Annotated in this window: 48 protein-coding genes (1 of these 48 running past the window's edge); 14 read left to right on the top strand and 34 right to left on the bottom strand. The window is 47.1% G+C overall.

Annotated elements, in window-relative coordinates; all coding sequences use genetic code 11:
- The 8 genes from J4G07_02835 to J4G07_02800 all read left to right on the top strand — a co-directional run.
- On the top strand, nucleotides 1-1582 hold the 3' portion of the coding sequence (locus J4G07_02835) for a hypothetical protein (GenBank protein ID MCE2412916.1). The gene continues 32 nt to the left of window position 1, outside the view; 1582 of the gene's 1614 nt are visible here — the last part of the coding sequence; the start codon falls outside the window, past its left edge; it ends in the stop codon at nucleotides 1580-1582.
- A gap of 65 nt (nucleotides 1583-1647) precedes the next feature.
- Nucleotides 1648-2211, top strand: a complete 564-nt coding sequence (locus J4G07_02830; GenBank protein MCE2412915.1) for a hypothetical protein — start codon at nucleotides 1648-1650, stop codon at nucleotides 2209-2211.
- Nucleotides 2212-2229: 18 nt separating this feature from the next.
- Nucleotides 2230-2622: a hypothetical protein gene (locus J4G07_02825; protein MCE2412914.1), complete on the top strand. Its 393-nt coding sequence runs from the start codon at nucleotides 2230-2232 to the stop codon at nucleotides 2620-2622.
- A gap of 195 nt (nucleotides 2623-2817) precedes the next feature.
- Nucleotides 2818-4242 (top strand): hypothetical protein, encoded by a 1425-nt coding sequence (locus J4G07_02820; GenBank protein MCE2412913.1) that lies wholly within the window; start codon nucleotides 2818-2820, stop codon nucleotides 4240-4242.
- Between the two features lie 945 nt (nucleotides 4243-5187).
- Nucleotides 5188-8397: a hypothetical protein gene (locus tag J4G07_02815; protein ID MCE2412912.1), complete on the top strand. Its 3210-nt coding sequence runs from the start codon at nucleotides 5188-5190 to the stop codon at nucleotides 8395-8397.
- 367 nt (nucleotides 8398-8764) lie between these two features.
- On the top strand, nucleotides 8765-9757 hold the full coding sequence (locus J4G07_02810; protein ID MCE2412911.1) for a MotA/TolQ/ExbB proton channel family protein: 993 nt from the start codon (nucleotides 8765-8767) through the stop codon (nucleotides 9755-9757).
- Nucleotides 9758-9870: 113 nt separating this feature from the next.
- Nucleotides 9871-10323 (top strand): biopolymer transporter ExbD, encoded by a 453-nt coding sequence (locus J4G07_02805; protein MCE2412910.1) that lies wholly within the window; start codon nucleotides 9871-9873, stop codon nucleotides 10321-10323.
- A 53-nt stretch (nucleotides 10324-10376) separates the two neighbouring features.
- Nucleotides 10377-10799, top strand: coding sequence for a biopolymer transporter ExbD (locus tag J4G07_02800; GenBank protein MCE2412909.1), 423 nt, complete (start codon nucleotides 10377-10379; stop codon nucleotides 10797-10799).
- A 318-nt stretch (nucleotides 10800-11117) separates the two neighbouring features.
- Here J4G07_02800 and gltB read toward each other — a convergent pair whose 3' ends face one another.
- Both gltB and ggt read right to left on the bottom strand, forming a co-directional pair.
- Nucleotides 11118-15608 carry a glutamate synthase large subunit gene (gene gltB, locus J4G07_02795; GenBank protein MCE2412908.1) on the bottom strand — a complete coding sequence of 1497 codons (4491 nt, stop codon included), beginning with the start codon at nucleotides 15606-15608 and terminating at the stop codon, nucleotides 11118-11120.
- Between the two features lie 423 nt (nucleotides 15609-16031).
- The gene (ggt, locus tag J4G07_02790; GenBank protein ID MCE2412907.1) at nucleotides 16032-17642 is read right to left on the bottom strand and encodes a gamma-glutamyltransferase; all 1611 of its coding nucleotides are present in this window, start codon (nucleotides 17640-17642) and stop codon (nucleotides 16032-16034) included.
- Nucleotides 17643-17994: 352 nt separating this feature from the next.
- Between ggt and lpdA the strand changes: the two genes are divergently transcribed.
- Nucleotides 17995-19383 (top strand): dihydrolipoyl dehydrogenase, encoded by a 1389-nt coding sequence (gene lpdA, locus J4G07_02785; GenBank protein ID MCE2412906.1) that lies wholly within the window; start codon nucleotides 17995-17997, stop codon nucleotides 19381-19383.
- On the opposite strand, the gene J4G07_02780 is transcribed toward lpdA, so the two are convergent.
- The 5 genes from J4G07_02780 to J4G07_02760 form a co-directional block, all read right to left on the bottom strand.
- On the bottom strand, nucleotides 19380-20285 hold the full coding sequence (locus J4G07_02780) for a bifunctional hydroxymethylpyrimidine kinase/phosphomethylpyrimidine kinase (GenBank protein ID MCE2412905.1): 906 nt from the start codon (nucleotides 20283-20285) through the stop codon (nucleotides 19380-19382). The genes lpdA and J4G07_02780 overlap by 4 nt on opposite strands.
- Nucleotides 20286-20378: 93 nt before the next feature.
- On the bottom strand, nucleotides 20379-20609 hold the full coding sequence (locus tag J4G07_02775; GenBank protein MCE2412904.1) for a hypothetical protein: 231 nt from the start codon (nucleotides 20607-20609) through the stop codon (nucleotides 20379-20381).
- A gap of 72 nt (nucleotides 20610-20681) precedes the next feature.
- Nucleotides 20682-21944 carry an adenosylhomocysteinase gene (locus tag J4G07_02770; GenBank protein MCE2412903.1) on the bottom strand — a complete coding sequence of 421 codons (1263 nt, stop codon included), beginning with the start codon at nucleotides 21942-21944 and terminating at the stop codon, nucleotides 20682-20684.
- A gap of 39 nt (nucleotides 21945-21983) precedes the next feature.
- The gene (metK, locus tag J4G07_02765) at nucleotides 21984-23108 is read right to left on the bottom strand and encodes a methionine adenosyltransferase (protein ID MCE2412902.1); all 1125 of its coding nucleotides are present in this window, start codon (nucleotides 23106-23108) and stop codon (nucleotides 21984-21986) included.
- 263 nt (nucleotides 23109-23371) lie between these two features.
- On the bottom strand, nucleotides 23372-25705 hold the full coding sequence (locus J4G07_02760; protein ID MCE2412901.1) for a 30S ribosomal protein S1: 2334 nt from the start codon (nucleotides 25703-25705) through the stop codon (nucleotides 23372-23374).
- 304 nt (nucleotides 25706-26009) lie between these two features.
- Here J4G07_02760 and J4G07_02755 point away from each other — a divergent pair, with 304 nt between their 5' ends.
- Complete coding sequence (locus J4G07_02755; GenBank protein MCE2412900.1) at nucleotides 26010-26354, top strand: STAS domain-containing protein; 345 nt, start codon at nucleotides 26010-26012, stop codon at nucleotides 26352-26354.
- An 18-nt stretch (nucleotides 26355-26372) separates the two neighbouring features.
- Nucleotides 26373-26828 carry an ATP-binding protein gene (locus J4G07_02750; protein ID MCE2412899.1) on the top strand — a complete coding sequence of 152 codons (456 nt, stop codon included), beginning with the start codon at nucleotides 26373-26375 and terminating at the stop codon, nucleotides 26826-26828.
- Here the strand turns inward: J4G07_02750 and J4G07_02745 are convergent.
- From J4G07_02745 to J4G07_02720, 6 genes are all read right to left on the bottom strand, one after another.
- Nucleotides 26825-28015: a SpoIIE family protein phosphatase gene (locus J4G07_02745; protein MCE2412898.1), complete on the bottom strand. Its 1191-nt coding sequence runs from the start codon at nucleotides 28013-28015 to the stop codon at nucleotides 26825-26827. The genes J4G07_02750 and J4G07_02745 overlap by 4 nt on opposite strands.
- Nucleotides 28012-28431, bottom strand: coding sequence for a response regulator (locus J4G07_02740; GenBank protein ID MCE2412897.1), 420 nt, complete (start codon nucleotides 28429-28431; stop codon nucleotides 28012-28014). Before J4G07_02740 ends, J4G07_02745 begins: the two co-directional genes overlap by 4 nt.
- A gap of 105 nt (nucleotides 28432-28536) precedes the next feature.
- Complete coding sequence (locus J4G07_02735; GenBank protein MCE2412896.1) at nucleotides 28537-30072, bottom strand: PAS domain S-box protein; 1536 nt, start codon at nucleotides 30070-30072, stop codon at nucleotides 28537-28539.
- 50 nt (nucleotides 30073-30122) lie between these two features.
- On the bottom strand, nucleotides 30123-30884 hold the full coding sequence (locus tag J4G07_02730) for a universal stress protein (GenBank protein MCE2412895.1): 762 nt from the start codon (nucleotides 30882-30884) through the stop codon (nucleotides 30123-30125).
- A gap of 101 nt (nucleotides 30885-30985) precedes the next feature.
- The gene (locus J4G07_02725; protein ID MCE2412894.1) at nucleotides 30986-31339 is read right to left on the bottom strand and encodes an STAS domain-containing protein; all 354 of its coding nucleotides are present in this window, start codon (nucleotides 31337-31339) and stop codon (nucleotides 30986-30988) included.
- 63 nt (nucleotides 31340-31402) lie between these two features.
- Nucleotides 31403-31750 carry an STAS domain-containing protein gene (locus J4G07_02720; protein MCE2412893.1) on the bottom strand — a complete coding sequence of 116 codons (348 nt, stop codon included), beginning with the start codon at nucleotides 31748-31750 and terminating at the stop codon, nucleotides 31403-31405.
- A gap of 341 nt (nucleotides 31751-32091) precedes the next feature.
- Here J4G07_02720 and J4G07_02715 point away from each other — a divergent pair, with 341 nt between their 5' ends.
- Nucleotides 32092-32841 (top strand): JAB domain-containing protein, encoded by a 750-nt coding sequence (locus J4G07_02715; protein ID MCE2412892.1) that lies wholly within the window; start codon nucleotides 32092-32094, stop codon nucleotides 32839-32841.
- 11 nt (nucleotides 32842-32852) lie between these two features.
- On the opposite strand, the gene rlmB is transcribed toward J4G07_02715, so the two are convergent.
- The 7 genes from rlmB to eda all read right to left on the bottom strand — a co-directional run bounded on the left by rlmB (nucleotide 32853) and on the right by eda (nucleotide 40389).
- Nucleotides 32853-33593 carry a 23S rRNA (guanosine(2251)-2'-O)-methyltransferase RlmB gene (gene rlmB / locus J4G07_02710; GenBank protein MCE2412891.1) on the bottom strand — a complete coding sequence of 247 codons (741 nt, stop codon included), beginning with the start codon at nucleotides 33591-33593 and terminating at the stop codon, nucleotides 32853-32855.
- Nucleotides 33594-33632: 39 nt separating this feature from the next.
- Nucleotides 33633-33872, bottom strand: a complete 240-nt coding sequence (locus J4G07_02705) for a hypothetical protein (GenBank protein ID MCE2412890.1) — start codon at nucleotides 33870-33872, stop codon at nucleotides 33633-33635.
- Nucleotides 33873-33904: 32 nt separating this feature from the next.
- Nucleotides 33905-35770: a 3D-(3,5/4)-trihydroxycyclohexane-1,2-dione acylhydrolase (decyclizing) gene (iolD, locus tag J4G07_02700; protein ID MCE2412889.1), complete on the bottom strand. Its 1866-nt coding sequence runs from the start codon at nucleotides 35768-35770 to the stop codon at nucleotides 33905-33907.
- A gap of 61 nt (nucleotides 35771-35831) precedes the next feature.
- Nucleotides 35832-36839 (bottom strand): 5-dehydro-2-deoxygluconokinase, encoded by a 1008-nt coding sequence (gene iolC, locus J4G07_02695; GenBank protein MCE2412888.1) that lies wholly within the window; start codon nucleotides 36837-36839, stop codon nucleotides 35832-35834.
- A gap of 49 nt (nucleotides 36840-36888) precedes the next feature.
- A complete protein-coding gene (locus J4G07_02690) occupies nucleotides 36889-37677 on the bottom strand; it encodes a hypothetical protein (protein MCE2412887.1) in 789 nt (262 codons plus the stop codon).
- A gap of 11 nt (nucleotides 37678-37688) precedes the next feature.
- A complete protein-coding gene (locus J4G07_02685; GenBank protein MCE2412886.1) occupies nucleotides 37689-39623 on the bottom strand; it encodes a serine/threonine protein kinase in 1935 nt (644 codons plus the stop codon).
- Between the two features lie 106 nt (nucleotides 39624-39729).
- Complete coding sequence (gene eda, locus J4G07_02680) at nucleotides 39730-40389, bottom strand: bifunctional 4-hydroxy-2-oxoglutarate aldolase/2-dehydro-3-deoxy-phosphogluconate aldolase (GenBank protein MCE2412885.1); 660 nt, start codon at nucleotides 40387-40389, stop codon at nucleotides 39730-39732.
- 218 nt (nucleotides 40390-40607) lie between these two features.
- Here eda and J4G07_02675 point away from each other — a divergent pair, with 218 nt between their 5' ends.
- Both J4G07_02675 and J4G07_02670 read left to right on the top strand, forming a co-directional pair.
- Nucleotides 40608-41951, top strand: a complete 1344-nt coding sequence (locus tag J4G07_02675) for an HlyC/CorC family transporter (GenBank protein ID MCE2412884.1) — start codon at nucleotides 40608-40610, stop codon at nucleotides 41949-41951.
- Nucleotides 41952-42038: 87 nt separating this feature from the next.
- Complete coding sequence (locus J4G07_02670) at nucleotides 42039-43340, top strand: HlyC/CorC family transporter (GenBank protein MCE2412883.1); 1302 nt, start codon at nucleotides 42039-42041, stop codon at nucleotides 43338-43340.
- Here J4G07_02670 and J4G07_02665 read toward each other — a convergent pair.
- The 14 genes from J4G07_02665 to J4G07_02600 form a co-directional block, all read right to left on the bottom strand.
- Nucleotides 43337-44077, bottom strand: a complete 741-nt coding sequence (locus J4G07_02665; GenBank protein MCE2412882.1) for an SDR family NAD(P)-dependent oxidoreductase — start codon at nucleotides 44075-44077, stop codon at nucleotides 43337-43339. The genes J4G07_02670 and J4G07_02665 overlap by 4 nt on opposite strands.
- 139 nt (nucleotides 44078-44216) lie before the next feature.
- Nucleotides 44217-44795: a GTP cyclohydrolase I FolE gene (gene folE / locus J4G07_02660; protein MCE2412881.1), complete on the bottom strand. Its 579-nt coding sequence runs from the start codon at nucleotides 44793-44795 to the stop codon at nucleotides 44217-44219.
- A gap of 60 nt (nucleotides 44796-44855) precedes the next feature.
- Nucleotides 44856-45683 carry a 6-carboxytetrahydropterin synthase gene (locus J4G07_02655; protein ID MCE2412880.1) on the bottom strand — a complete coding sequence of 276 codons (828 nt, stop codon included), beginning with the start codon at nucleotides 45681-45683 and terminating at the stop codon, nucleotides 44856-44858.
- Nucleotides 45684-45716: 33 nt separating this feature from the next.
- Nucleotides 45717-46010, bottom strand: a complete 294-nt coding sequence (locus J4G07_02650; protein ID MCE2412879.1) for a hypothetical protein — start codon at nucleotides 46008-46010, stop codon at nucleotides 45717-45719.
- Between the two features lie 157 nt (nucleotides 46011-46167).
- Nucleotides 46168-47016 carry a sulfurtransferase gene (locus J4G07_02645; GenBank protein ID MCE2412878.1) on the bottom strand — a complete coding sequence of 283 codons (849 nt, stop codon included), beginning with the start codon at nucleotides 47014-47016 and terminating at the stop codon, nucleotides 46168-46170.
- Nucleotides 47017-47417: 401 nt separating this feature from the next.
- Complete coding sequence (locus J4G07_02640; GenBank protein ID MCE2412877.1) at nucleotides 47418-48125, bottom strand: DUF4159 domain-containing protein; 708 nt, start codon at nucleotides 48123-48125, stop codon at nucleotides 47418-47420.
- An 87-nt stretch (nucleotides 48126-48212) separates the two neighbouring features.
- Nucleotides 48213-48995, bottom strand: coding sequence for a hypothetical protein (locus tag J4G07_02635; protein MCE2412876.1), 783 nt, complete (start codon nucleotides 48993-48995; stop codon nucleotides 48213-48215).
- A gap of 297 nt (nucleotides 48996-49292) precedes the next feature.
- Nucleotides 49293-51746, bottom strand: a complete 2454-nt coding sequence (locus J4G07_02630) for a carbohydrate binding family 9 domain-containing protein (protein MCE2412875.1) — start codon at nucleotides 51744-51746, stop codon at nucleotides 49293-49295.
- A gap of 83 nt (nucleotides 51747-51829) precedes the next feature.
- On the bottom strand, nucleotides 51830-52297 hold the full coding sequence (locus J4G07_02625; protein MCE2412874.1) for a hypothetical protein: 468 nt from the start codon (nucleotides 52295-52297) through the stop codon (nucleotides 51830-51832).
- 220 nt (nucleotides 52298-52517) lie between these two features.
- The gene (locus J4G07_02620; protein ID MCE2412873.1) at nucleotides 52518-53291 is read right to left on the bottom strand and encodes a LamG domain-containing protein; all 774 of its coding nucleotides are present in this window, start codon (nucleotides 53289-53291) and stop codon (nucleotides 52518-52520) included.
- Between the two features lie 164 nt (nucleotides 53292-53455).
- Nucleotides 53456-53932, bottom strand: a complete 477-nt coding sequence (locus J4G07_02615; protein ID MCE2412872.1) for a hypothetical protein — start codon at nucleotides 53930-53932, stop codon at nucleotides 53456-53458.
- Nucleotides 53933-54075: 143 nt separating this feature from the next.
- Nucleotides 54076-54630, bottom strand: a complete 555-nt coding sequence (locus J4G07_02610) for a hypothetical protein (GenBank protein MCE2412871.1) — start codon at nucleotides 54628-54630, stop codon at nucleotides 54076-54078.
- Nucleotides 54630-55688, bottom strand: coding sequence for a hypothetical protein (locus J4G07_02605; GenBank protein ID MCE2412870.1), 1059 nt, complete (start codon nucleotides 55686-55688; stop codon nucleotides 54630-54632). The genes J4G07_02610 and J4G07_02605 overlap by 1 nt, the downstream gene beginning before the upstream one ends.
- Before the next feature lie 32 nt (nucleotides 55689-55720).
- The gene (locus J4G07_02600) at nucleotides 55721-57460 is read right to left on the bottom strand and encodes a Rieske (2Fe-2S) protein (protein MCE2412869.1); all 1740 of its coding nucleotides are present in this window, start codon (nucleotides 57458-57460) and stop codon (nucleotides 55721-55723) included.
- Nucleotides 57461-57671 lie beyond the last annotated feature (211 nt).

Genomic DNA, 57671 nt, shown 5'->3' with positions numbered 1-57671 from the left:
ATGCCTCATCAGTTGTTTTGCAATTGCTGGGTTGCTAATGCCTGCCGCTGCGGATTACGATTATTACGCGGATCGATTGAGTCGAGAACATCGCGTTGCCAATGATGTCGATGAATGGATAGAACGTGGGAATGCGACAATTACCGCCAGTCCGCGCTTTGAAGATGGCGTTCGGCTTACCGCTTGGGCGAATACTGCCGAGAACGCAAATAACTACGAATTTGCGATTGCCAGCGCGGTATATCTCTTTGAAATTCCAACAGGGACACAGTCCATCGAAGTTTTGGTGAGGTATCGAGGGGAACCCCATCACCTGGAGATTGAAGACTACGAAGAACCCATCGCGGGACGCGTTTGGATTCGTAATACCCAACGCGAGGCGACACGTCGTGGCTACCATGACGAAAATGCTAAAGAGACACGCTACGGGGACACCTTCGTGCTGCGAGCAAAAAATCGTTCTGAACTCATTAAGATCCCCGCAGTCGGTCATGTCAAAAATGGATGGATGGAACTCCATATCGTCGCAGAGGGCGGCGAACAGATTGACGTAGAACATCTTGAGGTATCTACATATCGGAGACAACCGAAGGTTAAAGTAATTCAGCGGTATACACCAACTTACCGTTGGCGTCCGTGGCATAATTACACCTACCTTTATTTTTACGATGGTCCCATCTATTACGCGACGGACTACGACTACTACCTCCGATGGAGTTATCCAATCTACGATCACCACTATCTCTCAATCCGTTCGTATTATGGTGGGTATCTCGGACGTTACCGTAGGTATTATTCAGGTGCCTACTACCGCGGTTATTCGCCGTATTACGGTTCTTACCAAGGTCACTATCGTGGCACACCGAAGGTCTATCAGCGGCGAACGCGTTTGAATCGGTGGAGTACTCAGCATGAAACAGCGCGTCGGCAGTACAGCCGCAGCCGATTGACTGCGAACAGTCGTCAAGCCGACCGGACAACAGTTAGGAGAAACATCCGCACCACGCTTGAAAACCACCGAAGACAGACCCCAGCGACAACAGAACGAATTGCGCGCCAGTCAATTATTATGGAGAAACAGCGCTCGCTTGCTTCTGCATCAAGCCTCCAGCGGAATAGTGTAAGAAGAAGCACATATTCTGGAAACGCACTTAGCAAGCAGCGACGTTACCCGAATGGAACAGCACAGAGCGTGAACAGTTATAGAAGTACCGTAGAAAGACAACGGACTACACCACTTTATAGACGTTCGGCGCCTTCTTCAAACCGGTCGTTTTCGTCAGGTAGCAGTAATGATTCGGGTTCAAGGTATAGGAGTTCAACATCAAGTTCAAATTCGACGCGTTCACGTTCAAGTATAAGCCGCTCAACGGAGAGGTCTCGTATAAGTCGTTCGAGTTCAACATCAAGTTCGAGTTCAACGCGCTCACGTTCAAGCATAAACCGTTCCTCTTCTTCTACAAAGTCTCGGACGCGCCCGACAACATCAAGTTCGAGTTCATCGCGTAGTAGTTCCAGCAGTAAAAGTGATGACGATGATAATCGGAGTCGGACAACGGAACGGACAAAACGGAGACGTTAATTCGTTTATTAGAGGTAACACAGGCTTTGCGCAGCTTTTTAGGTGCGTAAAGCCTTCATATTCAGATGCGATTTTTGCTAATTACATCACTACTGTTCTTGAGCCTCCACGCCAGTTTTGCGCAGGAGGCTGAAAACGGTACAGATACCGAACAGCAATCACCTGAAGTGGTGGAAGAGGAAAAGCTCGTTTCTCCGATTGGAGCGATAGTGCGCTCTGCCATTTTCCCCGGATGGGGACAATTTTATAGCCGTGGCTATATCCGTGGTAGTCTCACTGTTCTGGGAATAAGTGGTTCTGTTGTCGGTGCTTTGCTGGCACAGCAATCTTTTAGGAGTCGTTATGATGCCTACGCCGAGTACGCCAGTTTGTTTCCTAATGACGATCAAGGCGTGTTCGAGAGGTACGAATTCGCGAATCAACGTTTTAAGCTTAGGACGTTTTTTATGTATACGGGTATCGGTATCTGGGTTTACAGTCTTATCGATTCCTACGTCGGTGCCAATTTTTACAATGCGACGACATTAATTAAATCCATTGAGCAGGATGCACAGGATATTGAAAAATTGGGGATTGAGGTCGGGGCAACCCCATCACGTCTGTATTTAGGTATTGTTAAAACCTTTTAAATAAGGAGGGTACTTACTATGTTCAGGACTTTGGTAAAAGTCACCGGCGTACTCATCTTACTCATAGGTTTTATGGGGTGTGGGGACGCTGACAAAGTCGGTCAGGTGCCGCCTGAAGAACTCCTTCAAATCAATAAAGTCTTAGATCAGTGGCGGCAAGGTTATGAAACCGAAGACGTCAACTCTTATATCACCACCTTTTGGGAAGATGGTTTCCTCTATGTCTCTGATATGGGAACAGACGGAGATAAAACAGACGATTTAGAGTTTGATGACATTCGACAGGAACGAGACGCTGCCACTCGCGTCTTTGAGAAGTTTCAGGATATTGAGATAGAACTCTCTGTCCCACCAGAAATTACGATGAACGAAGATGGAAATCAGGCGGAAGTCCGATGGACATTCACTTGAGGGTGGATTTAGTGGTGTATACGCTGAAGGTGATAACCTTTTTATCTTCGAAAAAAGAAACGACGAATGGCGTATAGTTGAATGGCATGACGAAGCTTTTAACGAAGAAGAAATTCGTATCGCCAACAATCTATAGGTTTGAGAAAGGGAGGGGCAATTTCCAGTCCAAGCATTGGGCGGGAATACCGCACGTTCATGCCGCAGCAGGAGGAACATCTCCGAGATTATCTTCAACTCATCCGAAAGCATGATTTTACACTTTGCCTGAGTATCTTGTTGGTATTAGGAACCGCCTTGGTTGTTTCACTCCGCTTGCCTAAAACGTACGCTGCCTCCACTTTAATGCTATTTGTCCAACCGAATACAACGTCCGCTTTGCCTTCAACAAATCTGTTTCAAAGCGTCCTCTCTGGTGGTGTTGACCGACGGGAAATGGAGACAATCAGTGCTCGATTTTCCACGGAATCAATGCTAAAAATGGCAATCGAAAACCTCGAAGAGAGTGGCAACGTTGAGGCGGTTTCTCTCCTTCCACCGGCTGGTAAACTCAAACGAATGCTGAAGGCTCAGCTGAACCCGGACTCCGACTATATCAATCTTTCAATTGCTTTGACCGAAGCGGAGGGTGGAGAACGCAATGCGGCTCTTCTTGTTAACCAGCTCGTAGAGGTTATGAAAACATTGAGGTATGGAGATGAAGAGATAAAACTCAAAAGGCGGATGGAATTTCTCGAAAATAAACGACGAGAAATTCAAATCGAAATACAGACAGATTTAGATGCGCTCCTCTTATTTGCTCGCCAGAATGGCAGTCCAGAAACATGGATTCCAACGCTTACCAATCTGCTTGAACGTCATGCCAATATCCGGGAAAGACTCGAAACGAACCAGCAGCAGCTCCATGCGACGCGTGTCCACATTTCATACTTACAGGAGCAACTAAAACTCTTACCAGAGCAGACGAAGATATCAGAGACTACATCCTACGATCCCGTTTGGCTTTTTCAGCAAGAGAAACTCTTCAACCTTGAATCGCAGCGCGTAGCGGACGCGGAAAAGGTAGGTCAGACTGCCTCAGAATTGAAGGGTCTCGACGCACAAATTGCCGAAATCCGCAAAAAAAACGCTCAAACCTCTCCTACAGCTACTACCGTTACTTCCGGCACCTCTGCCCACCATACCTATATAAAGAATCAGTTGCTGACCCTTGTTCCGAGTGTCTCGCGTTATGAAAACGCTGCTGAGCACCTAAAGCAGGAGCTGCGCACGTTGGAAACGGAATTAACGCAAATGCTGGAACAGATTCCAGAAAATCAGATAATTCTTACACAGATGGGGGCTAAGATTCAAAAAACTAATGCACTTGTTGAAGAAATTGCGAAACGGGCACTTGAAACTGAAATATTATATGCTGAATCCAAGTTAAATACTGCTCGCAACCAGATAGGCGGTATTGAAATCATCGACCGCGCGGTCCCGAGAAAAATTCCCGTTAGTCCTCAACTGAGGTTTATCTTGGTCATCGCAGGGATCACCGGTTTGTCCTTGGGTGTTACAATTGCCTTGTTTATCGAATATTTCAATAAAAGCCCTGAACGTCTAAAAGACGCAACGCCTTAATTTAAAATTTTTAGAGTCCAATTTTCGAGCTCAGGAACCTTGTTTGACATCAGTGAGAAAAAAAAATGTCAATTTTTCTTAAAATGTAGTATAATTATAGTACGCCTAATGTGCAGTGCTGTATGACTTGTTTGCTGCCATTGTGAGGATACTTACAAATTTATAATACCAGGGCTTACCAATATTTTACTCAGGTCCTAGGCCAACACAACTTATTATCCGTTCGCTACTGTCTTCCGGAGTCTTGAGAAGACAGTAGTTGTCAAAATGATCCTCATATTAAGGATACCCCTATCCCGCACAGTATTCCGTGGGATAATTACTGGGGGAACGTAGGAGCGATTGTAGACCGCGACTCGTCCTTAAAATGGGCGAAAAATCGAAAATAAGATGGTGCTGATGTAATTAAACTTGAAAAATATGATGTTTGTGGTATGATTATGTGAAATTACTACCCCAACGCATGCGTTTTTTCTGTTAAAAACTTGACAGAAATTTGAATCAGTGCTATTTTAAAATGCTAAGAACAGTTTTGTGGGTGTTTTATTAGCTGTTTATTAGGAATTCCCGCAAAACAAACCCTTAATCTGTTGGAGGAGATTTGCTTTTTACATGCTTCGCTCGGTGTTCACAGCTTTTGGACACCTGCCCGGCAGTACCGGAAAACAACGAAATTGAAGTGATGTTGGTTTCATTAACGAGATTTTGGGGCTTTTCGTTTACATTGTAAATAAAGCAGTTTTCATCCATTTTTAAGGTTTTTTGTCGGAAACCGAGGTAGGGACAGCGAAAGGTAAAAAAACCTATATCGCCGCTCCGTCGCCCAAATATCCGATTCATTATTTCCAAGGAGGAAAAAATGTTTTACTTGTAGCGACCTGTATCCTGAGTGCTTTTGTGCTTTACGGTTGTGGTGCACAGAGCCTTGGTCCACAAGAGCCCCTATTGCCAACAATTGAGGGGAGTTCTAAATTTTCGGCACGGTTCCAATTGGAAGAAGAACCACAGTTCTTCTATGACCTGTTTGGAAAAGAGCTGCTTGAGGGTAACGAGGTCTATAACTATATTGAGGAGAAAGAGTTTGACCAAGCTGGCATGTTGATTGTTGGTCGGACCGGTCAGCTTGATAGCGAAAGATTCTCAGCGCAGCTGGATAGAACCGTCTTGACAGAAGACAGTTTCCGAGGTAGATATACCGAGTTCGCCATTGGCGATAGTATGCGTTTCAAGCCCTCTACATTGTTCCCGAACCGCTATATCCTCTACAAAACAGAGTTTGATGGGCTTCGTTGGGATATTTCTTTTGCACAGGAACGACACCTTTTCACACTCATTAACTCACGTATTTCAAACCCCGTTCAGTTGACAGACGCAGCGGCGAACCTCGCGCCTACCCTTGGACGTCGAAATGGTCTAAATGAAGATGCTGGCGTTCGACATATTGAAAACGCACGACTCATGGGCTTCCGAGCCCAAGGTCTATTGGGCGATATTTTCCGCGTTGGGTTTACTTATGTAAACCTTCATAAAGAGCACCCCGAACGCGTTGAAAACCCGATTATGGGTACTGTAGCGAATACACCGCCAGAGGTAATTAGCGTTGTTTTCCGCGATGATTCGCCTGAAGACAATCACGGTTCCGTTACCCTATTTTCCGGCTATGACGAAGCCAAGCATGGCGGTAACATTCAAGGTGGTGTCGGTGCGGCTTTTAAGAAAATGACGGCGACAGTCATCACGCAAGAGTTGGAAGACTTAACACCCGATGAAATTGAAGAAGGTGTTGAACCTAAAGCGCAACCCGCACAAACGCAAAAGATTGACATCTTCTCCAGCGATGTCACTCCCATTGATGTCGGTGGACTTCCGTCTGATATTCGTGAATCTGGAGATTGGGCAATTGTGGATGGCTTCAATAAAATGAAGTATGATCTCGTTTTTGAGGAACATGACATCGATCCACGAACGGTTCAATCGGTCATTTTTGACATGGTCGTGGCTGGTGATTATAACATTGCCGTTATCGGATTTAGTGATGCTAACAAGGCCGCTGAAGGTGCAGATCCATTTGTTGAAGAGTGGATTAAAACCGAAGATGGTCACATTGAAATGCCATATCGCGATGTTATTCAGGCACCTGGTAACTATGGACAATCCTCGGATTACACGCAGAACCGCGAGGCACGCTTTGATAATCCAGACAGCTGGACAGGTGAAGGCAAACCTCGTAAAATCCGTTATCGTTACGGCGCGGCACGTGCGGCACTCCTCTACGGTCTTGACTTAGAAGGGACTGTCGGCAACGTTTTCGTTCGTGCGCACTACTCCATCAACGGTAAATATAAGCAGTATCCGACGATCCCCAAAGATCAGACCGGATTTAGTAGACTTACCCCCACGATTATAGGCGAAGATGGCGAGGAAGAAACCGGTATCTCCATCGATCCGGCAACAGGATTGCCCTTAGATCGGAACGGTGTGCCGACCTATTCAGAGACCGAAGGTGAGCGGTTTGAAGCCAGGTTGGGTGGTGGCGGAACCGACGAAAGTGGCGACGGAGAAATGGGCAGAGAAACCGCATGGTTCGTCCAACTCAAATCCCGCTTTGGGAAGTTGTACCTTGAAGGTGTCTACTACCATATTGATCCCGGGTACACCACAACCTATTTCAACTTCGGTGCGAATACCGACAGAGACCAGCCTTACTCGCTCGAACGAACCCCCGAATCCCAGGCTGAAAGAGATCCGTGGGATGAAGTTAATTACGCCCTCATTGAAGATGATGATGATGATGACGATTGGCCCGATGACATTGACTTCGACGGAGTCCTACCACGTGCTGATGATAGAGACCAGAACGGTGTTTTGGACTTCCAAGAAGACTTCCTCATCTTTGATGCCGATCCACCCGTGTTTACCGACCTCGTCGATCTGAACAACAACGGCACCATCGACTCCCTTGAGGATGATTTTGAACCACAATATGAATACGGGGTAGACAGGCAAGGATACCATGTCTTCGCTGAATATGACCTCCTTGATAACCTTTCACTCAAAGTTGGGTGGCTCAACGAAAACGAAGTTTCAAGCCGGCGGCAGAATGATTCCAAATATCTACATGTCACCTATCAACGTGACATCCCTGATTTCGGAACTGTTCTTTTCCAAAACCGCTTCGTCCGAGTCCGAGACGATATTCCAGATTACACGATTACACTGCGTGTTGGTGAATTGGAGCCCGTCCAAATTTCCGACGAGCTTGATTTCTACAACGCCCGTGTGAATACGACAACGCTGCAGTTCCTCTACACTGCTGTTCCTAACCTCACCCTCGAAGCGAAATTCCTCGTTGTCCTTCAAAAACAATTTGAGCAGGACGAGGAAGGCGCGATCTTCTTGGATGTTGAAGGATCAGGAGAAGATGGCGACCCACTCAATGCCGACCAACGTGTTGACTTCATGGTTCCCGTTGAGCAGGTCCGAGCCTCTGGTGACAAACGAGAATTCCCATTCTATCCAGACCATGGAATCAACGCTCTGAATCCCGAGGATCCAGGCTTAATCTATGATGCTGAAAACTGGAAGAAGCGTCGTTATCCCGAACGGGATATTCGTAATCAGCAGACGATTCTCAAAGCCAGATATGAGATCCCTCTCGGTGACCTGCCCTTCATCGACAGAATCGGTGAAGATTTGACGCTTACACCGATGGTGAAGTACATTTGGGACCGCGCTTTCGACCGTGGCGCAGAGGAAATTGGGGACGCTCTTAACCCACGTCTGTTTGTTCCGACTGATGATGAACCCATCGAATACTTGCGCTTCAACCGTAGAAGTCGTGAAGATGTTCTCGGCGTCCGGCTTGATTATCAGTTCACGCAAAGAATGAACATTCTTGGGGGTTTCCAGTATAGGAAATTCACGAATCGGGATGATAACTTCAAACAATATTTGACGAACTTCCCGGAAGATGAGGATGTACCCGTCCTTTTCCGACCCGACCTGCGAACACGGATATTTGAAGTCCAAGCAATCAACCGTGGTGAATGGCTTGGGTTTAACATCGTTATCCTCGCGGGTTACCGACGAACCACCATCCTGCTTGACCACACAACGAGTAACACGACGTTCGTGCGAGCAATGATGGGTTTCTAAGTGATGTTTGGATCGCTGGACACGATTTCTTCGTGTCCTCGGAAGTCACGCGATCACGATCATCGTGATGGCGTGCTTCCATTAGCGATTTCGCGTCTCGCTATATCACCTGAGCTTCCATTTTCCGTAGGGTTTGAATATAACGCGTAACTTCTTAAACACTCAGGTGTTCTTAACAAAAATGGTGTTGTAAATGGTGGGTGCGGTTTTTGATCGCTCCTACCTGACCTAAAAACCTTTGTAATTTTTGAAATGCTCAAGTGTTAGGAAAATTGAGTTGTTGGACGAGTTCCGACAACATCTTATGAGATGACTTGTAAAACTTGCCTGCGTATTTGGTAAGTTATCCTAAGGAGGATCAGAACGAATGACTCGTTTAAGTTTGGTGTTAATGTTGGTCGCCTGTATCGGTATGTCTGCCGGTGTTGTCTTCGCACAGGATAGCGGCGGAACCGTCCGGGGCCAAATTGTTGATACAACCACAGCACAGAGCCCAATTGAAGGCGTTGAAGTCAAGATTGTTGCCCAAAGTGGCGAAGAATTTGCAGCGATGACGGATGCTAACGGCGACTATGAGCGCTCGGGAGTTCCCGCAGGTCGTTACCTCATCAGTATCTACAGAGAAGGATACGGTGATCGACTTGGTAAACCCGTTACAGTCGTTAATGGCGGTGACCACTTTGTCCCACTCAAGATGACGAAAAAAGACAATATCGTTACTTTCTTCCAAAAGTTTGGATTCGTCTTCTGGCCCCTCGCCCTCTGTTCCATCACGGCGTTGACTTTCATTATCGAAAGACTTTTCACCTTCGTTCGGAGCCGTTCACGCATTGGAACCGAACAGTTTATCGCCACTATCGCTGACTCACTGCGGAAAGAGAACATTATGGAAGCCGTTTCGACTTGCGAAGAAGCCGGTGGACCGCTCGCTAACGTTCTTAAAGCAGGATTGCTACGATACAGCCAAGCCCAAATTGAGGAGCGCGACATTACCAAAGAGGAAATTCAGGAAGCTATTGAGGAAGCAAGTCTCCTTGAAATTCCTGAACTCGAAAGAAATCTGCCGGTCCTCGGTACCGTTGCAGTCGTGTCTCCGTTGTTTGGTTTGCTCGGAACAGTTACAGGTATGATTAGTGCGTTTACTACAATCGCACTTGAAGGTACCGGTGACCCGCAGCAGCTCGCCGGTGGTATCTCACAGGCACTTCTCACAACTGCTGCTGGTTTGACAGTTGCTATCCCTTGCTTGATTTTCTTCCAACTCTTTGATAGTTGGGTCAACAGGCACATGGTCGAGATCTCCCAGGTTTCCACCGAGATTGTGAACCAGTTGATCGTTAGTGAAGGCGGCGATGCCTAATCTTGGAACGGAACGGGCGGGTACTTTTACTCGCCCTCTCCTCATAGGCTTTGTAGGCTACCAGGTCCTCGCACCTTAGCCTTAGTCTCATTAACACAAAAGGAGATTCTGAAATGCAACAAGCCGGCGGTGACGTCAAATTGAGTCTGCTTGCGACCAAAATTCGGGAGCGCAAGCCACCAACACTCAGTATGGCACCTATGATTGATTGTGTATTCCTGCTCCTGATTTTCTTCATGGTATCGACAACCTTCTCACCGATTCCAGGCCTTCGGGTACAGTTGCCCCCACCGGGGAAACCCTCACCCGATAAACCGAAAGGGTTGACTGTCCGAATCGCAAACCCGGAACCCGGTGATGACAGAGGCACCATGGTGCTAAACGATGAGGTCGTCCAGATTGATGAAATGTTCAATCGATTCATTAATGCACCTGAAGAAGCAACAAGTATGCTCATTATCCAATCCGAACGTGAAGTGCTACATGAACAGATCGTGCAAGTGATGGATATAGCAAAACAAGCAGGTATAGATAAAATCGGGTTCGCTATTGTCGCGAGAGATTGACTTATCTCATGCGACGATAATAGCACTCCACTCTTTATAGAAGGAGAATTCAGATGGCTTTGAACATGTCTCGGCGGAAGAAAACAGGCGACGATGATGACATTCCGATGGCACCAATGATCGATTGTGTCTTTTTGTTGCTTATCTTCTTCATGGTATCTGCTGTCATGCGGGTTCCCCCGCCTTTCACGGTCACCCTACCCGATTCCGCAACTAAGCACGAGTTCACACGGAAGAAGTATAACCTCTTCATTAGCGGTGACGGACGGATTTCGATCGATGACCAAGAGATGTTGACACTGGAAGACATGGAACTTTTTATCGCAGCTCATGAAAACCAGATCAGCACCCTAATTATCAAGGCAGATAAGCGTGCGAAACACGGTGTCGTCATTGATGTGGTGGAACGAGCGAAACAACGCTCCAGTAAAACGGAGGGACTTGAAATCGCTTTCGCGGTCTCGGAAGAGGAATGAAAACTGCAACGCAGTTAACACAAAAAAGGCAGCTTCGGCTGCCTTTTTTTTTGCATCTAATAATCGGTATTCTTGTAAGCAGAACCATCTGAAGAACACGCGTCACCTTATAAACTTTCAGGTGTTTTAAAACTAACAATAATTTAAATGAGCGAAACAACGCCCCAGTAAAACGGAGGGACTTGAAATCGCTTTCGTGGTCCCGGAAGAGGAATGAAAACTGTAACGCAGTTAACACAAAAAAGGCAGCTTCGGCTGCCTTTTTTGGCAATATACCCCAAAAAGTAAGGTGTTGACACCTATTCCACAACTAAGTTTTTAGCGTTTACGACTTCTACGTCCCGCGGCTCTTCTTTTCAACTGGACAGGTGCTGGCAGTGGTGGCGGTGGTGGTGTTACCACCTTCCAAAAATGCGGAAGAACATCCTCCCAATTGGTGAGAATTTTCTCGGCGTGTTCACTGCCGGTATAAGCCGCGTGATTTTGTATAAGTGCCATCAGACTCTTAACATCTGTCTCACTCGTTACCTTTTCTAACTTCACCCAATCCGAGTTGTACTTCCTCTCGAACTGTTGTTTTTCGTCGAGAACATAAGCAATACCACCGGTCATTCCGGCACCAAAGTTTCTGCCTGTCTCGCCGAGAATTACGGCTGTTCCGGCGGTCATGTATTCACAACCGTGATCCCCCACGCCTTCAATGACAACAGTTGCCCCGCTGTTTCGGACACAGAACCGTTCACCAGCTCTTCCCGCTGCATAAAGCGTACCGCCTGTGGCACCATACAACACTGTATTTCCAATGATTGTATTTTCATAAGTTGGGAACTGTGCAGTCGGCGCCGGTTTAATAATAATTTCCCCGCCTGCCATGCCCTTACCCACATAGTCATTAGCCTCGCCTGTCAACGCGAATTGTACGCCGCTGATACAGAAAGCACCGAAACTCTGTCCTGCACTCCCCCTAAAGTCGCACTGGATCGTCCTATCAGGTAAGCCCGCATCACCATAGCGCGCCGCAATTTCACCGGCCAACTTTGCACCCACTGTTCGGTGCGTATTCCGGATGGCATAAGAGAGTTGGATAGTTGTTTTCTGCGAAATTGCTTCCTCAGCATCCTTCAGTATCTGATCGTCAAGAGAGATGTCGTCCCGATCGTTTCGATTTTGTAGATGGTAACGCGGCTGCGTTCCAGTTGGATCGGCAGGGGTCAGAATTTCACTCAAATCCAGCGTTTCAGTTTTCGGGTAATCTGCGAGATCGATCGGTTGAAGTAACTCCGGGCGCCCGATAATATCGTTGAGGTTCCTGTGACCGAGGTTGGCAAGAATAGCTCGGACTTCATTCGCCACCCCGAGCATGAAATTCACCACCATTTCGGGGGTGCCGGGATATTTGGCACGGAGTGCTGGATCCTGGGTAGCTACACCAACCGGACACGTATTTAAGTGGCATTGGCGTGCCATTACACACCCCGTCGCGACCATCGCTATCGTTCCAAATCCATATTCTTCTGCCCCTAACATTGCCGCAATAACAATGTCACGTCCAGAACGCATCCCACCGTCAGCCCGTAACACGACACGATCCCGCAATTCATTCGTCACAAGTGCCCGCTGTGTTTCAGCAAGTCCGAGTTCCCAAGGGGTCCCAGCGTTCTTAATGGAACTGAGCGGGGATGCCCCAGTACCTCCCTCATGCCCACTGATTTGTATTACATCGGCGTAGCCCTTTGCTACCCCCGATGCAATCGTTCCAACGAGAAATTCGGATACCAGTTTTACAGCGACCTTTGCCCGTGGATTCGCTTGTTTTAGATCGTAGATGAGCTGCGCTAAATCCTCAATGGAGTAGATGTCATGATGTGGAGGCGGTGAAATCAGTGGCACTCCTGGCACAGAGTGGCGAAGAGAAGCGATTTCGGCTGTTACTTTATGCCCTGGAATCTGTCCACCTTCTCCAGGTTTGGATCCCTGCGCCATCTTAATTTCCAGTTCCTTCGCCGATATGAGATATGTTGGTGTCACTCCGAACCGTCCGGACGCTACCTGTTTAATGGCACTCGAAGCAAGGTCTCCATTGGGTTGGGGTTTGAAGCGTGTCGTACTTTCACCACCTTCTCCACTCCCTGATTTTGCGCCGAGACGATTCATCGCGATTGCCAAAGTTTCGTGTGTCTCGCGACTTAACGCGCCAAAAGACATACTACCCGTTGTGAAACGTCGAACAATATCTTCTGCTGGCTCTACCTCTTCAATCGGAATCGGGGTGCTGGGTTTGAAAGCCAGCAGATCTCGTAAGCTGGAAGGTTCTCCACTTTCGACAGCATCAGCATATTTTTCGTAGTCCTCCGGCTTACCGCCCTTAACAAATCGGTGAAGTGACTTAAATACCGTCGGATTAAAGGCATGGAATTCACCGTTTCTACGGAATCGGAAATAGCCTGCTTCTTCCAAGGACGCGTCGCCTTCACTTCCAGAGAACGCTTTTGTGTGGAAGTGGAGCGTCTCCGCTGCGATTTCAGCAAAGCCAATGCCACTTAAGCGTGAGGTGGTGCCTGTAAAGCATTTGTCAATAACCGTTGAATTGATACCAAGTGCTTCAAAGATTTGGGCACCGTGATAACTTGACACCGTCGAAATTCCCATCTTCGCCATAATTTTCAAAATACCTTTTTCGACGGTTGCTTTATAAGTGTCAATGGCTTCCGACGCGGCGAGTTCTGCGAATTCACCATCTTCAGCAAGTTGAAGAATCGTTGAGAAAGCAAGGTAAGGATTGATTGCAGTTGCGCCGTAACCAAGAAGAACAGCAAAATGGTGTTCTTCTCTCGCATCTCCAGTTTCAGCGATGAGACTTGCCCGCATTCGCTTTCCTTCTCGAATCAAATGGTGGTGAACAGCCCCAATAGCAAGTGCCATCGGAATCGGAGCAAGGTCAGGATTCACCTCTTTGTCACTTAGCACGAGAAGTGTTACGCCGCGATCAATAGCCTCGGAGGCACGTTGACAGAGTGTTTCCAATGCGCCTTCCAAGCCTTGTTTGCCGGAGACCACGGGGAAGCAAACAGGGAGTGTCTCTATCTGGAAATCGGATATATCCAGTTCACGCAATGTTTGTAAATCTGTATTTGTCAAAATTGGGGAATGTAACCGAATAAGTCGAGCGTGTTCTGGAGTTTCTGTGAGCAAACTATACTGTTTTCCGAGGTGTGTTGTCAGAGACATCACCAAACGTTCCCGGATCGAATCAATAGGTGGATTCGTAACCTGCGCGAAACGTTGTTTGAAGTAGCTATAGAGCAAACGCGGATGCCGAGAAATTACAGAGGGCGGTGTGTCATCGCCCATTGAGCCAACGGCTTCCTTGGCTTCCGACACCATAGGTTTAATAAAGCGCTCTATGTCTTCAGTCATATAGCCAAAAGCTTTCTGGTATGTTGACAATTGTTCAGGGACAGCATCTGTCGTGACATACGCCCCATCTTTTTCGGTTGGTAGCGTTACGCTACCTTTCTTCACCCACTCAGCATAAGGCTTCTGCTTGGCAACATTATGTTTAATCTCGACATCTTTCAGCAATTTTCCCTGTGCGGTATCGACAGCAATCATTTGCCCTGGTCCCAAACGTCCCTTTTCGACGACGCAACTGTCATCAAGTTCAATAATTCCGACTTCGGACCCCATAACAACCGTCCCGTCTTCGGTGACCTTGTAGCGTGCGGGTCGCAGTCCATTTCTATCCAAACTTGCGCCGACAACAACGCCATCTGTAAACGCGACCGCCGCCGGTCCATCCCAAGGTTCACTGACACATGAGAGATACTCGTAACAGGCTTTCAACTCGTCCGGCATATCCGGAATCTGCTCATAGGCTTCAGGGATAAGACACATCATGGCATGTAGGATACCGCGACCGGAGTGTGTTAACAACTCTAACACATTATCCAAACTCATGGAATCGCTTCCATGTGGGTTGATAATTGGAATGAGTTTTCGGATGTCTTCACCCCATAGGGGTGATTGCAAGTCGGATTCGCGCGCCCGCATCCAGTTCTGATTGCCCATCAAGGTGTTGATTTCGCCATTATGCGCCAGTGTATGAAAAGGTTGGGCAAGCATCCATGTGGACGAGGTATTTGTACTGTAGCGTTGATGGAAAACGGCAAGTGCTGCCTGAAAATCGGGATCTTTTAAATCCGGATAAAATTGGGTAAGCTGGGGTGCTACGAGCAATCCCTTATAGACAATCGTCCGATGCGAAAAAGAGGCGATATGGAATTCGTCGAGTGCTGCTGTAACACGATGCTCTAACTCTTTACATATCAGATACAAACGTTGTTCAAAAGCATCATCAGCGAGTTGTTCTGGACGCCCCACCAATACCTGCTGGATTTCCGGTAGCGTTTCCAATGCTTTAGCACCGAGAGCGGAAAAGTCCTGAGGAACAGAACGCCATCCAAGGAAGGGAACACCGTACTGCTGTAATGTCTCTTCAACGATTGCGCGCCCGCGTGCCTGTGCATCCCGGTCATGCCTCGGTAGGAAAATCATCCCGACACCCATATCATTTATCGAATCAAGGTGGACACCGAGTTTCTGAAGTTCTTTTTGAAATATTTTTCCTGGAATTTGCGTTAAAATGCCTGCTCCGTCTCCTGTTTTGGCATCAGCCGCCACTGCGCCTCGATGTGTCAAATTCGTGACCGCTTGTGTCGCCATTTTGATAATATCATGGCTCCGATTTCCAAAACGGTTCGCGACAAAACCAACGCCACAGGCATCTTTTTCATTTAATTCATTATACATTTGCAAACTGATTCTCCATACATTCTTCTTTATTTCTTTTGCATTGGCATTGTAGAGTGGACTTCGCGCTTTTCGCCATTTTGTATGTTATCCGCAGGGCGAGGTGTACGTGTCTTAGCCCTACTCCTTTTTATCAAGGATACAAACAATCAAAAAACGGATTTTATTTTTTTAAGGCTGGATAGGACGTTCCATACGGCTTAAATCGGACGCTGACTACTCGTATCCTGCCAGAGGTAGCGCGCCCCAAGGCAAGAGAGCCTTTGAAATCAACGGCGATCCGCGATCGCGTCAACGGTGATTCGCGACCGGTTTGGCGGGCTTACATGCTTCGGTTTGGTTCTCAGTTTTTGAACCCAAACCGCCTGTAGTTTTAATATTATACCTTAATTTAAGCCAAAAGTCAAAAAAAATCCTCTCGCCTCAATAGCCGACAGCACAGCCATCGCGTCTTGGATCTGAACCTGCGACGAGCGTGCCGAAGGATGGATTGATGAAAATTGCTTGTCCTCCGCCAAAAAAAGTGTTTCCCGGTATGATATGATGTCCCTTCTGTGCCAATGCGGCTTGTATATTCATCGGAATACCTGTCTCCAGCATAATCCGCGAGTCGTCCATCACTCGAAACCGAGGTGCATCTAAAGCGTTTTGCACGTCCATATTGAAATCCACAAGGTTGCATACAAATTGTAAATGTCCCTGTGCTTGCATCTGTCCTCCCATGACACCAAAGGTGACTAAGGGCACCCCGTTTTGCACAATCATACCAGGGATAATAGTATGCAATGTCCGTTTATGTGGAGCGATACAATTCGCATGGTCGGGATTAAGCGAAAAACCTGCCCCCCGATTTTGTAACATAATACCTGTATCGCCAGCAACTAAGCCTGAACCAAATCCAGCGAAAAGACTGTTAATAAAAGAGACGACATTGCGTTCGTTGTCAACCGCACAGAGGTACACCGTATCGCTTCCGATTGTGGGCATACCAGGGCTTGGTTGCATGTTTGCCCGCTCTGGTGAAATTCGCTCTCGCTGGCTTTCTGTATAGTCGTTGGAAAGCAGTCCGTCTACTGGCACATCCACAAATGTCGGATCCGTCACGTATTCATAGAGATCTGCGAACCCCAATTTCATTGCCTCAATTGCACGGTGTAGATGTTCAGAACTGTTATGCCCCATCGTTCCGAATTCAAATCCTTCAACGATATTGAGTGCGAGAAGTGCAGCGATGCCCTGTCCATTCGGTGGTATCTCATAAACATCGTAGCCTCGATAACTGGTAGAAATCGGTTCTATCCAATCTGATCTGTGTTCGGCAAAGTCACGTTGCGTAAATAAGCCTCCGTTTTCATCGGAGAATTTCACGATGTTGTCAGCAATTTCCCCTTGATAGAAGGCATCGCGCCCTCCTTCTGCAATCAACCGAAATGTCCGGGCAAGGTTTGGTTGGTAAAAGATTTCCCCGGGTGCCGGTGCCTTTCCATGCTGGAGGTATGTCCGCGCTGTGTCGGGATGCTGCGCCAACATTTGTGCGCTTTCTTGCCATGCGAGACTAATCTGTGGGCTGACTGGGAAACCTTTTTCCGCGTAATTGATGGCAGGCTGAAGGACCTCCGCTAACGACATTGTGCCACACTCGTCGAGGAGCGTTGCCCACCCGTCAATTGTACCAGGGACCGTGACGGGATACATACTGCCAAAAGAAGGTATACTCATCAACCCCTGCTTAGTAAAGAACTTCGGTTCTGCAGCGTAAGGTGCCCTCCCACTCGCATTTAAGCCACGAATCACTCCATCTTTGGGCTGATAAACGAGCATAAAGGCATCTCCACCGATGCCAGTTGACATTGGCTCGACAACGTTAAGTATCGCTGCAGTCGCGACCGCTGCATCAACGGCGTTTCCACCAGCCTGTAAAATCTGCAACCCTCCCTGCGCGGCGAGTGGTTGACTCGTTGCGACCGCTCCATGTTGGCAGATGACAGCTGAACGCCCAGGCCCAAATTGGTTTGGTGAGTACCCATCAAACATCCGTTTTCTCCTGTTTTCAGACTGGTGTCACTGTAGCACACCTCACATTTTTTGTCAAATTTAGCACCAAAAGCACACTTGATTTCCGAGGGAGCACTGTGTAAGAGTGCCGATCTTCAGGGATTGGATGGTGTTGCTCTTAGACTATCTCACCTTGACAACCCTCAACCTTTGTGATAAAATTCAATTCATTAACTATTAAGTTTCTGTTCTGCTTCCCACCGCGTTTCACGCAGGCTTTTGGTGAGGCGGAGAGACTCCTAGAATTGTGTAGATCCTTAAGCGTGTCGGAATTAACCGGAACGCATAGCGAAATGCAGTGGAGCGATGTTCAGGAGGCCATGGTTAGAAAATGTCGACGTATGATCTCGGAATAATAGGCGGAGGACCAGGAGGTTACGTCGCGGCTATTAAAGCGGCGCAACGTGGTGGCAGCGTCTGCCTGATAGAAAAGGGAGAGTGGGGTGGCACCTGTTTGAATCGCGGGTGTATCCCAACGAAAACCCTTTTTGCAGTTGCCAACTTGGCAACACAGGTTCAAGAAGCATCTACCTTCGGTGTGAATATCAACGGCGAGACGACAATCGATTACTCGCAAGTATTGAATCATAAAACTTCGGTTATCCAGCAGCTCACAGGCGGTATCGCGCAGCTGCTGAAAGCGAATGGGATCGATAGCCTTAACGGAACAGCAACGCTTATTGACAGAAATACCGTTATCGTTAGCAAACCTGACGGGACAACGGAACAATTACACGCAAAAAATATTATCATTGCCACAGGTTCCGAACCTGCAGAACCGCCCATTTTTGAAATTGACGAGAGCCAAGTCTTGACGACAACAGGTATTCTTAATCTCACGGAACTCCCTGAAAGCCTACTGATCGTTGGCGCTGGCGTTTCAGGATGTGAATTTGCTTCCATCTTTAATGCACTCGGTTGCCGCGTGACTGTGTTGGAACTACTCCCTACAATTTTGGCAACTGAAGATATCCAGGTTATCCGACATATTCAACTTTTCATGAAACGGAAAGGTATCACTATCCACACGGGTGCAAAACTCACCCATGTCAAAAAATCGGATGCGGGTGTCACAGCAGTGCTCGAATCCGGTGAAGAGATGGCGGCAGAAAAGATGCTCGTCTCGATTGGTAGGCGTTACAACACAGATGGGATAGGTTTAGAAAAGGTTGGCATCCGCACAGAAGGTGGAAAAATTGTCGTGGATACCCGAATGCAAACGAACGTTGCGGGTATCTATGCCGTTGGAGATGTCGCAAGTCGGTATCTATTGGCACACGTTGCATCGGCGGAAGGAAAGATTGCAGCACAAAACTGTCTTGGGGATAGCATCGAGATGGATTATCAGGTCATTCCGTGGTGTGTTTTCACTTTACCTGAAATTGGACACGTCGGTATGACAGAAAAAGAGGCAACAGATGAAGGTTACGAAGTGAAAATAGGACGATTTCCATATGCTGCGAACGGGAAGGCATTGGGACTACGCGAGACGGATGGGTTTGTTAAAACCGTTTCTGATGCCGACAGCGGAGATATCCTCGGTGTTCATATCGTTGGTGCCCATGCTTCAACCCTCATTCACGAAGCCGCAGTCGCGATTCGCACGGGTGCGACTGCGATGGACATAGCAGGGACAGTGCATGCGCATCCAACCCTTGCAGAAATGGTGATGGAATCCGCTGAAGCAGCTTACGATAGAGCTATCCACAGTCTACATTAAAAACGGACGGCTTCTTGAAGTTCACAATATCGCGATGAAATCTCTGAAAACTGTACATCATTTTGTCGGCTGATGCTGAAATCCTCAATATTAAAAGAGGCAATAACCGTTCCATACACCATTGCGCTGCGTATCGCTTCTTCGGACGTGTCCTCAATAGATGCCAGATACCCCATCATCCCCCCAGCAAAACTATCGCCAGCCCCCGTTGGATCAACTACCTGTGTGAGCGGGTATGCCGGCAGACTAAAGAAAGATGACTCCGTCACGCTGATCGCACCGTGCTCCCCTTTCTTAATTATAACCCGCTTTGGACCATAGCGCAGGATTGCTTGTGCGGCTCGCACCAAATTAGAATCGCCTGTTAGCAAAAGTGCCTCACTATCGTTCAGAACAAGAATGTCCACACGCGCTAAGAGTGCCTCTAAAGCCTCCCGCTCCTCATTAATCCAAAAGTCCATCGTGTCACAGACAATCAGTTTTGGGTGTGTTGCCTGCTCAATAATGCTCAATTGTAAACGTGGCGAGTTATTTGCCAAAAAGAGGTAAGGGGTTTCTTTGTAAGTTTCCGACAAAACAGGTTGAAAATCACTCACAACATTCAACTCCGTAAACAGTGTATCGCGCACGTTAAAGTCATCTGTGTAACGACCACCCCATCGAAACGATTTGCCACCGTCTACTTGTTTTAATCCTTGAAGGTCAATCCCTCGGGTATCGAGGAAATCTGTGTAAGTGCGTGGAAAATCAGTACCGACGACCCCAACAAGTCGAACAGGGTTTCGAAAAAAACTCGCGGCGACAGCAGCATAGACACCGGAACCACCCAAGGCATCCTCGACGCGTTTATTCGGTGTTTCCACCGTATCTAAGGTCACTGTGCCAACGATTAAGACTCCCATCCTAAACTTTCATCTCCTTCTACATAGAGGCGCGGTTTATAGTATACCAGCCTATAAACCGCGCCTATCGCAGCACGTCCAATTTCCTTAAAATCAGAAGGGACCCGGTCTATTCTTGTTTTCCCGTAGTGCGCGGAGAATCCGTCGCAGGCGACGAATGAAAATTACACTCAGCACAATGATCACTGGATACTGCAAGAAACTCAACACTTTCAACAACGTCGGTGGAAGTTGTATCTGTTGAGAGGAAGCCATCCAGATCGGTAATAATAGCACCGCCGACAGGAGTAATATCGCTCCCTCTAAAATCTCTGATTTTTTCATAGGTGCCTCTCTAATAAAAAGGTGGTATCGAAACTTGGAACAGTATATGAAGCAACGCTGGAAAAAACGATGCTAAGTTCCCATTTCCCACGAGTTGAGGTATTTTTCCTGTTCTGCCGTGAGTGTATCAATTTCAATACCGAATGCTTCCAATTTGAGTTGCGCAACGGTTTCATCTATAGATTCGGGGACATCATATACACGACTCTCAAGATTAGCCTGATTTTGGGCGATGTACTCAAGACACAATGCTTGATTCGCGAAACTCATGTCCATGACACTCGCGGGATGTCCTTCAGCAGCAGCCAAGTTTACCAATCTACCTTCGCCAACAAGATAGAGTTTCTTGCCACCTTCGAGGGTGTATACATCTACATACGGTCGTGCTTTCCCTTTATCAACGCTCAATTTCTCTAATGCCGGTATGTCAATTTCAACATCAAAATGACCGGAATTCGCGATAATCGCGCCATCTTTCATCACTTCAAAATGTTCCTTGCGTAAGACGTGAATATCCCCTGTAAGCGTTACGACTAAACCTGCCTCCTGGACCGCCTCCTGCATCGGCATGACCCGGAATCCGTCCATCACGGCTTCTAATGCTCTTAATGGATCGACTTCGGTTACAATGACATTCGCGCCTAAACCGCGCGCCCGGTTAGCGACCCCTCTGCCACACCAACCATAGCCTGCCACAACGACTGTCGTTCCGGCAATGAGTAGATTCGTTGCTCTGATAATACCGTCTAATGTGCTTTGTCCGGTGCCGTATCGGTTATCAAAAAAATGCTTCGTCCGTGCGTCGTTCACAGCAATAATCGGGTATTTCAACACACCTTCGGTTGCCATGCTCCTGAGTCGTATAACGCCGGTTGTTGTTTCTTCTGTTCCTGCAACGACCTGTTCCACTAAAGCTGGATTCGTTTCTTCAGAATGAAGCCTTGAGACGAGATCCGCCCCATCATCCATGGTGATCGCGGGTCGCGTCTCAAGAGCGGCATCAATGTGTTTGTAAAAGGTTTCTATATCCTCTCCGTCAATAGCAAAAACGCCAATTCCCTCGTCAACGACGAGAGATGCGGCAACGTCATCCTGCGTACTGAGTGGATTTGACGCACAAACAACCGCCTCGGCTCCACCAGCTTTCAGGGTCTTCATCAAGTTAGCTGTTTCAGTTGTCACATGTAGGCACGCTGCGACTCTCAATCCATCCAACGGGCGTTCATTCTGAAACCGCTCGCGGATGGAATCTAAAACGGGCATGAATCGGTTTGCCCAATCAATTCGTTGTTTACCAGCTGACGCGAGTTCCGTTGCTTTTATGTCGTAGTTCATTATTTTCCTTTATGTTTTCTGGTATTCTTATTTTTTAATCTACCGGAGTTTTTCGACGTAGTCGGTTTCTTCCCAAGTGAAGCCAGGTTCCTCACGTCCGAAATGTCCATATGCGGCAGTATTTTGATAAATAGGCTGGCGTAATTTCAACCCTTCTATGATGCCTGCCGGTGTTAAATCGAAGTGTGCGTTGACAAGTTTAGTGAGAGCCTCTGCATCGCCAGTCCCAAACGTATCCACCATGACAGAAATAGGGTCTTTTCTACCGATTGCGTAGGAGAGTTGAATTTCACACCGCTCTGCGAGACCCGCGGCAACAAGGTTCTTAGCGACGTGCCGTGCTGCGTAAGTCGCACTCCGATCTACTTTAGTAGGATCCTTCCCAGAAAGCGCACCTCCACCATGCCGTCCCATCCCCCCGTATGTATCAACAATAATTTTTCGTCCGGTTAATCCGGCATCACCTTGGGGGCCTCCCGTCACAAAACGTCCGGTTGGATTGATATGATATTTAATATCTGGGCTTTGGAGATTTTCAGGGACAATTTCTTTGATAACCTCTTCAACAATCGCTTCTCGTAACTCGCTATCCGTAACATCAGGATCGTGTTGTGCAGAAATGACAACTGTAGTGACAGCCTTAGGTTTACTGTCAACATATTCTACTGTTACTTGAGATTTTCCATCGGGACGGATAAACGGGAGGGTACGATCTTTGCGAACTTTAGCCAAACGCTGGGTTAGTTGATGGGCGAGAGTAATTGGTAGAGGCATCAATTCTGGTGTTTCGGTACATGCGTACCCAAACATTAATCCTTGATCGCCTGCACCACCAGGGTTTACACCCATTGCTATATCAGGTGATTGCTTATCAATGATGCTCAATACAGCACTTCGTTTGGCATCAAAGCCGTATTCAATATCGGTATAACCGATATCAGTTAATACTTTTCGTGCGATTTGTTGGGCATCGTAGTTTGCTGTGGTTGTGATTTCACCAGTAATGACAGCAAGTCCTGTTGTGACCAAGGTTTCACAAGCGACTCTCGCCATTGGATCGCTTGTGAATATGGTATCAAGTACCGCGTCAGAAATCTGGTCCGCGATTTTGTCCGGGTGTCCTTCAGTAACGGATTCGGACGTAAACAAAAAATTTTTGCTCAATTCCACATCTCCTAAGTCTACGTATCTATTCTCGCTCCGCCTTGTGGAGCAAGGGCTTTGTGCCTTACCAAGCCTTTCGTGCAAGAGAGGACGGGTGGGCAATATGCCCACCCATGCAGGTGAAATAACGAAAATAGGCGCGCGAAAACTCGCCCCTACATTTTAAAAAATGTAGATCCATTCCGCAGCGAGATTTTTCGCTTTATATTTTCGCCTCTGCTCCGAAAGTTTGGATTTAATGTAGGATGAGGATACGAAAAACATTAATTTTCAGAATTCTTCGTGTTCTCAACGTCCTCAGAACTCTCTACACTCTCAACGTTTTCGACGTTCTCAGAACTTTCTACACTCTCAACGCTTTCAGTGTTCTCAACGTTCTCAGAACTCTCCGCACTTTCAACGCTCTGAATGTTTTCAGGACTCTCCGCGTTCGACTTACCCATTTCCTCTTTGAGCAATGCCCCTAATGTGGTGACAGTCTCTTCGTGTGCTGGTATTTGCCGTCTCGGTTCCCGTTCACGTCGTGATCGAGGTGGTCGTTCGGATCGCGTTCTCACCGGCTGTTCTTCTTCAGTTGTCACAGCGCGCTCTTGCTCGGCAAGGAGTGCTTTCAAACTCAATCCGATCCGTCGATCTTTTGGAGATAGATTAATCACTTTCAAATCTAACTCGTCGCCTACGGAAACCACCTCTTCTGGTTTTTCAATCCGTCGGTCTGCGAGTTCAGAAATGTGAATTAAGCCTTCAATACCTTCCTCAAGTTTCGTGAACGCTCCAAAACTCGTAAGATTGACAATTTTGCCTCGGACAACAGAACCGACCTTGTATTTTTCTGGTACTTCTGCCCATGGATCAGGCTGTGTCTGCTTGAGTCCCAATGAAACTCTACGTTCAGCGGCGTCAATCTGTAATACGACTACCTCAATTTCACTGCCTTCCTTAAGTTCGTCATTGGCTGCAGTACCACGTTTCGTCCACGAGAGATCCGAGGTATGGATTAAACCGTCAATTCCTGGTTCAATTTCAACAAACGCCCCAAAACTGGTTAAATTTCGGATACGTCCGGTGATTTTGCTACCAACAGGGGATCTCTCTTCCAAAAGTTCCCAAGGATTCTGTTGCAGCTGCTTGAGCCCAAGTGAAATACGTTTGTCATCCCTTGAGATTTCCAGGACAATGGCTTCAATTTCATCACCCTTATTGACGATTCTCGATGGGGCAACGTTACGGCGGGTCCATGCCATCTCAGAGACATGAATTAAGCCTTCGACACCCTCTTCGAGCTGTAGAAACGCACCATAATTGACAATATTAACAACAACACCCCGAACCGTAGAGCCAACCGGGTATTTTCCCTCAATGTCTGTCCATGGATCAGGAGTTTTCTGCTTCAAGCCCAAGGAAATTTTCTCATTCTCTTGGTTGATACCGATGACCTGGACTTCAATTTCCTCCCCAACAGAGACGACATCAGACGGATGATGTATCCGTTTCCACGCCATATCTGTCTTGTGAAGTAACCCATCAACGCCGCCCAAGTCAACAAAAGCACCAAAAGCAGTGATGTTTTTTACCACTCCTGTCACCTGTTGGCCAACTTCAAGTGTGTTGAGCACTTCTGAGCGTTTTTGGACAAGTTCGGCTTCCAACCAAGCACGCCGCGACAAAACAATGTTATGCCGCCGCTTACTCAGGCTGATAACTTTCATTTCAAGCGTTTGCCCTACATACTGTTCAAGGTTCTGGATAGGGCGCAATTCAACTTGCGAAGCCGGTAAAAAACCTCGGAGGGACCCAACGCTGACGCGTAGCCCACCCTTAATTCGTTCGATGATACGTCCCATGACGGGTGTACCTGCTTCGTACGCGGTCGCAATTTCATCCCAAATGAGTGTTTGATCGGCGATCTTTTTCGAAAGGACTATTTGTCCTTCAGAGTCTTCGCGCCGTACAATATAGACATCAATCTCATCGCCCACCTGAACAGTAGGCAAATCGTTTTGTCCCGCATCGAATTCAGACGCTGGGATATAACCTTCGGACTTAAAGCCGATGTCAATCATTACTTCATCGCGACTGACATCTACGACAATCCCCTTAACTATTTCGCCATCTGTAAACGCCTTGATCGAATTATCATACGCTTCTTCAAGAGATTCCGGACTCATTGATTCCGCTGGTTCTTCTGGTGCTGCCTCTTCAGAGGCGGTTTCGTCAGTAGGTGTTACTGTCTCTTCAGTATCCGCATCCGCAGCGACTACTTCCACTACCTCTTCAGGTACGGTTTCATCGGCGATTACTACTGTTTCTTCAGCATCGCTATCAGCCACCTCTACTACCTCTTCGGGGACGGTTTCATCAGTAAGCGTTGTTGCTTCTTCAACATCAGCATCGCCAGCAGTCACTTCCACTTCACTGTCCGCGGCTTCTTCATACTCCTCAGTGTCTGTGTTGGTTGCAGAAGCTGTTTCTGCAACTTCTGAAGCCTCTGTCTCGCTGGCTACTTCCTGATTCACTTCAACTGAATCCTCAGTTGGTTGTTTTTCATCTTCCACATCAACAGTGGACGCATTTGTATTTGCTTGTTCGTTGTTCATTAAGATACCTGGTCCATTTAAAAACGCACGACGGCGTTAATCCGCCAGTTCCTCCTTATATTCAAAGTGCTTTTGGCACTTCCAAATCGGTTGCATAATAGTGTATCATAAATGCACAAAGAAAATCAACAATATTTTTTTTATTCATATAATTTAATTCTGAGAAAGCATCGCCATTGGAAAATATCTCTGTAATTTGCGGTTCAAACACAGAATTTTGCTTGATTTTTTTATCGATTTAAGATAGGATTTAAGAACGGTTCCTTGAGTTAGGACTGGCTTTAATCTATGGGAGGTGATTTCTATGGATTCGACAAAATTAATGAAACTCCGAGAGGAATCCGGTATCAAAATAATTGAAATAAAAACAGACCTGAGTAGTTACGCAGCATCCGATTTACGGAAGATGCTTGAAGGACTCTTAGCGGAGAAGGTTGAGAGGGTTGTTGTGAATCTCAGTCAAGTGAGTCATATAAACAGCACGGCTGTGGGTGCCTTGGTAGGTGTTGCAAAACGGCTTCGCCAGAATGGTGGCGACCTTAAAATTTGCGCACTTGCAGACAATTTAACACGGACCTTCAATCTTATTGGTGCATCCAGTGTCGTCGAAATCTACGAATCAGAAAACAGTGCCCTCGCAGCGTTTTAAACAAAGTAAATTTAGTACATGGCGCAAGCAGATATTCAACTTCAAATTCCGAGTGCTGCCTTTTATATAGAACCTGCTCGGGCATTTGTTGGAAACCTCGCAAAAAGCCTCGGATTCTCCAGAAAACGTGTAGCAGACATTCAACTCGTGCTTGACGAAATCTGCAGTAATGCAGTACATCACGGCTCGGTGAATGCGACAGTCGGTGTTAAACTGTGTATCCGTATTGATACACATGCCCTTGAAATTTTAGTAAGGGATACGGGTACACGGCATGCCGGAGAAAAGAGTTGGCTAACACATGAAAGACTTTCAGAGATTGAGATGAACCGTTCTCCAAACAATGAGAGTGGGCACGGCATTTTCATCGCTAAATCTCTCTCGGATATGCACGAAATGCGACCAAATGAGGCAGGCGGAACCGACGTTCGAGTCGTTTTTCGTTTTTTAAAACCAAGAGATATCGAAATTTAATCTCCCCCTGAAACCTCAAGAGCGATAAGTGTTAGATCATCGTCTTTCGGGCAGTCGTCGGTGAAAGCATCAATGGCTTCCGAGACGCTGGTGATGAGTTCTGCTGCAGATTTCTTTGCGCATGTACACACTAATTTTTGGAGGCGCTCTATTGAAAATTCTTCGCCTTGTGGGTTTTTAACTTCGTAAACACCGTCGGTATACAGGAACATTTTGCCCAACCGATCAAATGGATAATGCACCGTTTCATACACAGAATCCCGCCAAATGCCCAACCCATTTCCTGTGTGTTGATCGCCAATAGCTTGGTATGTCTGTTGATGGGTGTTGTACAGGAGTGGGAATGAATGCCCGGCGTTGGCACAGATGAGTTCGCCCTTATCAAGATCAATGATACCGCAAAAGGCTGTTGCAAACATGAACAGTCGTGAACTAATCAAATCATTAAAACGGGTGTTTAGTATTTCAAGGAGATACCCTGGATTATCTTCGATTTGTTGCTGGAATTCTGCCAAAATTGTTTTAATGAAGACTGTTACGAAAGCAGCTGAAACACCATGTCCCATAACATCAGAAATAAAAACACCGAGTCGATTCGGTGCAATTTCCCAGATATCAAAAAAATCCCCACCGACTGCCATTTCAGGTCGGCAGTGTGAAGCAATCCGAAATCCTGACAATTCCTGCACACCATTCTGAGGAATCAGAATTTCTTGAATACTTCGTGCCATTTGGAGTTCTTCTTGCAAACGGGTGTTATACTCTGCAAGTGTATCTTGGTAGCGTTTAATCCGCAAGAGTGAGCGAACTCGGGCGAGCACCTCTAAACTATCGAAAGGCTTCTCAATAAAATCATCGGCACCAGCCTCAATAGATTTAATTCGATTTTCGCGGGTGTCCCGTAGAGCCGTTATCATCACAATTGGAATAAATTCGGTAACCTCGTTCAATCGGATTCGTTTGACAACTTCAAACCCATCCATTCTCGGCATGTTGATGTCCAACAAGATGAGATCCGGCATTTCTTTTTCGACGATATCAAGTGCCTCAAGTCCATCTGCGGCTGTGTAGACTGTATACCCTCGTGCGTTGAGTTGAATTTGGAGAATTCTGACATTTTTGGGTTCATCATCAACCACAAGGATTTTCGCATCTGCTTGCTGTTCAGGAATCACTTCCTTGTTCATGTTTCTGTCCTCTTGATGTGAGTTTCTACACGCTCCACTAAAACTTTGATGTCAATAGGTTTACTGAGATAATCATCGCATCCAGCTTTAAGAATGCGTTCCCTGTCACCAGACATAGCTGCGGCTGTCAGGGCAATAATTGGTATATCTACCCATGCAAGATTGGCTTTAATCCGTCGTGTTAAATCTTCGCCGCTTTGTCCGGGTAAAGCAATATCCATGAGAATGAGTTGTGGTATTGCGTCTTCCAAGCTTGCCAGTGCTTCCGTAGCATCAGTCGCTTCCACGACTGTATACCCCTTCGATTGCAGGACAATCCGCACAACTTTGCGGTTCAACTCTTGGTCTTCAATCACCAAAATACGCTTTTGCGGTTCTGCCTGTTCTTCGGTTGGGGGTGGGTTTTCAGTTTTCACAGGTTGCCTTTTATTCAAGCCAGCAGTTATGAAATGAACGAAAGTTGCGGTGCCAAATCTCCTGCCTTGTTCGTCCTATGTCTCTTTACCAGACCTATGTTGGTTTCACACCTTATTTAATTGTTGAAGAGGGATTCTCAGAGCGAAATTGCTCCCTTCTCCTTCTTGGCTTGTCACACTAATCTCGCCACCGTGTAACATGATAAGCCTATGTGTCAAGGCTAAACCGAGACCTGTTCCACCGTACCGCCGAGATTTTGACGTATCGATTTGTGTAAACGGGGCGAAGAGTTTCGCTTGATCTGCTTCGGAGATACCTATACCTGTATCAATAACTCCGGCTCGCAGTTCTGTCGTTCCAACTTCGAGTTGCGTCGCGACTTTCCCGCCTTCTGGAGTGAATTTTACTGCATTGGAGAGTAGATTATAGAAAATCTGCTTGAATTTAACTCGGTCAGCTTCAATCATACCGTTCTGGTTATAGTTCAAGGTAAGGTCAAGATCCTTCTTTACAGCAAGTGCGGTAATAATGGCGTTGACTTCCTCAACGGCTTCAACAATAGAGAAGGTCTCTAATTGGAGTGCCATTTTTCCTGCTTCAATCTTTGAAAGATCAAGGATGTCATTGATCATTTCGAGCAGATGTTCGCCACTAATGTGAATATCATTAATGCACTCTCTTTGCTCGGCGTTAATGCTTCCGACAAGTTCATCTCGTAGAATTTCAGCGAATCCAATGATCGCATTCAAAGGTGTGCGCAGTTCGTGACTCATGTTTGCGAGGAAATCACTTTTGGCGCGGCTTGCGTACTCAACGGCTTGTTGGGCGCGATAGTACTCAGTTATATCCCGTGAAATACCGCATGTTCCGACTATACGTCCCTCTCTATCTCGAATCGGGACTTTAGTCGTTGATACCCAGGTATCCTGCTCATTGGGCCAAGTCTCTCTTTCCTGTTTCGCCTCAATTGGTTTTCCAGATTCAACGACATCTTGTTCGTCCTGATATGCCTGTTGTGCGTGTTCACGAGTGAAGAAGTCAAAGTCGGTTTTTTGGACTGCCTCTGCGGGATTTTTTAAACCGAACCGATCTGCTAAAGAGCGATTGATCCGTATAAATCTACTCTCCGTATCTTTGAAATAGATGTGGTCAGGGGTATTCTCCATCAGGGTATGCAACAGATCCCCTTCTTGGACATGTTTCGCCGCTAATTGCTGGAATCGGGTTTCACTCTCTTTCAATCTTGCTTCTAACTGCTTTCGAGGTGTTATATCTGTTGCGACGACATAACAGAGCTGTTGCTCGGCATCTTTTATCGCGCGCCATCTTAACCATCTGTAGGACCCGTTTTTGCGCTGAAACCGGCTTTCAAAGGGTCTTACACGTTTTCCTGTTTTCACCTTTTCGATCTCGTTAAGCATCTCCTCCCGATCCTCCGGATGTATGAGCGCAGACCATTCGGAGTTCTGAAGTTCTAATTTTGTGAACCCAAGAATTTCTTCCCATACCGAGTTGAGTGCGACGAAACTACCGTCACAACTGATATACCCGAACATATCCGTGGAAATCTCTAAGAAGCAGTTTGGTTCAATGATTTCATCTCTTAATATGTGCTTGCCAGTTGTGTCTTTAAGCTTCATGTTTACCTCCACAAGATGCGAGGTAAGAGCACCTCGTGCGTCACGTAAATTTATGTTGTTACGAGAACTGCCCGGTTTGCGACTTTTACAACACTTTGCGTAGTACTTTGGAAAACAAGCTCGTACAATCTTCCATGATGACTCGCGCTGAGTGCAATGAGGTCGCAATCATTTTCCTCTGCGTTTTCCAAGATGTTTGTTACCGTAAAGCCACGAGCCGTGAGAAAGTCGGCTTGAACGTCATAATATTTCAAATATGCCTCCATCTGCTGCTTAATCTGGGTTGCCTCCTGTTGTGTGCTTGAAAGGGCGAGTCCCAATATTCCGGCTTTTGTTAACTCCCCGATTTCGGCGACAAGCCCTAAGGCATGATCAGAATAGGTATCTCCATGGTGGACAGCAAGTATTTTCCGCAAGAGTGTGCATTGTTCGTGCACCACAATAATAGGTCTCGTGATGTGGAGCAGCACGTCGTCGATTTGGTTTTGGATAAGTTTCAGGCGACGCTTTCTTACATCTTCAGGAAGCCCGACAACAACAAGGTCCGCGGAATGTGCTTTTTCGCAGATCATCTGTCGCGGGTTGCCAGCGACAGCTTCAATGTGGTAATCCAAGAAATCGTAAAGCGAGCACTCCGTCTCGGTTCGACGTATGACGGTCTCTGCGACATCAGCGTTCCCACCATGCTGGCTGTCCTGAAAGAAAACACACGATAAATGCGTTCCTAAAAGGACTGCGAGTTGTCCGGCGTACTCAAATGCATTTTTCTCGTAATCCGTATCACCGATGGCAACGAGGATATTTTTTATCATGAGACATTCCCTTATAGATGCGAGGCAGTAGGACTTTACTCAGAAGTTTTCGACGTTAGCAAAGCACCCTCGCTACAATAAATCTAAGATTAGTCTGAATCTCACTCGGCTTGCTGCAGCAAGGCAGCAACAGCATCTTCTTCGCTCTCAAAGTTTTTAAAGACAGTGATTAAGCGCGCCATGACAATAAGATTCTTGACATGTTTGTTGACATTAATCACTGCTATTTCCCCGCCGCGGGGGTGGATATCGGAATAGACTTTCATGAGGACACCAAGCCCAGAACTGTCCATTCCCGTTACTTCTTTGAAGTCAAACACGAGTCTCGGAGGTGAGGAGTGCACTGCGAGTGCCTCCTCCACGGTTTCCGATACTTCTGTAACCCCCGGGGCGATAATTCTGCCGCTCAGTCTGAAAATAATGACACCTTCTTTCTCAGACACGGTGATTGCCATAGTGTACATACTCCTAATACTACTGCGCGTTTAGGTTATGGGCGGACATTCCAATCACAGCACTTAACTCTCGCTTGACAGTGCCGAAACTGCAGCGTCCTCGGTCTCGAAATGTTCAAAGATGCTGACGAGCCGACTACGGACAATAAGATTTTTTATGTTTGTTCCGACGTTGATGACACCAATACGCCCTTTCTTTCGCGTTGCGGCGACATGTGCCCCCATCAGCGTGCCAAGACCTGAACTATCCATCATGTTGACCCGATCGAAATTAATGAGAATGCGTGGCGCATCGGAGGCATCAATCTGCGAGGTGATTGCCTCTCGTAATTCCGATACTGAGGCACCCATTATTTTTCCACTCGGTTCTAAGATTGCAACACCATCTTTCTGGCGAATCGTGGTTGCCATGATTGTCTCCTTTTTTTATTTGCTGGAAAACTGAAACTTCGATTCACACTTCTAATTCTAAACTATTTGAAAATATTTGTCAACCTGCAATTTGAGGATATCTTTGATTTTGCGAAACCTTGCCAAAAAGAATTTGCTCTTTTCAAACTTAAAACTTCCTTAAAGTAAGGACAGCCCTCCAACTGCAAGGAAACTACTTACTATCGGTCTATATTTTTAAATTTTTTGGGCAAAAAAAATCTGGGTCTCAATATTCCTGAAATGCAATCGGATTTCGTTTGTTTTTAACACTGAAATAGAGTATAATGTTGGCGAATTTCTACGAGACAGAAAGGAAAGCAATGTACGAAGCGAACCCTATACGCATTAAGGACCTCCCGGAGGATGAACGTCCCCGTGAAAGACTCCGGAAACATGGACCAGAGGCACTGAGAGATTCTGACCTCCTGGCTATTATTCTCAGAAATGGTTTCCAAGGAACGACCGCTATTCAGCTTGGTGAACAGATTCTTATGGCGTTTGAAGGTGATTTGAAGCGGATGGCTGACCATAAGTCTAAACAATTTGAGAAGATTAAAGGCGTCGGTGAGGCAAAAGCCGCGCAGATCGTCGCGGCACTTGAACTCGGAAAACGATTGGCACGTTTCCACGCCGACCGCGATAAAATTACATCTCCGGCTGATGTTGCTGATCTGATGATGTCTAAAATGCGGTACCTACAGAAGGAGATCGTTTGTGTCTTGTGCCTTGACACCAAGGGGGGTGTGACAACCAAAGGCATCACTGGTGAACTGAGTGACGATTTGAGTTGGGGAAAAAGATTATTGTCAGAAGGAACAGTCTTTGAAGGCACGCTCAACGCCAGTGTTTTTCACCCTCGCGAAATTTTCCGATTCGCTATTGAGGAGTCAGCGAATTCAATTATCCTCGTTCACAATCATCCATCTGGAGATCCACAGCCGAGTCAAGAGGACATTCGGGCAACAAAACAAGTGATTGAGGCTGGAAATCAAATTGGGATAAAAGTGTTGGATCACATTATTATCGGCGATGGGATTTTTGTTAGCCTGAAGGAAGAAAACTTCATTTGAAGTACGCCGATTTATTTCACGTCGCGTTGCCGAATTACTTCATATAACAGCACACCGGCTGCAACTGAAACGTTGAGAGAGTCAATCTTTCCTAACATCGGCAAGTTAACGAGATAATCACATTTTTGCTTGACAAGCCGCCGGAGGCCTTTACCTTCACTCCCCAAAACAAGACACAATGGCACTTTAAAGTCAGCTTCTGTGTATAGACAAGATGCGCTCTCGGCGGCACCGGCAACCCATATCCCTCTGTTTTTAAGGGTGTCTATGGTATGGGCAATGTTCGTCACTTTGACGATAGGCATATATGTGGACGCACCTGCCGATGCTTTGTGTACAGCTGCTGTGACACCGACAGCACGATTTTTTGGAATGATAACAGCATCAGCATTCACGGCGTCAGCCGTCCGGAGAACCGCCCCAAGGTTTCTTGGATCTTGAATGTTATCCAATATAATTAAGAGCGCGTTGTGTTCACTGCGTTCTATTTTTTCGAGTATTGATGACAGATCATCGTAACGCCCTGGAATCACAAAGGCGATAACACCTTGGTGTGGTACAGATGGCTCAAGCCGATCGAGTTCGCGTCGTGTACAGCGCTTTATAGGGATACCCGCCTTTTCTGCCATTGTGACGATATGTCGGATGCGCGAGTGGGTATTCCGTTCAGCAATCCAGATTTTTTCTACGGCTTGAGTCCCGCGCTGTAGATGTTCTATAACTGGGTTCCTGCCAACAATATATTCCGACATATCAAAGTGTAGACGAATACGGATATCAGCCGTTACAGCTTAGCCGCCACGAACGAATTTAACATCCGGTCCGCGCGGTTCAATATTAATATCTGGATCTGCAGTTTGGCATTTAACGCAGGTAATATCACCGACATTTGCGTTTTCCATGCGCGGCGCGAGTGTCCCCAACTTAAACACAAATTCCAAAACGTCATTGGCTGGGATTTTCTCATCACATGAATCACACCCAATAGCTTGTCCCGATTTGACTTTTGCTAACAGTTCTGATGCTTTCATGACTTTCCCTTCGTTCGTATTGATTCAATAGACTAAAGGAAGTAGCGTTCCTTTCGCTTATCTAATTCGTATTCTTCATACGCCTCTTGCGCCGTGTCTACTTCGGAGACTTGCGCGATAGGAACATCCCACCACGATTCGTAGCGTGGAACCCCTTGGTAGTAATCTACATCAATCTTCACAACGGTTGTATGCTCAGCTTCGCGTGCCTCATGGAGTGCGGCTTTCAGGCTTTGCAAGGTTGTCGCTTCAATTACCTTGGCACCAAGACTGGCGGCATTCGCGGCGAGATCTACCGGTAAAAAGTTCCCTTCAAGTTCACCAGTCTTTTCATCCCGGTAGCGGAAGCGGGTAGCGAAGCCTTGTGCACCAGTTGCCCGCGACAATCCACCGATGCTACTATGTCCCTCGTTATTCACAAGCACGATAATGAGTTTAAAACCTTCCTGAATTGATGTGATGATTTCTTGTGCGAGCATTAAGTATGAACCATCACCTACCATGACGTAGACATCTCGGTTCGGATCTGCCATTTTGATGCCCAATCCGCCAGCGATTTCGTAGCCCATACACGAGTATCCGTACTCTAAGTGGTACTGTTTCGGATTACGGGTTCGCCATAACTTGTGCAAATCTCCCGGAAGGCTCCCTGCCGCGCAGACCATTACATCTTCTGGACGTGAAAATTCGTTAACCACACCGATGACCTCACTTTGACTCGGCAAAGGACTGTGACCAAGATGGTAAAGCCGATCCACTTCTTCTTCCCATTCGTCGCGATAGTTCTTGATTTGCTCGGCGTAGGTAGCATCAATGTGATAGTTCCCTACGGCGGCAGCGAGTTCATTAAGTGTGACGCGAGCGTCTGCGACAAGCGGTAAAGCGGCATGTTTAAAGGCATCGAATTCCGCAACATTAATATTGATGAAACGGACGTTGGGGTTTTGGAAAGCAGTCTTAGAAGCAGTCGTGAAATCGCTCAAGCGCGTGCCAATTGCAATCACCAAATCTGCCTCTCGGGCAGTGATATTCGCCCCTGGCGTTCCCGTCGCGCCGATTGCGCCAAGATTCTGTGAATGGTTATAGGGCAGTGAACCTTTTCCGGCGAAGGTTTCACCGACAGGAATACCGGTTTGCTTTGCGAATTGTGCGAGTTCTGCTGTAACTTCACCGTAGATAACACCACCACCAGCGATAATCAAAGGAGATTTACTCTCGCGGATCCACGCCGCTGCCCGATTCAGTAGGCTTACATCAGCGCGAGGTCGAGAGATGGTATAAACGCGTTTCTCAAAAAGTTGTGCGGGATAATCATACGCTTCAGCCTGAACGTCTTGTGGAAGTGCTAAGGTTACTGTTCCGGTATCAGCCTGCGATGTCAGCACTCGCATTGCCTCTGGCAAGGCAGTAATTATCTGTTCTGGGCGATTAATCCGATCCCAATACCGTGAAATCGGCTTGAAACAATCGTTTACTGAATAATCCTGTGAACTGGAAGACTCAAGCTGCTGTAACACTGGGGCAACTAAGCGTGTGGAAAAGATATCCCCCGGTAGTAAGAGGACCGGCAGTCGGTTAATCGTTGCACCTGCAGCACCTGTAATCATGTTTGTTGCCCCAGGTCCAATGGATGAGGTGCAGGCAAAGGTTCGCAGGCGATTGTTCATTTTCGTAAATGCAGCGGCGGTGTGTACCATCGATTGTTCGTTCCGAGTCTGGTAGAAACGGAAGGAATCGGAATACTGATGCAACGCTTGCCCGATACCCGCAACGTTTCCATGGCCGAAGATCCCGAACATACCGGCAAAAAATTGGGTTTCGTTCCCATCTCGTTCAACATATTGTTGTCGAAGAAATTGAACGATGGCTTGTCCCATCGTGAGTTTTTGTGTTTTCATAAAAATTGCTGCTCCTTTGATGTAGTGTCTGGTGCGGTATGGAACCTAAACCAAAGTATATTTACCATCCGCCGCGTTCCGCGACAAATTCATCAACTTCGGGCATTGTCGGCATAAAGTTCGCACAACCGTGCCGTGTTACGACAATCGCACCTGTAGCGTTGCCGAGACGGGCAGATTTTTCCCAACCCCAACCACTGAGATGACCGTAAAGAAATCCGCTCGCGAAAGCATCACCGGCACCGAGCGTATTGTAAACTTCGACAGGAAAGGGTTCAGCGTGAACGATTTCTCCGTTCGCTAAATGAACATCCGCACCTTCAATCCCACGTTTCACTATTAGCGCATCTGGACCGGCACTTAAAAGCGTCTCCATAGCAAGTGTCATATCCCCTTCAATCGTAGGATTCGAGATTTGAGAGTGTTCAATTGTGAGTTGTGAAAGACTCGTAAGCGTTGCCGCTTTGATCTCTTCCTCTGTCCCGATTGCAATATCAATATAACGTAAAGCTGATCGCATGACAACACCGAATGCTCTTGGATCATGCCACTGATCCGCACGGAAATCAAGATCCAAAAAGACGTGTTTGCCGAGTGCTTGTGCTTGTTCTACAGCGTAGAGCGTCGCGCTGCGACTCGGTTCTTTACTCAAGCCAGTTCCAGATATTAGCACGGCTCGACTTTCAGCGATCGGCGCAGCGAGAACATCGTCAATAGTGAGCTCAATATCCGCACAGTTATCGCGGTAATAGATGAGCGGGAACCGATCTGGCGGTTCAATACCGAGAACGACTGCACTTGTTCGGCACCCGGGTTTGTGTGGAATAAACCGGATTTCAACGCCCTCATCTTTCAAAAATTTGAGTAGGAACTCCCCAACGGGATCTTCACCGACAGCGGTGAGGAGTGCAGCTTGAAGCCCAAGCCGCTGAACACCAACGCTGATATTCGTAGGACATCCACCAACAAAGGCACCAAAACTTTTAATATCTGGAAACGCGGCACCGATGTCATTCGCGTATAGGTCTAAAGAACTTCGTCCGATTGTGAGAATATCGTAAGTTTCCATTTTTTCGCAGCGCGTGTCCTATTTTAGAAATTAAAAATCCGTCAAACCCTCATTTACGAGCGTTCAAATCGGTTACGGCATCTTTAAATTTTTGATGTTCCTCAGCAAATTTACGAGTTAAGAGAAAAGCATCATTTCCGCAAGCGATCAGTTGAACGCCAAGATTCAACCACTGTTCACCACCCGCAAAGTCGTTGACATAACAGCCTAAAGGGATGTTATGCATCTGCGTGAGGTTAATAATATTTTTTATAACTTCTAAAAGCAGTGGATGGTTGAGCTCACCAGAGATACCCAAAGACGTGGATAGGTCGTAGGGACCAATAAATACAACATCTAACTCACCGGCATCGAGGATTTCATTTAGGTTTTCAACGGCTTGGATGGTTTCAATCTGCCCGATGGTGAGAATTTCCTGATTCGCGTTGTGGACATACGCTCTGGTATCGAGTTTTGTGAAGTCACCATAATCGGTATGTCCAATGCCGAAAGCGACTCCTCGGTCACCTTCGGGGGCGTATTTTGTCCACTTTTTAATTTTCTCAATGTCTTCACAGGATTCGACCCGAGGAATCATGACCCCGGTTGCTCCTGCATCAAGTACCCGAGAGACAAAATGACGTTCAAGTATGGGAACGCGGACAATACAAGGAAGGTTTGAACCACGTGCGTTCCGAATTGTCCGTCCAATAGTTTCCATGGAAAAGGAACTATGTTCCAAGTCTGCGATAATAAAGTCTGCCCCGGCACTTGCGAGAAGTGTTGCAATCGCGGAGCCAGCGAATTCAAGTACAAATGTTCCGACAAGCACTTCTCCGCGCTTTAAAGCTGCTTTCACCTGTAGTTCCTTTAACTTTCGACCGGGATTTCCGACATCAATTTCTGTGCTTCGCTTACCATTTTTGTCGGTGTAGACATTTTTTCACCGACTGCTAAGATTAACGTGTAATAGTCATAAGCGGTTTGTAAATCATCATTGAGATGCGCACTTTCAGCAGCGTTAAAATAACAGACGGTTGCCATACGATGGCATTCTTCAACGAGTGACGGCAAATTCGCGTAGCCATGATTGTAAGCAGCAAGAATATAAGATTTCCCTGCTTCTTCCCATGAACGCTGTAGTTCAAATTGACGTGCCAAGCGCGTGTAATAAATCCCACCTTTTTTGGCATTTTTTCTGGCGAGACGCTGCTTCTCTGCGACCGTGTAAGCAAAACGAGCGCGCGTATAACAGTTGGCAACGAGTTCTAAATCGTCTTTCTTGACAAAGTTGTTCGCCTGTTTTTGATAGAATCTACCGAGTTTCCTATAAAGCACGTGGCACTGCCGGGTTCGCCCCTGTTGTTCATAGATTTGGATCTGCCGGAAGATACGAAATGCTTCTATCTCGTGTGGGTATTGGATATCGCTGTGAACCTGATCGAGTAGGAATTCCGGTGAAGCTTCCTCCATCACGAGTCGATAACTGCCGGTTGCTCTAACACGAGGGCGTATGGGCGTTATATCTGTTGTTTCTTCCGGTGCCGGTATTTGATGCTCAAACCATGTACGAAGGACAGCATTTTCATTCTCTGGTAATTTCTGAATGAGTACAACAATTTCCTCAACAGTCGGGCTTGATGGGAAGACCATGTTCGCGGCACTGAGCTCGTCAAACACATCGTCTATAGTTTCGGTTAAATCCTGTTCGTCAATGCAGAGACGACTTGCTTTGTGGAGTTCTGAAAGGACGCTTCGAAAGTCTTGGCTTTCGATGTAACGTGTGGCGAGCGTATAGTGTCTTTGAACTTGGGTTGCGATCTTCTCGCGTTTACCATTTTCCTCATTCTGCCGTCGCTGAAAAAAGAGGTTTTGATTCATCCGTTCAGCATCTGCGAGCGAGAGGCGAAACGTCTTACGGTATCGCTCAAGTGCTTCCGCTAATCTCGGATTATTGGAATTAACGCTCGCATCAATAAGTTGGGATGCTTGTTTAACATACTCATCTTGGCGAATCCGATCCAGTTCTTCGTACATCTCATCGGCACTCTGATGGCGTTCTGAGAGTTGTCGGTGAAGTGCTTTTTGTAAGAAATTGCGGAGTACTTCGGGACATCTATGGATTTCTTCTATTTCTCCGGCGGCTTTCTTCTTATCAATCTCCTTGTTCTCACCTGAAAAAGGGAATCGTCCGGTTACGGCTTGATACAAGATGAGTGCTGTGGAATAAAGATCCGCGCGATAGTCGTAAGCTCCGTAGTGTTGTTCGGGTGCCATGTAGCGTCGGGTGCCAGCCATGGTCTCAGCGAATTCGGTGGTTTCGCCAAATATGCGAGCGATACTAAAGTCGGCGACTTTTGCCTCTTTCCCGGTTGTGAGTAAAATATTCTGCGGTTTGATATCGCGATGCATAATTTTGTGTGCATGCGCTGCTTTTAGCCCTCGACAAATATCTAAGCCGATATTGAGAGTATCTGTTAGACTGAGGGCACCCTCTTGCATGAGATCGTGAAGGCTTTTACCTTCAACATACTCCATCACTATCCACGCGACATAGTCATCTTCGCCGGGTTCAACGGTATGAATTGAGACAATATTTGGATGCCCCCAAATTTTCGACATCGCTTGAAATTCAGTCAGCAAAAATTTCATTCTGCTGGCAGGGTAGGCAGTTTTTGCTAAGGCTTTAATTGCAACCTCTCGATTTGTCATTTCTTCGCGGGCGCGAAAAACCGAAGAGAATCCCCCTGAATTGAGAAACTCAAGCAATCTATATTTACCTAAGATGAGTTGATCAATTTGCATAATTGGCACTCAAAGGGGACAGAGCATAGGTTCTGCATTAAAATCTTATATTAAAATTAACAGAATTAAGATTAATTGTCAACATAAAAATACATTTTGAACAAATCTAAACTGCATTAGAACCTGAACGGGCGCGTCGTACCTCCTTCACCAGCTTCTTAGCTCTCTCCGTAAGGATTGCGAATTCACCTGCCGCAATGAGTTGGTTGTTAACGAGCGCACTTCCAACTCCCAAAGCGGTTGCACCAGCCGTGATAAAATCAGCCGCGTTTTCCGCATTGATGCCACCTGTCGGAACCAACGGGATTTGCGGCAGCGGAGCCTTCACGTCTTTTATGTAATCAGCACCAACACCGCTTGATGGGAATACCTTCACATAGTCTGCTCCTGTTTCCCATGCCATCAAGATTTCGGTTGGGGTAAATGCCCCGGGAATCACCACTTTACCGTAGCGGTTACAAATCTCAATTACATCCAGTTTCGTAACAGGACTGACAACAAAGTCAGCACCTGATAACATTACAGCGCGTGCTGTTTCTGCGTCTAATACCGATCCAGCACCAACGAGAACGGTATCTCCATACGTGGATGAAACGTCGTTAATTACTTGTAACGCGTTCGGTGTTGTCATCGTCACTTCAATTACGTTCACACCACCGGCATGAATCGCCGCCGCTGCTTCAATCAATTCATCTGCGCTATTGGCGCGAATGATAGCCACAATACCACACGCTTCAATCTGTTGCATCTGTTCTAATTTTGTCATAGATGTCCTCAAAATTAGTCCTATTCGTTTGAGGTTAAAGGTATTTCTTAATATTGCCTTGCAAATACTATCTACAAAAAATAATATTTTTGTTGCGATTTTTTTGTCAATATGTTATCATTAAACAAATGCCCAGATTACAAATTATCGCTGATTCAGTGCACTTAATAGCAATTCTCGACATGCAATTTCGTCGAAAAATTGTTTTCTAAAAAAGAATGGAAGTTGTTCCACTACTCCCCTATCTGATCGGTTTAGCAGGGTTACTCGTCCTCTCAGGCTTTTTTTCTGGCTCCGAGACGGCTCTATGCGCACTGACTCGCGTTCAAATTGAAAGGCTCCGCCTTGAAAAGGGCAGCGCGTCTGCAATTGTCAGTTTTGTCGACAACCCACGCAGACTGTTTATCACCGTCCTATTTGGTAATAATCTTGTCAATGTCTCCTTCGCGATTCTGATGCTCTGGCTTGTTAAACAGGTGCTTCCGCAATATACAGAAGTGATCCAGTTTGCGACAGCTACAGTCCTCAGCGTCGTCCTCATGCTTATTTTCGGTGAGATGACTCCAAAATCTTACGCCATTAAGCATGCGGAATTCTTTTCAAAAGTCGCCGCCCCACCGCTATGGATATTTTCCATTATCATTTCGCCGTTACGCGGTTTGTTACGCAGAATCATCGACTTTCTTGTTCCAGTATTCGGTGGACACCCATCCCCTATAGAACACCTCACAGCAACAGATTTTAGAGACATTGTCGATACCTATCACGAAGAAGCACTCCCGCCCGATGAACGGAAAATTGTGAGCAATATTCTCCAATTACGTGACATCGAGGCAAAAGAGATTATGGTGCCACGGACTGAAGTCGTGGCAGTGCCGACATCAAACACTATTCAAGAAACATTAAAGCAAGCAAAGCAATACGGGTTTTCACGCATTCCTGTCTATCAAGAACAAATCGATAATATTTGTGGCATCTTCTACGTCAAAGATTTAGCACGCTGGCGACACGCCCCTGTGAATTCACTTACACTTGATGCTTTCCTCGAAAAGCGGGATCAGATTTCTGAAGCCTCGCCTAATGCTTCACTCATTCGCGATCCCATCTTTGTCCTTGAGACCCGTAAGATCGGGGCATTGTTACTACAACTCACACGCGAAAAAACCAAAATGGCGATCCTCCGCGATGAATATGGAGGCGTTTCAGGAATTGTTACCACCGAAGATATTGTCGAACAAGTCGTCGGAGACATTGTTGATGAACACGATAGAGACGACTCTCCACCTGATCTTGTCAAACACTCTGAAGCCCCGTTGTTACTTGAAACTTCTGGGCGTATGAGCATCCGCGAACTCAATCAGCAATTTGAATTAAAACTCAGTGAAGACGATGTAGACACCATTGGTGGCTATGTCCTCGGACTCTTTGGTCGCATTCCCTCCGTTGGCGAATCCTACATTGACGAAAACGGTATCGAATTTGAAATTACTGCTACAGAAGGCAATGCTATCACAAGTTTATTCATCAAAATGCCGGTTACTGACAGCAAAACTGAAGTGTAAAAATACCGGCCACCCGATACAAAGCAATTGAAAATTCTTCTATTATCGATCTTTTTAATCGGTGCGAGTAGCACAGGACAGATAACTGTGTTAAGTTCACTTGTGCTGGCAGTTCTGGTCTGCCTTGTGTTGTCAGCTTTTTACTCTGGTTCGGAAACAGCACTTGTCTCGGTGAACAAACTCCGAATTAATCAGCTCGTCGAATCCGAGAATGCCAGAGCGAGCATCGTTCATCGTTTGGTAGAATCGCCCCAGAGAATGCTCGCGCTGACACTGGTCGGGACAAATCTCGCAAATGTGCTTATCGCACAACTCGGTGAAGGTCTTGTTGTCCGAGGACTCCCGAACTTGGCAGTAAGTCTGCAGGGACTCATTGCAACGGCTGGTATAACGACCCTACTCCTCATCTTTGGAGAAATTTTACCGAAAACTATCTTTCGTGTCAAGGCAGATACCTTGGCACTGCGCTATGCCTATCTCCTACGCCTTTCTGAAATGGTTTTAGCTCCGCTGATCTACCTTGTGCAAACTTTGACGCAATTTATCGTCAAACTCGTAGATAGGGGTTCGAGCACACCGAGTCCCGATGCCCAGCGTGAAGAACTCCGACTTCTCGCAACGATGGGGGAACGGTCCGGCAACCTACACACCAATCAACGGCGTATGATTCATAGTCTGCTCAATCTACAAAATCGGACGGTTGCACAGGTCATGGTGCCGCTTGTCGACATCGTTGCAATTGAGAAGAATACAAAATGCGAAGATTTTTTGCAAGTCGCTGCTGACTCCGGGTTTTCAAGGATTCCGGTCTACGAAGAACAAATTTACAATATCGTTGGAATCGTTAACCTCTTAGACGTTATTTACAATGATGCCGAACCAGAGGGAGATCCAAATCCCAACGAAAAATCCGATAGCCTGCCTAACACGATTCAACCCTTCATCCGATCAGCACTGCACGTCCCCGAATCTAAAAACATTAACGCGCTCCTCAAAGAGATTCAACATACCCGGCACACAATGGTATTTGCTGTTGATGAATATGGCGGCACGGTTGGCCTCGTCACCATCGAAGACCTTGTTGAAGAAATTGTCGGTGAATTTGCCGATGAACGTGATGCCCCCGAATTCATCCGCCTGATTACACCTCAGATTCTTGAATGTGATGCGAGAACTGAAGTAGACCTGCTCGAAGAACACTACGGACTCGCAATCCCCGAAGGTGATTATGAAACGGTTGCTGGTTATATTCTGGATCGGACCGGTACCATTCCAGAAATTGACACTGAACTTGACTTGGGCGATTCTATTATCACTGTTATAGATGCTGACGCACGTGCTATCCGCAAGATTCGCATTCGGCGACGACTCGGACGTTTTACTGCTTAGAGAATTCCGAGGGGCGGCATTACAACGATCTCTTCAGTCACCATACCCGGCGGTTGCTGACAAATGGAAGCAATTGTATCAGCGACATGTTCCGGTGTTAACATCTGTTCAAAGTCTGGGTGTTCTGGAACGCCGTCCCAAAATGGAGTATGTACTGATCCCGGTAAAACAGCGGTAACTCGAATATTTTGTTCGCGGACTTCACTGGCTAAAACTTTTGTGAGTGCTAACGCCCCTGCTTTCGCGGCACAATACGCACCTGAAGCTTCAAACGCAACTTTCGCGGCGATTGAAAGCACATTAACAATCTGTCCACTGCCTCGTTCCAACATGGACGGAAGCGCGTACTTTGCGCAGAGATAAACAGCCTTTAAGTTGGAATTGAGTACCGCATCCCAGTCGTCAGACTCGAAATCGATCACGGGTCCGAAATGACCGATCCCCGCATTGTTGATTAGGATATCCACGTGTTGGTAAACATCTAATGTCCGGTGGATAAGTTGCTTCACAGCATCGACGTTGGTAACGTCTGTTGGAACAGCGAGTATGGAATCGGGGTTAGCAACCGCTACTTCTCTAAGTTCCACTGCGACCTGTTCGAGTGTTTCACGTGTTCGGGCAGCGAGCACAACCTTCGCACCTGCTGCTGCGAAAGCGAAAGCGGTTGCCTTACCAATCCCCTTTGACGCTCCAGTAATCACCACGACTTTACCGTCGAGTCTTCCTATTTCTGCCATTTTTTAATTATACCTTGCGGGTTCCTGACGTAGGTTGAAATTTTCACACGCCTTTCCTAAAAGCCGCCCTCCACTACGTTACAGGCTTACGGTTTTGATAAAAAATAAGAGAAGTAAATGAGAAAGTCCGAGAAATATATTAGGATACTTGAATACACCTCAGAAACTCCGCGCGCGTTGAACTATCCTCACGGAACGTCCCCCGCATGACATTTGTTGTCATTTTCGGTGCTTGCTTTTCAACGCCGCGTGCCATCATGCACAGGTGTTGTCCCTCCATCACGACAGCGACACCGCGGGGGTCGAGGGCGGTTTCGAGTGATTCGGCAATCTCACGCGTGAGACGCTCCTGAACTTGCAACCGACGGGAAAACATATCTACAATGCGCGGGATCTTACTCAAACCCACAATCTGTTTCCGCGGGAGATACCCAACGTGACATTTACCCCAAAACGGTAGGATATGGTGCTCACAGAGACTGTAAAACTCAATCTCTTTCACAATCACCATTTCGTCATAATCCTCATCAAAGATGGCTCCATTCAGAATATCATCAACGCTTTGATGATAACCGCTCGTCAAAAATTCCATCGCTTTCGCGGCACGGTATGGTGTTTTCACTAAGCCTTGACGACTCGGATCTTCACCTAAGCTTTGAAGGATTTTTGTGTAAAGTCCTTCCAACTCAGGGGTAACGTTAGCCTGATTAAACTCCATTATGTTAAAATATGCCTCCAATGGGCTGTGTTTATATATGCCTACTGGGCAGAAGGTGGCTTACTCGCCGTAGTAGTCGAAATGGTTTTTGGGTGTCTCTCGCAAGCGAAGGCGGTGTAGAACCACTGGGCGCAAATTCGGTTCTAACACGTCCCAAAGCACTTTGACGAAGTTCTCCGACGTCGGATTGAGCACCTTAAACTCAGTAGTATCGAGATTCAGGTGTTTATAGTCGAAACGCGCATAAACCTGTTTTTGAACGACTTCGTCAAGAAGATTCAAACCAGCAACCAATCCGGTCCTCGCATCTACGTCTCCCTTTACGGTAACTTCGAGTACGTAGTTATGTCCATGCCCAGCCGGATTATTGCACTTTCCGAAAATATCCCGGTTATCTTCATCACTCAGTGCATGGCTGTGCAAACGGTGGGCGGCACTAAAATCGTAGACTTTCGTAAGATAAACCATAGGTCCTTCCCCATAATAGTCTGCAAAATTTGCCGCACTTTCGTAGAGGCGCACCCTGTGCAACATTCCCTCCGGCAAAGAAGGATCAAGCCGCTGCCAAATCTCTATAGAGATGTTCTCACACGTCGGTTGTAATTGCGAGTTCTTTGCGAATACCGGATGTTGACGGTTTAGATGTTTGTGATCGTAATTGGCAAGCACTTCGCTCTTCAACAACACGTCCAAAGTCACCAGATTGATGACCATACCATCATCTACATCTACACTGCCTTTCACCATGACCTCAAGCACATAGTTATGCCCGTGGCTATTTGGATTTGCGGCGGCACCAAACAACTCAAAGTTCTCTGCATCGCTCAGTTCAGGGATACGGTTGTAATGTGATGCTTCAAACGCCGTTTGTCGGGTTAAGTAGTACATCGGTTTTGTGCGGTCAAGTCCTCTACCAAGGACCTAAGCAGTGTGCCGCGGAGGTGCGACGAGTTCATCGTCGATTGACTCATACTGGACTGCCATGAGCCATTCGCCCGTTCCGCGTATCTGGACATTGCACTTTTTCAACCACTCGATTAAGGTGATACTGTCGCGTGCTTCCCATTCACAGACCATGCGTCCTGACAGCGTATCGCACAAGACTCGGATATTGCTCACATCGGCGTTTTCTGCTTCTCTGAAACGCTTTAGCAATCGTGAAACGTCTTGGCGTGTCATGCAGGCAATAGCATGGGCAGAAACAAATTTAGGCACTTTTAATTTTACCTTGCGGAGTAATCACGAGCGTTAGCACTCTCAAATGCGTCCCTTAAATCCGCTCTCCATTTCATTACGAGCTGCGAATTTTGACGCTATCTTAAGAGGTAAACTGTGTTAGATGAAAATCTCTTAACCGATAACAACTATTCGATTAATCGCGTGCAATAGGGGCTCCGACCAGATTGCCCCATTCTGTCCAACTGCCATCGTAATTACGGACCTTTTCATAACCGAGTAGATATTTCAGCACAAACCAAGTATGCGATGAGCGTTCACCAATACGGCAATAAGCGATTGTTTCCTTACTCTCATCAACACCCGCACCACCGTAGATGGCTTGGAGTTCGTCGTGAGACTTAAAGGTGCCGTCTTCAGCGACTGCTGTTGCCCACGGGATATTCGCTGCGTCGGGGATATGTCCACCGCGTTGCGCTGTCTCGCTCATACCGGGAGGTGCGATAACTTCACCAGTGAACTCAGCAGGCGAACGGACATCGACAAGGTTAACAACGCCTTGCCCTAATGTTTCGCGAACCGTACCCGCTGTAGCACGAACATTGTCGTCGGGGAATTTCGCCTGATATCCTGTGCTCGAATGATCTGGAACGTCAGTGACAAGCTCTCTGCCTTCATCGACCCATTTTTGACGACCACCGTTCATCACTTTCAATAGACTTTCATCGTGTCCGTAATAGCGGAATTGCCACAAGGCATACGTTGCGAACCAGTTATTGTTATCTCCATAAAAAATAACAGTAGTATCGTTGGCGATACCGCTGTCATTGCAGAGTGCCTCGAACTGTTCTCTCGTGAGGATATCACGTCGAACTTGGTCGCACAATTGCGTTTCCCAATTGAGTCCGACTGCCCCAGCGATATGTCCTTCACCGTATGCTGAGGTATCCACATCGACTTCAAGGAGTCGGATGCCTGCATCACCACCGTGTGCAGCGACCCATTCCGTCGTTACCAAAACATCAGAATTTGCGTAATCAGCCATTTTTGTATAAAGTCTCCTTCGTGTATTCTTGTTAAGGCCTATTCCTATGGGCATATAACTGTGCCTTAAAAGGACGATTCTTGTTTATATTATACATATCTACCCTCGATTTGTCAAATAGAAACGCGATTTTGCCATCATCTCGCCTATTTTCGTGGGATTTGCCAAGTTTCCCAGCGAAATTGGTTCAAGTTAAGATGAGTGGGTTCCTCGATAGGAATCTTTGGAAAACACTATATTGATGTAATCGGGATTAGAGGACAAACGAGCGCGCTGGTAGAACTCGAAAATCAATATTTTCGTCTGTGGAGATGATGCAAAGAGGCAAAAAAAAGCCACGTCAAAGGACTGACGCAGCTTATTCTTCATGGATAGTTATGCGCGGCTTCGCACGAGAATTCTTACAGTCGACTGGCGGCACTCGGTGCCTTTTTCGGGGCAACATCTCCCTCTCCATCGGCGAGAGCATTTGCCGGAATGTAGTTACTGTAATCCGAGATGTTTCCGTGTGTCACCGCGTAAACGACGATATTAACGAGTTGTCGTGCAGCAGCTGGTGCGAACTCATCTAAGATTCTATTCCGGTCTTGATAGTGACCGAAGAAAGGCTTCTGAACAGCACCATCCATCACATGTATCATCGCTTCCGTATCAACAAGAACAGCTAACCGATCATCAATGAAGACACCTTGTAACTGACGGTAGGGACCGTGATGGAGAACGGTAGACCCAATTTTCCGAACAGGAAATCGGAGCGGCCCGCTCAACTCATAGAAACTGTTGTAAATCTCGTGGTCGTGAGGAATCGTCGTGAGGTGGTATTCAGGAAGAATTTGGCGCAAGATCCGCAGAGCAGGTTGCATTGCCAATTCCGTGTTTCCGTGTGTCGGCATATAGATAAACCCACCGCGATTGATGACATATTCGCGAATTCGCTGTGCCTCCCGATCGGTATAACCGAAAGAAGGGCGATCCCCACTGACATTCCATATATTGCCACCACCCAGCAACCCGTTCTGGAGTTGCACTGAGGATTTGGGAACCGGCTCCATAAAGATAACCGGTGACTCAAGAAACGCTGCATCCGTAATTTGGACGGCGTCAACCATTTGGGTTACGATACCTGTTTCTGCATTCAGCGACTTGACTAAATAGGGCAGACCTGCCCCGAATCGGAGATGTCCGATGCCGCTGCCTCATATATCGAGGTTCGGATGCAATGGATCATCGAGACGAACGAGATTGAGTCTTCCAATAATCTCTGTTCCGCGACCTTGAATGATGGCACCTGGACTCCCCTTCGGAAGTTGTGGGACACCATTACCGAGAACCATATTCTTTTCGACATTCGACAGGGATGCGTTGATATTTGCAGCACCAGCCCCCGCTACGAGTGAGTTCAGACTGCCACGGCTTTGCGTCCGTCCTTGTCCAAGATCGGATCCTGAACCAAAAGTTCCACGTCCGGTACCGCTACCTAAACCGTCACCAATACCTGTGCCTATACCATCCGTAATTGCCCCGCCACTGGGCAAGCCTGCGGTGGGTAATCCATCTGATGTTGTTGGGAGTTTTGCGTCTGTTGACAGCGGGTGCGCAGTATGCTGGATCACAGGGGACGCACTCGCAACTTTGATTTGCTGTCCTCTTGGCGCAGCGGGCGCGCTCGCCGTGAGTGACACCACAGGTGCTGCAGTCGAGGACGATCTCGCCGCGCGTGCGACTGTCGTCCGACGCTGCGTCGCCTCAGTTTGCGGAACGACTCTCAAATCTGGAACAGGGGTTGTTACGACGGCTGGTTTCTCAATAACATCCCTTTTTGCTGCTTGGGGTGGTGTAAGGATAAAGAAACTCAGATCAATAGTATCTTGTGCTTTCTGTGGTTGAGATGAGATGGCGACATACCCTACAACGACTGCGAGACAGACGTGTATGACAAGCGATACCATCCATACGAAAGGTATTCGGCGCGATTTCATGTTACGCTCCTCCTATGTAGTTAAGCATTCGCGCTTTAAGGTGTTGTTACATCCGATTTTTCTCTCATTTATATTATCAACGTGAATTCGACGTAAGAGAAGTTAAAAAAGAACCCTCTGATTATTAAAGACACAATTTTAGGGTGGAAAGGGTGCATAATCTCACAAAGGTGAAACGAATTTGATAAAACTAACGATTTCCCAGAGATAATTTTCCAAATGTTTATGTCAAACTCACATTATATTACCAATTTCCACATTACCTGTCAAGGTTTATTTTTTCAGGCATGAAAAGGATTAAATTCCAAACCAATACCGACACTTAATCAGGAAGATGTTCTTCCCAGGATCCGTGAAACTGTCTCTCAAACGATGCACAGGTCGAAACTCAAGGTCGGCTGCGCCCACATCCTCTAACTCGACTGCACGCGACTGAGACCAAACCAAGAACAGCGTACTTCCCGGACGAAACTCCCAACGAAGCACGGTGTTGCCTCGCAACGAACGCATGTGGAAATCAGGGTTGCGTTTCAGCGGATACGGTTTGAACTGATAAGACCGCGGCTCGACTAACTCTTTGAAGTTACCATAGTCTCCGACAGTAATGAACGGCTGAACATAGAATTGAAGACTCAACGTCGGGGTAAAACTGATATTCGCGCGCGTCGTAAAGTCAAGTGTTTGACTCGTTAATTCTCCATAGACGTAGTGTTTTTCGATTTGTCCATTGACGTTTTCCTCAACTAATCCGACCCACTGGGCATCGTAAATTCGATAACGATACATCGGTCCGATGCTCAGTTCAATGTTCGACGCAGGACGAATGTTCAGACGAAGACTGACTTCCTTTTCAGAACTCTTGGTATCGTCATCCCATGCGAAGATCGGATTCAGTTCAAGTTGAACCATTTTACGACTGTCGGTAGAAAGTCGGCTAAAAATCCACCAACCCGCAGGATTCTTAATCAACGTCCCACCGCGCCGGACATCCTCGTCCCTAAACGATTCCAAATTCCGTCCAACCCACAGGTCATACTCCCAATAGTTCTTCAGTTTACCATCTGTCCATATCTCGGAATAGCGATCGATGCTAACGCCATCGTAGTTCCATTCCCGCCAACCGTAGAGCCCGAAAGTGACTTCTCGGAAAATGCTAAAGGGTTGCTCTTTTTTAACGATGAAGTCATAGAACCACCGCATCATATCGCCGCGCTGCGTATACCCTATGTCATTTATATCTACGTCTGGGGAGCGAACATTAAACTCGGTATGAAGTCGCCACCATCCACCCTGTTTATCAAATTGAAGATGGGCAAGGTAACCCGACTTGCGTGCCTCAACTTTTCCCGCTTGGCTCGCTGCCACCATCCCACTTATCTTGTACCGCTCCTTCGCAAACCTCAAGTCCCAGTCCAGTCCACCGACATACGCCGCGTTGGAGGCACGTCGATTCACCGATGTTGTTATCAGTCCGACGCGAGAATTCCCTTCAAGGATGTCTTGTGTCACTCGACCCACAAAGTAATTTGTCAGCGGCTCAATGAGGTAATCGCGCGTCTTGCCTTTTTCCTGAATCTGTGCATACCCTGGGGCGGTAACAGCCTCCATGATACCGAAAGAAGTCTTGCTGTTGGTTCTCCCGACGATTTTGGCGGCACCCAGAATCGTTGTTGCTTCCGGACGACTCAGTTCAGTCGTCCCGTCTGGAATCCCAAAATGCCCGGGCTGTCGTCCGATTCGCCGCGAGTAAAAGAATTGATTTTCTCCCTCTCCGAAGTTAAAAATGGATGAGCCTTTGACAAAAAAGGGTCTCCGTTCCTCGAAAAACTCCTCATAAGCAGAAAGATTTAAAGTCGCAGGGTCGGCCTCTACCTGTCCAAAGTCAGGATTCACCGTGGCATTGAGCGTAATGCCAGAAGTGATGCCATATTGGACATCGCCACCAACATTGCCCCACAAATCCGCTTTACTGTTCAGCGTTGTCCTGCCCATTGTATAGGGTATCAATTCCAAATGACGAGAAGGTTTGATATCCTCAATCCCTATCAGGTCCCCAAAATGCGATAGCCACCCCGGATCCCCCTTTTTAATTAAACGCCAGTGAGCACGCTCTTTTCTGCGGCTAATCTCGCGCTCTACTTGTAGCCCCCACGTGTATTTATCTTTTGGAGAAAAGCGAAACATGTAAAACGGGATCTTACATTCCACTGCCCACCCATTTTTGTGAATTTGAGTTTTTGCGTCCCACACACCGTCCCAAGCGTTGTTCCAGCCATTCCATCCGTTACCTCCAGTAATGCCATCTATGACAGAGCCAGATGGATAGATAGTAAATGAGAAGGCTCGCTGTCGATTGTAGTGGGGATCAAGGAGAATCTGGACTTTATCGGATTCAACGAAATCATCTCGTCTGACGAGGCGGGAAACAATTTTTTCGGGTTCTTCGTCATAACACATGACAGCAAAATAGACCGCCTCATTGTCATATACAACTTGGAAAGTCGTGCGTTGGGTAGCGGGTTTCCCTTCATCGGGATCGCGCTGACGGAAGCCTTCGTGGAGGGGCGCGGTCTTCCAGATGTCGTCATCTAAAACACCGTCTAATTGGGGGGGCGCGCCTTTAATGCGGGCAGCCGTCGCAACTCTGTGATCGGATTCTTCCGCTTCAGCTACGACTGCCCTTGGAAATTGTAAAGCAAAAAATGCCACCAATAACACCAAAGCGCGCCAAAATACTGATTCTGTTTCCAATTACTTTTCCTCGGTTTCCATAGGTCTCTTTATGCACCCATTGAAACCTGATTCAAATAAAAAACTTCAGAATTTCTGGTAACTTATTCAGCAATCCCCGTTCCGCATTGTGGACAGGTATCCTTCCACGTTGAGCGTTTACCTTCGCCACACACATCACAGACACCGAGCGGATATTCATCCGGTTTCGCACGACTCCCACCTTTCTTATAGGTGATGATGCGCCACACTGTCTCGCCATCCTCCTCGTAACAGAGCCAGACCCCTTCTTTTCTGCCATCGGCGGAGCTGCCATCGTGTTCTCGATACGGACCGCCCCATTTTCGGTTCCCGTTCTCGTAATAGCACACATAGTCGCCTTCGTTCTTGCCATCGCGAAAGGAGGCTTCGCTTGCCTTGTTCCCGTTTTTGTGGTACTGGATCCAAAGCCCTTCTTTTCTCCCTTCAATGTAGCGACCTTCGCTGCGCTTAAATCCATTGGCGTAATAGGTGGTCCAATAGCCGTGCTTCTTGCCATTGAGCATTTCACCATCTGTAAGTGATTTTGCCATTTTTAACTTTTCCTTGCGGGTAAACAAAATGGGATTGAACTTTGACGTTCCATTCTCAAATCCGCTCTCCAAATGTAAAGCAAAGACAAATTATGCCATTCAAGGCATAATTTCATTATGAGCTACGCACTTGGGTTTACTTTTTCCACCAAACCCCTGAGGTCTCGTCCCAAGTTCCTTCTGTTGGCTTTAAGATTAAGTCGCGATTCGGAGATCGCTCCTACCTTTTTATATTTCCCCAAGTTGTTGTCAATCTATCAATTGGGGAAACGGACAGTGCCTTCTCAAGTCCTTTTTCCATAATGGCATTGAGATCATCTTCACCGAGGGCAGTATTGAAAATAGCGACCTCGTCAAGGACCCCAGCGAAGTCCCACCCCGCTCCACCTTTCCAGCGGGTTAACCAGATTGAGCCACTATCGTGCTGCTGACTGAAATCCGGGTTTCCGACACCTAAATCCGCAACGGCTTCGCCATCAACATAGAGGATAAGCGTCTTACCGTCGTGTGTTAAGGCGACAAAACTCCACTCGTCCATCTCCCAAGTGCCACCCCGGATTTGACTATTATCTATTCCGCCACCTTTGAGGAAACTGCCATAAAAGTCGGTTGGACCGATAAGAATGTTTGGATTGTGCCAATCCCTTTCTATGAGTCGCACGTGCGGACCGGAAGGATTCCGAAGCGGTTTCGCCCAGAGTAGATACGTAAATCCGTCGAGGAAGTCATCGGTGGTCTTACTCGCTGGGATAACCACATGACTGGCTCCGTCAAATTCGATGCCCATGCCTTCCTTCCCGTCGACCCGTTTTGCATCAACAATCTCCCCATCATTCCCATTCGCTGAGGAATCCTTAACCACATTCCCCTTTCCGTGATCAAAAAGCCACATTCCCATAAGGGTCTCTGGGTCAATTTTCGACCTGCTTTCCTGAACCCATATCCCTGCAGTAAAGAGAACCGTCATAGTGATAAAAGCACCTATAACTCTCATCCTTTTTACCCCTTTTTTATCCTATAGCCTATAGTTGGTAAAATATTCACGTGATAGACAAAGCACTCTGTATCGTGTGGAAACATTTCTGGAGGTTGTTACCCATATTACACTTGGATCAGGCTTGCTACCTTTCCGTTGTTAAGATTATACTCTAAACCTACCTACAAAGCAATATTATCGAGTTCAGCACCGCATTTCGGACATTCATCCTTCCATGCCAAGCGTCTCACCTCGCCGCAAACGTCGCAGACACCGAGTGGATATTCATCCGGTTTCGCACGGCTACCGCCTTTTTTGTAAGTTATAATTAGCCACACCGTCTCGCCATCGGCTTCATAATTGTAAAACGGACCCTCCTTTTTGCCATCATAGGATTTGCCGACATGTTTCGGAAAGACCCCACTGGATCTCAGGTTTCCATTTTCATAATAGGTGAAACAAGGCCCCTCGTATTTTCCATCGCGGAAAAAGGATTCACCCGCCTTGTTCCCATTTTTGTGATAATTGATCCAGGGTCCTTCTTTCTTGCCAGCGATGTACCGACCTTCGCTCCGCTTAAATCCATTCGCGTAATAGGTAACCCAATACCCATGCTTCTTACCATCAACCATTTCACCCGTTGTCAATGAATTTGCCATTTTTCTAATTTTCCTTGCGGTTAAACAACATCGATTTGAACTTTGATGTTCCGTTCTGAAGCCCGCTCTCCGTTTCATTACGAGCTACGCACTTGGGTTTACTTTTTTCCACCAAACCCCTGATGTTTCGTCCCAACTTCCTCCTATTGCTTTTTTTTCATGTTAGACATCGCTGGTGAGGATAATGCTGTATCAAGATATGCCTCAATCTTTTCCAACGTCTTCTTACCGATGCCTTTAAAACCCTTGAGTTTCCCTTCATTGATCGCTGTTCGGAGCGAGACAAGGCTATCCACACCGACTTCCTCGTAGAGTCGCTTAATTGTTTTGGCACCGAGTCCAGGAACAGGCACAAGCTCCACAACCGTTCGTGGTGTATCACCGGCGAACTCCTCCAACTTGGCACTTGTCCCCGTGTCCAGAAATTCCTCAACCATTTTTGCTACCACTTCGCCAGCCGCTGGAATTTCCTCTATTAACCGTCCCTGTGCGATGAGGTCCGACATCGGTTCCGGAAACCGAGAGATGTAATTCGCCAACCATGGGTATCGTGAGGCGTGGCTTTCTGGATAGTCGGCAATAATCAGAAAGGTATGAAGTTCCAAGAATTTGAGCGCAATTTCATCGTTTTGATGCCAGCGTGTGCGCCCTTTTGCGTCAATGTAAGATCCCTCTTCTAAATTTTTCTCATCCTTCACTATTCTTCCCTCCAGTGTAGAATCTGGATTGTGGCATCCCAAAAGGCGACTGCCAAATACTCACCATTGGGTGAAAAGGCTAACGATTGGACACCTGTGGGATAGGTTTCCCAAATCACCGATTTGCCTTCGGAAATGTCCCACACCCGAAGATCGCCTGCTTCATCCCCTGAAACGAGATAGTTTGAAGTCGGCGAGAAGACAAGGGCACGGGTCCAATACGCTTCAAACCCAGATTTTGTGAGGAGTTGTCTGCCGGTTGCAATTTCCCAGATACGGATTCCGGATTGCGCGTTCTTTTGTGTATCAACGGCTAACATCGTTGCATCCGGTGAGAACAGCACGTTCCAGACCCCCAAAATCTCGCCTGTGTTGAAAATTCTCATCGGATGTTCATCGGTTGTGTTCCAAATCTCAATAGCCGTTCGATGTCCTTCGCCATCTCGGTAGGTGCCTTCCGCTGCGGCGATGAACTGACCATCATCAGAAAGCGCGAGACCGTTTCTGACGGGAAAATTTGTCTGAAGCACTTTCAACTTACGAGCAGATCCGTCATTTTTCACGGTCTTTGAACCGTGTTTCGTGAGCTGCCAAACTTCAATTTCGCTATCGCCCTTTGACAGCACTGCAAACATGCCATCCGCAGATAGACTTCCGCTCTCATACTGACCCTTCGTCAGTAGTGTTTCATCACCACTTCCGAGCGAAAGGGTAGTGATGTTGTCATCAGCACTCTGGACTAACAGTTGATTCGCTCCAATGGAATAGACGAACCACCGTTTCGCGTGGGTGTGGCTTATCTCTCGTTTCTGCCGACTTTGGATATCCCATTCCACCACAGTGCCGCTCATCCCTTTTGCAATTAACTTTGTGCTATCACCGCTGAAAGCCATTTGTCGTGCGACATCAGGAAGCAGTTTGTCGAGACGGGGTTCCTGCTTCTCACCGAGGTGAAAAGCAAATTCCAAGGTCGCGCCTTGAACCGAAAGGCATAACACGTTAAACAGAAGTGGGACAAGCAAATTTTTCATAAGAGAGAGATAAGTAAGGTAAAGCACAAACCTCACCCTATTATACCAATAAATTGGTCCTATTCATAGAGTTCCGTCGCGGTTTCACCGCGAGCGAAACGGTGTGCAGTTTGGACAGCGGAATCGTTTCCAGCATTTCTGCGGATATCCGTTGCCCATCGCGCCAAACCAACTATCAATTGATTTCTGGCGGGATGCGCTTCACAGGTTTTCCATTCCTCAGATACTATGCGAATGGAACTCAGGAGATCATCACCGTTATCATCCTTAAGAATACACACACCCATTTCAGTCATTAACCGCTCCGCGGAGCACCCAGCGTTAAGATACTCACGGGTTCGTCGTCCAATTTCTTGGATACGGACGGATTCAATCGCATCTAAAATTTCGGACAGTGCCGTGTCTTCATCAAGGACTTTAGGCGTTGCAGATGCCCTTAACTCTGTGATCGGTTGGTGGCGGATGTTAAGCCATCGGTTGTTGAAAAATCGCCACGCGGCGTGGTAGAGTGCTTTGGCGGCAACCTTGGTTCCGGCGTACCGAAGCACTTTTCTCACTGTTGATGCGATTTCCATCTCCTCTTGTAGATCCCACCACCCCGGACTCATACTTACAGGTGTGCGTGCCATTCTATCCCCCGCTGTCATGACCATCGTCGTCGCCAGCGTGTTAATGGGAACACCTGCCGTAAGCATTCCCGTTATAGCATCAAAAACCTCGTCGAGATCGCCACTCACAAGAGCCGCTGAAAATTTATCCTCGTCGTAATCAACAGAACTTTCGGTTGATGTCTCCTGCGGAAGCGCATCAAAGATAGGATCGATTTCTTCCAATTTTTCGATGGCTTCACGGTGAAGTTCTCCGGGTCTGCCGCGTCCTTGTCCGAGTATCTTCGCACCGAGGCTACAGACTAACTCCCCCGTTAACTCCCATCCAAATTGCGCTAACAGTTCAGCCAAGTGTGCGAGATCAATGAGATTTCTGGAGTGGTTGAGGAAGAAGGGTTCAACGGCGCATTGAAAGAAAAGCGGAATGATTTTTTCATCGTGTCCACCCAATTGTCTCGCAGTGATCAGGCATTTTTCGATGCCTTCCCACTCTTTATCAGTGGAGAACACTCGAATCCAGTCTTCCAATTTCTGCCAGTCAACCGGAGGTGGAAGCGGTTGTCGATCAGGTCGATCACCGAGTCTGCCTGATGCCCCATCCGCAGCCATCATGAACGGAATGAGTCGATCTTCAGGTTGGTACATACGTGCGACTTTTACCCCGTTCATCATCATTGCCAATTTTCTGCCACCCTCGAACGCGTTCCTATCTGTAGAGATATGCCGCCCCATGTGCTTCACCATCAACTCCAAGGTCTCCTCTTCCGAAACGCCCTTAGCTAACATAATGGCAATGGCTTTAGAAAGCGTCCAGTTGTCGGTAGTGAGCAAACCTTCTTTCAATAAAAGAAAATGGGCATCGTCGCGTTTCTTTCCACCGCTGGCAACATCTATATAGATATCGCCGTTCCGAACTTCGACGGGGAATGTGGCGAGGTCGTCACAACCGCCTGTGAAACATCCACCGCCTTCCATGTCGTAACTCCAACCGTGCCAATCACAGGATAAAACGCCCTTCCTGACGCGTCCTCTCACGAGCGGATAGCCCATGTGTGGGCATTGGTTATCTGTTGCGTAGACAGCACCTTCATGCTGAAAGAGGGCAATGCTATGTCCTTCAACTCTAACAGCCCTCGGTTTTCCCTCTGCCACATCACTGAGCGCAGCAACTTTGACAAAATTGGTATTCACTGAATTCATCTCTTATCTTCGGTGTGGAAACCCCTGAATTCATTCAGGGGAGGAAACACCGCTCCTGTAGTAAAAGTTAAGACGTGTGAGCACTCTGAAGTCAGAGCGTTTCGCGCTTGTTGTGAGTCGTTTGTTTTCCATACTGTATATTGAAAACAAACCCTTTGCGTTAACGCCAGCGAGTCGGGCGAATCCGTATTTGACATGCCGA

It is taken from the genome of Candidatus Poribacteria bacterium, assembly GCA_021295715.1.
GTDB lineage: Bacteria > Poribacteria > WGA-4E > WGA-4E > WGA-3G > WGA-3G.
Note: the sequence above shows the minus strand (reverse complement) of the source record. Positions and strands in the feature narration are given on the sequence as shown.

Excerpts from the sequence above, each read along its gene's own strand:
- J4G07_02830 (MCE2412915.1), top strand. The coding sequence starts at position 1,648 with ATGCGATTTTTGCTAATTACATCACTACTGTTCTTGAGCCTCCACGCC.
- J4G07_02825 (MCE2412914.1), top strand. The coding sequence starts at position 2,230 with ATGTTCAGGACTTTGGTAAAAGTCACCGGCGTACTCATCTTACTCATA.
- J4G07_02820 (MCE2412913.1), top strand. The coding sequence starts at position 2,818 with ATGCCGCAGCAGGAGGAACATCTCCGAGATTATCTTCAACTCATCCGA.
- J4G07_02810 (MCE2412911.1), top strand. The coding sequence starts at position 8,765 with ATGACTCGTTTAAGTTTGGTGTTAATGTTGGTCGCCTGTATCGGTATG.
- J4G07_02805 (MCE2412910.1), top strand. The coding sequence starts at position 9,871 with ATGCAACAAGCCGGCGGTGACGTCAAATTGAGTCTGCTTGCGACCAAA.
- J4G07_02800 (MCE2412909.1), top strand. The coding sequence starts at position 10,377 with ATGGCTTTGAACATGTCTCGGCGGAAGAAAACAGGCGACGATGATGAC.
- gltB (MCE2412908.1), bottom strand. The coding sequence starts at position 15,608 with ATGTATAATGAATTAAATGAAAAAGATGCCTGTGGCGTTGGTTTTGTC.
- ggt (MCE2412907.1), bottom strand. The coding sequence starts at position 17,642 with ATGTTTGATGGGTACTCACCAAACCAATTTGGGCCTGGGCGTTCAGCT.
- lpdA (MCE2412906.1), top strand. The coding sequence starts at position 17,995 with ATGTCGACGTATGATCTCGGAATAATAGGCGGAGGACCAGGAGGTTAC.
- J4G07_02780 (MCE2412905.1), bottom strand. The coding sequence starts at position 20,285 with ATGGGAGTCTTAATCGTTGGCACAGTGACCTTAGATACGGTGGAAACA.
- J4G07_02775 (MCE2412904.1), bottom strand. The coding sequence starts at position 20,609 with ATGAAAAAATCAGAGATTTTAGAGGGAGCGATATTACTCCTGTCGGCG.
- J4G07_02770 (MCE2412903.1), bottom strand. The coding sequence starts at position 21,944 with ATGAACTACGACATAAAAGCAACGGAACTCGCGTCAGCTGGTAAACAA.
- J4G07_02760 (MCE2412901.1), bottom strand. The coding sequence starts at position 25,705 with ATGAACAACGAACAAGCAAATACAAATGCGTCCACTGTTGATGTGGAA.
- J4G07_02755 (MCE2412900.1), top strand. The coding sequence starts at position 26,010 with ATGGATTCGACAAAATTAATGAAACTCCGAGAGGAATCCGGTATCAAA.
- J4G07_02750 (MCE2412899.1), top strand. The coding sequence starts at position 26,373 with ATGGCGCAAGCAGATATTCAACTTCAAATTCCGAGTGCTGCCTTTTAT.
- J4G07_02745 (MCE2412898.1), bottom strand. The coding sequence starts at position 28,015 with ATGAACAAGGAAGTGATTCCTGAACAGCAAGCAGATGCGAAAATCCTT.
- J4G07_02735 (MCE2412896.1), bottom strand. The coding sequence starts at position 30,072 with ATGAAGCTTAAAGACACAACTGGCAAGCACATATTAAGAGATGAAATC.
- J4G07_02730 (MCE2412895.1), bottom strand. The coding sequence starts at position 30,884 with ATGATAAAAAATATCCTCGTTGCCATCGGTGATACGGATTACGAGAAA.
- J4G07_02725 (MCE2412894.1), bottom strand. The coding sequence starts at position 31,339 with ATGGCAATCACCGTGTCTGAGAAAGAAGGTGTCATTATTTTCAGACTG.
- J4G07_02720 (MCE2412893.1), bottom strand. The coding sequence starts at position 31,750 with ATGGCAACCACGATTCGCCAGAAAGATGGTGTTGCAATCTTAGAACCG.
- J4G07_02715 (MCE2412892.1), top strand. The coding sequence starts at position 32,092 with ATGTACGAAGCGAACCCTATACGCATTAAGGACCTCCCGGAGGATGAA.
- rlmB (MCE2412891.1), bottom strand. The coding sequence starts at position 33,593 with ATGTCGGAATATATTGTTGGCAGGAACCCAGTTATAGAACATCTACAG.
- J4G07_02705 (MCE2412890.1), bottom strand. The coding sequence starts at position 33,872 with ATGAAAGCATCAGAACTGTTAGCAAAAGTCAAATCGGGACAAGCTATT.
- iolD (MCE2412889.1), bottom strand. The coding sequence starts at position 35,770 with ATGAAAACACAAAAACTCACGATGGGACAAGCCATCGTTCAATTTCTT.
- iolC (MCE2412888.1), bottom strand. The coding sequence starts at position 36,839 with ATGGAAACTTACGATATTCTCACAATCGGACGAAGTTCTTTAGACCTA.
- J4G07_02685 (MCE2412886.1), bottom strand. The coding sequence starts at position 39,623 with ATGCAAATTGATCAACTCATCTTAGGTAAATATAGATTGCTTGAGTTT.
- eda (MCE2412885.1), bottom strand. The coding sequence starts at position 40,389 with ATGACAAAATTAGAACAGATGCAACAGATTGAAGCGTGTGGTATTGTG.
- J4G07_02675 (MCE2412884.1), top strand. The coding sequence starts at position 40,608 with ATGGAAGTTGTTCCACTACTCCCCTATCTGATCGGTTTAGCAGGGTTA.
- J4G07_02665 (MCE2412882.1), bottom strand. The coding sequence starts at position 44,077 with ATGGCAGAAATAGGAAGACTCGACGGTAAAGTCGTGGTGATTACTGGA.
- folE (MCE2412881.1), bottom strand. The coding sequence starts at position 44,795 with ATGGAGTTTAATCAGGCTAACGTTACCCCTGAGTTGGAAGGACTTTAC.
- J4G07_02655 (MCE2412880.1), bottom strand. The coding sequence starts at position 45,683 with ATGTACTACTTAACCCGACAAACGGCGTTTGAAGCATCACATTACAAC.
- J4G07_02645 (MCE2412878.1), bottom strand. The coding sequence starts at position 47,016 with ATGGCTGATTACGCAAATTCTGATGTTTTGGTAACGACGGAATGGGTC.
- J4G07_02640 (MCE2412877.1), bottom strand. The coding sequence starts at position 48,125 with ATGGTTGACGCCGTCCAAATTACGGATGCAGCGTTTCTTGAGTCACCG.
- J4G07_02635 (MCE2412876.1), bottom strand. The coding sequence starts at position 48,995 with ATGAAATCGCGCCGAATACCTTTCGTATGGATGGTATCGCTTGTCATA.
- J4G07_02625 (MCE2412874.1), bottom strand. The coding sequence starts at position 52,297 with ATGGCAAAATCACTTACAGATGGTGAAATGCTCAATGGCAAGAAGCAC.
- J4G07_02620 (MCE2412873.1), bottom strand. The coding sequence starts at position 53,291 with ATGAGAGTTATAGGTGCTTTTATCACTATGACGGTTCTCTTTACTGCA.
- J4G07_02615 (MCE2412872.1), bottom strand. The coding sequence starts at position 53,932 with ATGGCAAATTCATTGACAACGGGTGAAATGGTTGATGGTAAGAAGCAT.